The sequence below is a fragment of the Paraplanobispora takensis genome (assembly GCF_016863195.1).
Taxonomy (GTDB): Bacteria; Actinomycetota; Actinomycetes; order Streptosporangiales; family Streptosporangiaceae; genus Planobispora; species Planobispora takensis.
Genome location: NZ_BOOK01000053.1, coordinates 1 through 52367, shown reverse-complemented (window position 1 = coordinate 52367; position 52367 = coordinate 1). Strand labels below are relative to the sequence as shown.

Annotated in this window: 41 protein-coding genes; 22 read left to right on the top strand and 19 right to left on the bottom strand. The window is 72.8% G+C overall.

The window, feature by feature from the left end:
- From Pta02_RS33035 to Pta02_RS33025, 3 genes are all read left to right on the top strand, one after another.
- A partial coding sequence (locus Pta02_RS33035) for a hybrid sensor histidine kinase/response regulator (RefSeq protein WP_203878923.1) occupies positions 1-3191 on the top strand: 3191 nt, incomplete at its 5' end.
- A gap of 90 nt (positions 3192-3281) precedes the next feature.
- Positions 3282-4526: a chromate efflux transporter gene (chrA, locus tag Pta02_RS33030; protein ID WP_203878922.1), complete on the top strand. Its 1245-nt coding sequence runs from the start codon at positions 3282-3284 to the stop codon at positions 4524-4526.
- A 172-nt stretch (positions 4527-4698) separates the two neighbouring features.
- The gene (locus tag Pta02_RS33025) at positions 4699-5499 is read left to right on the top strand and encodes an SAM-dependent methyltransferase (protein ID WP_239131419.1); all 801 of its coding nucleotides are present in this window, start codon (positions 4699-4701) and stop codon (positions 5497-5499) included.
- Between the two features lie 71 nt (positions 5500-5570).
- Here the strand turns inward: Pta02_RS33025 and Pta02_RS33020 are convergent, their stop codons facing one another.
- The gene (locus tag Pta02_RS33020; RefSeq protein WP_203878921.1) at positions 5571-6059 is read right to left on the bottom strand and encodes a MarR family winged helix-turn-helix transcriptional regulator; all 489 of its coding nucleotides are present in this window, start codon (positions 6057-6059) and stop codon (positions 5571-5573) included.
- Between the two features lie 42 nt (positions 6060-6101).
- On the bottom strand, positions 6102-7559 hold the full coding sequence (locus Pta02_RS33015) for a carboxylesterase/lipase family protein (protein ID WP_203878920.1): 1458 nt from the start codon (positions 7557-7559) through the stop codon (positions 6102-6104).
- Positions 7560-7720: 161 nt separating this feature from the next.
- Between Pta02_RS33015 and Pta02_RS33010 the strand changes: the two genes are divergently transcribed.
- Positions 7721-8890 carry a hypothetical protein gene (locus Pta02_RS33010; RefSeq protein ID WP_203878919.1) on the top strand — a complete coding sequence of 390 codons (1170 nt, stop codon included), beginning with the start codon at positions 7721-7723 and terminating at the stop codon, positions 8888-8890.
- A gap of 14 nt (positions 8891-8904) precedes the next feature.
- Here Pta02_RS33010 and Pta02_RS33005 read toward each other — a convergent pair whose 3' ends face one another.
- Positions 8905-9426, bottom strand: a complete 522-nt coding sequence (locus tag Pta02_RS33005; protein ID WP_203878918.1) for a hypothetical protein — start codon at positions 9424-9426, stop codon at positions 8905-8907.
- Between the two features lie 182 nt (positions 9427-9608).
- Here Pta02_RS33005 and Pta02_RS33000 point away from each other — a divergent pair, with 182 nt between their 5' ends.
- Entirely contained in the window at positions 9609-10574 is a 966-nt protein-coding gene (locus tag Pta02_RS33000; protein ID WP_203878917.1) for a GlxA family transcriptional regulator, read from the top strand.
- A gap of 92 nt (positions 10575-10666) precedes the next feature.
- On the opposite strand, the gene Pta02_RS32995 is transcribed toward Pta02_RS33000, so the two are convergent.
- On the bottom strand, positions 10667-12904 hold the full coding sequence (locus Pta02_RS32995) for an AfsR/SARP family transcriptional regulator (protein WP_275423636.1): 2238 nt from the start codon (positions 12902-12904) through the stop codon (positions 10667-10669).
- A gap of 502 nt (positions 12905-13406) precedes the next feature.
- On the opposite strand from Pta02_RS32995, the gene Pta02_RS32990 reads away from it, so the two are divergent.
- Genes Pta02_RS32990 through Pta02_RS32980 form a run of 3 tightly spaced genes read left to right on the top strand, consistent with a single transcriptional unit; the run spans position 13407 to position 17853 of the window.
- Positions 13407-14648 (top strand): hypothetical protein, encoded by a 1242-nt coding sequence (locus Pta02_RS32990; RefSeq protein ID WP_239131418.1) that lies wholly within the window; start codon positions 13407-13409, stop codon positions 14646-14648.
- A gap of 11 nt (positions 14649-14659) precedes the next feature.
- Complete coding sequence (locus Pta02_RS32985) at positions 14660-16765, top strand: tetratricopeptide repeat protein (RefSeq protein ID WP_203878915.1); 2106 nt, start codon at positions 14660-14662, stop codon at positions 16763-16765.
- A gap of 20 nt (positions 16766-16785) precedes the next feature.
- Complete coding sequence (locus tag Pta02_RS32980; protein ID WP_203878914.1) at positions 16786-17853, top strand: alkene reductase; 1068 nt, start codon at positions 16786-16788, stop codon at positions 17851-17853.
- 6 nt (positions 17854-17859) lie between these two features.
- Here Pta02_RS32980 and Pta02_RS32975 read toward each other — a convergent pair whose 3' ends face one another.
- The gene (locus Pta02_RS32975) at positions 17860-18819 is read right to left on the bottom strand and encodes an ATP-grasp domain-containing protein (RefSeq protein WP_203878913.1); all 960 of its coding nucleotides are present in this window, start codon (positions 18817-18819) and stop codon (positions 17860-17862) included.
- A gap of 245 nt (positions 18820-19064) precedes the next feature.
- On the opposite strand from Pta02_RS32975, the gene Pta02_RS32970 reads away from it, so the two are divergent.
- Together Pta02_RS32970 and Pta02_RS32965 are read left to right on the top strand one after the other, a co-directional pair.
- Positions 19065-20987 carry an ABC transporter ATP-binding protein gene (locus Pta02_RS32970; protein ID WP_239131417.1) on the top strand — a complete coding sequence of 641 codons (1923 nt, stop codon included), beginning with the start codon at positions 19065-19067 and terminating at the stop codon, positions 20985-20987.
- A complete protein-coding gene (locus Pta02_RS32965) occupies positions 20984-22870 on the top strand; it encodes an ABC transporter ATP-binding protein (protein WP_203878912.1) in 1887 nt (628 codons plus the stop codon). The genes Pta02_RS32970 and Pta02_RS32965 overlap by 4 nt, the downstream gene beginning before the upstream one ends.
- Before the next feature lie 205 nt (positions 22871-23075).
- Here Pta02_RS32965 and Pta02_RS32960 read toward each other — a convergent pair whose 3' ends face one another.
- Entirely contained in the window at positions 23076-23993 is a 918-nt protein-coding gene (locus Pta02_RS32960) for a LysR family transcriptional regulator (RefSeq protein ID WP_203878911.1), read from the bottom strand.
- A gap of 79 nt (positions 23994-24072) precedes the next feature.
- On the opposite strand from Pta02_RS32960, the gene Pta02_RS32955 reads away from it, so the two are divergent.
- From Pta02_RS32955 to Pta02_RS32945, 3 genes are all read left to right on the top strand, one after another.
- A complete protein-coding gene (locus Pta02_RS32955) occupies positions 24073-25320 on the top strand; it encodes an MFS transporter (RefSeq protein WP_203878910.1) in 1248 nt (415 codons plus the stop codon).
- A 20-nt stretch (positions 25321-25340) separates the two neighbouring features.
- Entirely contained in the window at positions 25341-26195 is an 855-nt protein-coding gene (locus Pta02_RS32950; protein WP_239131416.1) for an NmrA/HSCARG family protein, read from the top strand.
- Positions 26196-26432: 237 nt separating this feature from the next.
- A complete protein-coding gene (locus Pta02_RS32945; RefSeq protein ID WP_203878908.1) occupies positions 26433-26990 on the top strand; it encodes a shikimate kinase in 558 nt (185 codons plus the stop codon).
- 217 nt (positions 26991-27207) lie between these two features.
- On the opposite strand, the gene Pta02_RS32940 is transcribed toward Pta02_RS32945, so the two are convergent.
- From Pta02_RS32940 to Pta02_RS32930, 3 genes are read right to left on the bottom strand one after another with little or no spacing between them, the layout of a single operon-like run.
- Positions 27208-28044 (bottom strand): response regulator, encoded by an 837-nt coding sequence (locus Pta02_RS32940; RefSeq protein ID WP_203878907.1) that lies wholly within the window; start codon positions 28042-28044, stop codon positions 27208-27210.
- Entirely contained in the window at positions 28041-29420 is a 1380-nt protein-coding gene (locus tag Pta02_RS32935) for a sensor histidine kinase (protein WP_203878906.1), read from the bottom strand. Before Pta02_RS32935 ends, Pta02_RS32940 begins: the two co-directional genes overlap by 4 nt.
- A gap of 9 nt (positions 29421-29429) precedes the next feature.
- Positions 29430-30056, bottom strand: a complete 627-nt coding sequence (locus tag Pta02_RS32930; RefSeq protein WP_203878905.1) for a hypothetical protein — start codon at positions 30054-30056, stop codon at positions 29430-29432.
- Positions 30057-30351: 295 nt separating this feature from the next.
- On the opposite strand from Pta02_RS32930, the gene Pta02_RS32925 reads away from it, so the two are divergent.
- From Pta02_RS32925 to Pta02_RS32905, 5 genes are all read left to right on the top strand, one after another.
- Positions 30352-33066, top strand: coding sequence for a helix-turn-helix transcriptional regulator (locus tag Pta02_RS32925; protein WP_203878904.1), 2715 nt, complete (start codon positions 30352-30354; stop codon positions 33064-33066).
- Between the two features lie 363 nt (positions 33067-33429).
- Positions 33430-34338 (top strand): CHAP domain-containing protein, encoded by a 909-nt coding sequence (locus tag Pta02_RS32920; protein WP_203878903.1) that lies wholly within the window; start codon positions 33430-33432, stop codon positions 34336-34338.
- A 138-nt stretch (positions 34339-34476) separates the two neighbouring features.
- Positions 34477-36756 (top strand): hypothetical protein, encoded by a 2280-nt coding sequence (locus tag Pta02_RS32915; protein ID WP_203878902.1) that lies wholly within the window; start codon positions 34477-34479, stop codon positions 36754-36756.
- 21 nt (positions 36757-36777) lie between these two features.
- The gene (locus Pta02_RS32910; RefSeq protein WP_203878901.1) at positions 36778-36963 is read left to right on the top strand and encodes a hypothetical protein; all 186 of its coding nucleotides are present in this window, start codon (positions 36778-36780) and stop codon (positions 36961-36963) included.
- 62 nt (positions 36964-37025) lie between these two features.
- Entirely contained in the window at positions 37026-37991 is a 966-nt protein-coding gene (locus tag Pta02_RS32905; RefSeq protein WP_203878900.1) for a zinc-binding dehydrogenase, read from the top strand.
- Here the strand turns inward: Pta02_RS32905 and Pta02_RS32900 are convergent.
- Positions 37988-38701 (bottom strand): flavodoxin family protein, encoded by a 714-nt coding sequence (locus Pta02_RS32900; RefSeq protein ID WP_203878899.1) that lies wholly within the window; start codon positions 38699-38701, stop codon positions 37988-37990. The genes Pta02_RS32905 and Pta02_RS32900 overlap by 4 nt on opposite strands.
- A gap of 158 nt (positions 38702-38859) precedes the next feature.
- On the opposite strand from Pta02_RS32900, the gene Pta02_RS32895 reads away from it, so the two are divergent.
- On the top strand, positions 38860-40272 hold the full coding sequence (locus Pta02_RS32895) for a pyridoxal phosphate-dependent decarboxylase family protein (protein WP_203878898.1): 1413 nt from the start codon (positions 38860-38862) through the stop codon (positions 40270-40272).
- 120 nt (positions 40273-40392) lie between these two features.
- Here the strand turns inward: Pta02_RS32895 and Pta02_RS32890 are convergent, their stop codons facing one another.
- The 8 genes from Pta02_RS32890 to Pta02_RS32855 form a co-directional block, all read right to left on the bottom strand.
- Positions 40393-41697, bottom strand: a complete 1305-nt coding sequence (locus Pta02_RS32890; protein ID WP_203878897.1) for a phenylacetate--CoA ligase family protein — start codon at positions 41695-41697, stop codon at positions 40393-40395.
- 16 nt (positions 41698-41713) lie between these two features.
- Positions 41714-42754 carry an FkbO/Hyg5 family chorismatase gene (locus tag Pta02_RS32885; protein WP_203878896.1) on the bottom strand — a complete coding sequence of 347 codons (1041 nt, stop codon included), beginning with the start codon at positions 42752-42754 and terminating at the stop codon, positions 41714-41716.
- Between the two features lie 116 nt (positions 42755-42870).
- Positions 42871-43575, bottom strand: a complete 705-nt coding sequence (locus Pta02_RS32880) for a nitroreductase family protein (protein WP_203878895.1) — start codon at positions 43573-43575, stop codon at positions 42871-42873.
- 23 nt (positions 43576-43598) lie between these two features.
- The gene (locus Pta02_RS32875) at positions 43599-44798 is read right to left on the bottom strand and encodes a cytochrome P450 (protein ID WP_203878894.1); all 1200 of its coding nucleotides are present in this window, start codon (positions 44796-44798) and stop codon (positions 43599-43601) included.
- On the bottom strand, positions 44795-45547 hold the full coding sequence (locus Pta02_RS32870) for a UbiA prenyltransferase family protein (protein ID WP_203878893.1): 753 nt from the start codon (positions 45545-45547) through the stop codon (positions 44795-44797). The genes Pta02_RS32875 and Pta02_RS32870 overlap by 4 nt, the downstream gene beginning before the upstream one ends.
- A 155-nt stretch (positions 45548-45702) precedes the next feature.
- Positions 45703-48405 (bottom strand): PEP/pyruvate-binding domain-containing protein, encoded by a 2703-nt coding sequence (locus tag Pta02_RS32865; RefSeq protein ID WP_203878892.1) that lies wholly within the window; start codon positions 48403-48405, stop codon positions 45703-45705.
- A complete protein-coding gene (locus tag Pta02_RS32860; protein WP_203878891.1) occupies positions 48405-49058 on the bottom strand; it encodes a methyltransferase family protein in 654 nt (217 codons plus the stop codon). Before Pta02_RS32860 ends, Pta02_RS32865 begins: the two co-directional genes overlap by 1 nt.
- Positions 49055-49993, bottom strand: a complete 939-nt coding sequence (locus Pta02_RS32855) for an AfsA-related hotdog domain-containing protein (protein WP_203878890.1) — start codon at positions 49991-49993, stop codon at positions 49055-49057. The genes Pta02_RS32860 and Pta02_RS32855 overlap by 4 nt, the downstream gene beginning before the upstream one ends.
- A gap of 422 nt (positions 49994-50415) precedes the next feature.
- Here Pta02_RS32855 and Pta02_RS32850 point away from each other — a divergent pair, with 422 nt between their 5' ends.
- Positions 50416-51474, top strand: coding sequence for a ketoacyl-ACP synthase III family protein (locus Pta02_RS32850; RefSeq protein ID WP_203878889.1), 1059 nt, complete (start codon positions 50416-50418; stop codon positions 51472-51474).
- 33 nt (positions 51475-51507) lie between these two features.
- Here Pta02_RS32850 and Pta02_RS32845 read toward each other — a convergent pair whose 3' ends face one another.
- Positions 51508-51762: a hypothetical protein gene (locus Pta02_RS32845; RefSeq protein WP_203878888.1), complete on the bottom strand. Its 255-nt coding sequence runs from the start codon at positions 51760-51762 to the stop codon at positions 51508-51510.
- 92 nt (positions 51763-51854) lie between these two features.
- On the opposite strand from Pta02_RS32845, the gene Pta02_RS32840 reads away from it, so the two are divergent.
- Positions 51855-52085: a DUF2277 domain-containing protein gene (locus tag Pta02_RS32840; RefSeq protein ID WP_203878887.1), complete on the top strand. Its 231-nt coding sequence runs from the start codon at positions 51855-51857 to the stop codon at positions 52083-52085.
- A gap of 102 nt (positions 52086-52187) precedes the next feature.
- A partial coding sequence (locus tag Pta02_RS32835; RefSeq protein ID WP_203878886.1) for an LLM class flavin-dependent oxidoreductase occupies positions 52188-52367 on the top strand: 180 nt, incomplete at its 3' end.

The following is a 52367-nucleotide window of genomic DNA, read 5'->3' as shown; positions in this document are numbered from 1 at the left end:
TGGCCCGCGAGGTCGGCACCGAGGGCAACCTGGGCGGCCAGGCCACGGTGCGCGGGGTCTCGGGCACCTGGAAGGACCTGACCGACAACGTCAACGTCATGGCCTCGAACCTGACCAGCCAGGTGCGCTCCATCGCCCAGGTGGCCACCGCGGTGGCCAGGGGCGACCTGTCGCAGAAGATCACGGTCGAGGCCAAGGGCGAGGTGGCCGCGCTCGCGCAGACCATCAACACGATGGTCGACACGCTGTCGGCCTTCGCCGACGAGGTCACCCGAGTGGCCCGCGAGGTCGGCACCGAGGGCCAGCTGGGCGGCCAGGCCCGCGTGCCCAACGTGGCCGGCACGTGGAAGGACCTCACCGACAACGTCAACTCCATGGCCGACAACCTGACCAGCCAGGTGCGCTCCATCGCCCAGGTCACCACCGCGGTCGCCCAGGGCGACCTGACCAGGAAGATCGACGTCGACGCCCGGGGCGAGATCCTGGAGCTGAAGACCACCATCAACACCATGGTCGACCAGCTGTCGTCCTTCGCCGCGGAGGTCACCCGAGTGGCCCGCGAGGTGGGCAGCGAGGGACGGCTGGGCGGCCAGGCCGAGGTGGAGGGCGTCTCCGGAACCTGGAAGCGGCTGACGGAGAACGTCAACGAGCTGGCGGGCAACCTGACCCGCCAGGTCCGCGCGATCGCCGAGGTGACCAGCGCCGTGACCTCGGGCGACCTGACCCGCTCGATCACCGTCGACGCCTCCGGCGAGGTGGCCGAGCTCAAGGACAACATCAACTCGATGGTGAAGTCGCTGCGCGAGACCACCCTGGCCAACCAGGAGCAGGACTGGCTCAAGTCCAACCTGGCCCGCATCTCCAGCCTCATGCAGGGCCACCGTGACCTCGCCGTCGTGGCCGAGCTGGTGATGAACGAGCTGGCCCCGCTGGTGCGCGCGCAGTACGGAACGTTCCTGCTGGCCGAGGAGGGCGCCGGCGGGCCGGAGCTGCGGGTGGTCGGCTGCTACGGCCACCAGGAGAACGAGCGCCGCCACCGCTTCGGCGACTCCCTGGTCGGGCAGGCCGCCGTGGCCAAGCAGCTCATCCTGGTCGAGGACATCCCCGCCGGGTACATCACCGTCGCCTCCAGCCTGGGGACCGCCGCCCCGGTCAGCCTGATCGTGCTGCCGATCATCGTCGAGGACCAGGTGCTCGGCGTGATCGAGCTGGCCAGCCTCAACCGGTTCACCCAGGTGCACCAGGCCTTCCTGGAGCAGCTGGTGGAGACCATCGGCGTCAACGTCAACACCATCGTCGCCAACGCCCGCACCGACGCCCTGCTGGTCGAGTCGCAGCGCCTGGCCACCGAGCTGCAGATGGGCCAGGAGGAGTTGCAGCGCTCCAACGCCGAGCTGGAGGAGAAGGCGGAGCTGCTCGCCCGGCAGAACCGCGACATCGAGACGAAGAACCGCGAGATCGAGCAGGCGCGTCAGGAGCTGGAGGACCGCGCGCAGCAGCTCTCGCTGGCCTCGAAGTACAAGAGCGAGTTCCTGGCCAACATGAGCCACGAGCTGCGCACCCCGCTCAACTCCCTGCTCATCCTCGCCCAGCTGCTCGCCCAGAACCCGGCCCGCAACCTGACCGCCAAGCAGGTCGAGTACGCCAACGTCATCCACTCGGCGGGCACCGACCTGCTCCAGCTCATCAACGACATCCTCGACCTGTCCAAGATCGAGGCGGGCAAGATGAACCTCAGCCTGGAGCCGCTGCCGCTGCGCCAGCTCCTGGACTACGTCGAGGCGACCTTCCGCCCGCTGACCACGGAGAAGGGGCTGCGATTCGACATCGCCGTCGACTCCGACGTCCCCGCGCAGCTGCTGGTGGACGAGCAGCGGCTGCGGCAGGTGCTGCGCAACCTGCTGTCCAACGCGGTGAAGTTCACCGAGAAGGGCTCGGTCGGGCTGCGCGTCGAGCGGATCGCCAACGCCGACCTGCCCGGGGCGCGGGAGCAGGAGGCCATCGCCTTCCACGTCGTGGACACCGGCATCGGCATCGCGCAGGAGAACCTCTCCCAGATCTTCGACGCCTTCCAGCAGGCCGACGGCACCACCAGCCGCCGGTACGGCGGGACCGGCCTGGGCCTGTCGATCAGCCGGGAGATCGCCGCCCTGTTCGACGGCGAGATCCGGGCGGTCAGCGCGGTGGGCAAGGGCAGCACGTTCAGCCTCTACCTGCCGATCATCGACGCCGGTTTCGGCCCGTCCAGGACGATGGGGGACGAGCCGGTCGAGAAGACCGTTCACGGGCCCGCGGCGATCGCGGCGCAGCCCGCCGCGCCGGAACCCGACGTCTCATCCGACGGGGAGGGCCGCCGCCTGCTGGTCCTGGAGTCCCGTCCCAACGGGCTGCTGTCGCAGCTGGCCGAGAGCGTGGTCGCCGACCTGAGCGAGACCCACGGGCCGGTTCGGGTGGCCACCGCCAACGACCCCGCCGCCGCGATGAAGGCCCTGACCCTCGACGACTACCACTGCGTCGTCCTGGACCTGGGCATGCGGCAGGACGCGGCGGCCGAGTTCCTGCGCATGCTCGACGAGAACCCGGCGTTGCGGGAGCTTCCGGTGCTGGCCCACCACACCCGCACGCTGACCCGCCCGCAGGAGAACCTCCTGCAGGGCCGTTCCACCACCCAGCCGCTGGAGCGCCTGCCCAGCCTCGACGAGCTGCGCGAGCGCATCACCCTGCACCTGTCGGCGCAGCAGCCCGGCGACGTGCTCCCGCTGGTGCAGGCCAGCCCCGACGAGCGCCCGCGGGCGGCGGAGGCGCCGGACACCGGCCTGACGGGACGCAAGGTGCTGGTCGTCGACGACGACGTGCGCAACGTCTTCGCGCTGACCAACATCCTGGAGCTGCACGGCATGCAGGTGCTGTACGCCGAGAACGGCCGCAAGGGCATCGAGGCGCTGTCGCACAACGAGGACATCGACCTCGTGCTGATGGACATCATGATGCCGGAGATGGACGGCTACGCGGCCACCGCGGCCATCCGCAAGATGCCGCGCTTCGCCGCCCTGCCGATCATCGCGGTGACGGCCAAGGCCATGCGGGGCGACCGGGAGAAGGCCCTGTCGGCCGGGGCGAGCGACTACGTCACCAAGCCGGTCGACGCCGAGGAGCTGATCTCGCGCATGCAGCGGTGGCTGGAGCTTTGAGGAGTCATCCGGCGTCCCCGCGGTGTGCACCGTGCGTTCACCGTGACGCCGGATGATTGCGAGCCGGAGGCCCGCGCGAGAAGGAGAGGGATGAGCGGCTCGGACGGCGTGCCGGACGGAGGTGACAGGCTCGCCGGCGACGGTGGAGGGCATGGCCGGGGCGCGCGGCGGGGCCGGGCGCTGGGCGAGGTGGCCGCGGTCTTCCTGAAGCTCGGCGTGATCGGGTTCGGCGGTCCGGCCGCGCACATCGCGATGATGCGCGAGGAGCTGGTACGGCGGCGCGGCTGGGTCAGCGACGAGCGTTTCCTCGACCTGATGGGCGCGACCAACCTCATCCCGGGGCCGAACTCCACCGAGCTGGCCATCCACCTCGGCCACGAGCGGGCCCGGTGGAAGGGGCTCGTCCTGGCCGGAGTGTGCTTCATCCTTCCGGCCTTCGCCATCGTGCTCGCCCTGGCCTGGGCGTACGTGCGCTACGGGCAGCTGCCCGCGGCCGAGGGGCTGCTGTACGGGATCAAGCCCGTGGTGGTGGCGATCGTGGTGTGGGCGCTGGCCGGCCTGCTCAAGACCGCGGTGAAGGACCGGACGACGGCCGTGCTCGCCGTGGCCGCGCTGGCGGCCTACCTGCTCGGGGCCGACGAGCTGGCCGTGCTGGCGGCCGGCGGGCTGGCGCTCATGGCCGTGCGCACCTGGGCGGGCCGGTCGCGGGACGGCGGGATGCACGCCCTGACGGCCCCCGTGCTGGGAGCGCTGCCGGGATGGCTGCCGGGATCGGCGTACGGGCCGCGCTTCCCCGACCCCACGGGCGGTCAGCCGGCCCAGCTCTTCCTGATCTTCCTGAAGATCGGTTCGGTGCTGTACGGCAGCGGTTACGTGCTGCTCGCCTTCCTGGAGGGCGACCTGACCGAACGGCTGGGATGGATCACCCGCACGCAGCTGCTGGACGCGGTCTCCATCGGGCAGGTCACCCCGGGACCGGTGTTCACCACCGCCACCTTCCTCGGCTACGTGATCGCCGGACTGCCCGGCGCGGTCCTGGCGACGATCGGGATCTTCGCCCCCTCGTTCGCCTTCGTCGCCCTGCTGACCCGGATCGTCGACCGGATCCGCGGCAGGGCGTGGTCGGCGGCGTTCCTGGACGGCGTCAACGCCACCGCGCTCGCGCTGATGGCGGGGGTCACGATCGAGCTGGCGGGCGAGGCCTTCGTGGACCCGCTCACCGTCGTCCTGGCCGTGGCGGCCCTGCTGCTGCAGTGGCGCACCCGGCTCAACACCGCCTGGTTCATCGCGGCCGCCGCCCTGATCGGCCTGGGACGGGTGCTGCTGTTCCCCTGACGCGTTGCCCTTCCCTGACGCGTTGCCCTTCCCCGGCGCGCGGCCCCGGACCGCGGGACCGTGACGCGGGGTACGGCCCCGGAGACAGGATGGTGTGTCCGGCAGGTGATCTCCCCCTTCCCGCCCGCCTGTATACGATCTTCCCCCGGGCGTCGTCGAAGAGGATCCCCCCGTGACCGAGCTGCCGCGCGTTCCCACCGGGGTCGACCCCACAGTGCCCAGCTCCGCCAGGGTCCACAACTACCTGCTGGGCGGCAAGGACCACTTCGAGGCCGACCGGGCCCTCGCCACGCGGTTGCTGAAGGCGGCGCCCGACAGCGCGGCGCTGGCCCGGGCCGGGCGGCGCTTCCTGGCCGGGGCCGTGCGGCACATGGCGCGGGAGGGGACGGAGCAGTTCCTCGACCTGGGGACGGGCATCCCCGCCCCGCCGAGCGTGCACGAGGTCGCCCGGGAGATCCGCCCCGGCGCCCGCGTCGCCTACGTCGACTACGACCCGGTCGTGGCGATGCACAACGAGGTGATGTTCGCCGGCGAGGAGGGCGTGGTCAGCGTGCGGGGGGACGCCCGCGACCCGCAGGCCGTACTGCAGGACCCGCGGATCACCGGGCTCCTCGACTTCTCCCGCCCGGTGGGGCTGCTGCTGGTCGGGGTGCTGCACTTCGTGACCGAGGAGGAGGACCCGGCGGGGATCGTGCGCGCCTTCCGCGACCGGATGGTGCCGGGCAGCCACCTGGCGCTGTCGCACGGCATGGCCGACAGCGACCCGGAGGCGGTGGCCCAGCTGCAGGCCGGGGCCGAGGGCACGCCCACGCAGTCGGTCCTGCGCACCCACGAGCGGGTGCTGGCGCTGTTCGAGGGCTTCGACCTGGCCGAGCCGGGCCTGGTGCCCGTGCAGCGCTGGCGCCCCGAGTTCGACGATCCCGTACGGGGGCTGCGCATCGAGGGAGGCGTCGGCGTGCTCCGGCCCGCCTGACCGGCCCGTCCGCACAACCGGCACGACCGCCTGACCGGCTCTTCCGGCCGGCCCGCCTGACCGGCCCGTTCTCAGCCCGCCCCGGGGTCCGGCATGGCCGCGGCGATCCGCTGCCGCATCGGGCGCCGGCGCAGGGCCCGCAGGGCCTCGTCCACGATCAGGCTCAGCGGGGCCGACAGCTCCTTCTCCAGTTCGGCGGCCGCGGCGGCGGTGGCCTCCCACTCCACCTCCAGCGCCGGCAGGAGCCGCTCGGCCCGCGACGTCAGCCGGACGATCCGCCGGCGCGCGTCCTCACCCGGCACGACCGTGACCAGTCCCTGCCTGGCCATCTGGGCCACCGTCTGGCTCGCCGCCGAGTGGGTCACCCCGGTCGCGGTCGCCAGGTCGCGGATGGAGCGGGGGCCGTGAGCCGCCAGCACCCTGACCACCGGGGTGAACCGCGGGCGGTACCCCTGCAGGCCGAGGTCGTCGTAGACCGAGGCGACGCCCGCGTCCAGCAGGTCGAGCAGGTGGCGGAGCCGGGTCCCGAGCAGCTCGGGGCCGGGCGCGGGGGAATCCATGCGCATAATGTAACAGGACTGTTGCATTTATGGCGGGCGCGGTCACGGGTCCGGCCACAGGCGGCTCTCCCCGGCCATGGGGTCGTGGGTGAGGTGCCCGGGTGTGTCGAATATCCAGGTGGGACGGGTCCGCAGGTCGTACGGCGGCCAGCCGGGATCGCCGGTGGCGACGAAGCGCACCCAGGCGGCGTGCATGTCGTCGGCCAGGGATTGCGGAGGGTTCGGGCCGCACATCCGGCCCACCCCGCCCGCGTCCAGGTTGTCGAACACGAACGGCAGGTCCACGCAGTGCCCCGCGCCGACCGCCCCGCCGCGCGCGGGCGAACGCCAGCGGAACTCGTAGGCGTGCACCGTACGGCCCGCCCCGGCGCCCGCCTCGGTGAGGCGCAGGGTCGGCATCCGGAAGATCTTGTCGGTCAGCATCTGGCCCAGGACCTCGAGCCCGGCGGGCAGCCGTTCCTCGTAGAAGCGCCGGGCCCCGGGACCGGCCCCGAGGCCGCGCAGGGCATCCAGGTAGGCCTCCTGTCCGACGGGGCCGGGCTGTGCACGGACGCTCTCGTTGAACTCCTCCAGGGTGGCCCCGATGAGCAGCCCCGCCGGGTGCGCCGAGCCGTCCCGGATCATGTCGTACGGGCTGCGGGCCACCGCCTCGCCGTCGTTGACCGGGTTGAACCCCTTGGGACCCGGCCGGAAGATCTCACCGAGCGGCCCTGGGCCGGGCTCGCCCGAGCCCAGCGAGGCGTAGGCCGCGACCAGCTCCTGCGGCGCGAAGGCCGAGAACGCCTCGCGCGTGGGCGGCACCCCCAGGCGCCCGGCGAGCGCGCGGGCGGCCCGGCAGGCGGGCTCGACCGGTTCCCACGTCACCGCCCCGCCGCTCATGTCGATCACGCGGTGCAGCAGTCCCGCGGCCCCGGGCACCGCGAGCAGGGTCACGCTCGCCTGCCCGCCCGCGGACTGCCCGCCGACGGTCACGGCTCCGGGGTCCCCGCCGAAGGCGGCGATGTTGTCGTGGACCCAGGTCAGCGCCCGGACCCAGTCCAGGACCCCGAGGTTGACCGGGGCCCCGTCGAGCGGGAGGAAACCCTCCACGCCCAGGCGGTAGTTGACGGCGACGAACACCACGCCGTCGCGGGCGAAGGTGGTCCCCCGGTACCACGGGCTGGCGTTGCTGCCCCCGTTGAAGGCGCCGCCGTGGATCCACACCAGCACCGGGAGCCCGGCCGCGCCCGGGTCGGGGGTGAAGACGTTGAGGTTGAGGTAGTCCTCGCCCGCGATGAGCGGCTCGGGCACGCCCTCGGTGTAGTCGCTCGGCGGCTGGGGGGCGGTCGGGCCGTAGGCGTGGCAGTAGCGGACCCCCTCCCACGACGGCGCGGGGACCGGGGCGGCGAAGCGCCGCTCCCCGACCGGAGGCGCGGCGTAGGGGATGCCGAGGAACTCGGCCACCCCTCCGGCCCAGTGTCCGCGCACCCGTCCACCGGTGGTCCTGACATGGGGGTCCATGCCCTGTCTGTACCCGGGGCCGGGCCTTCTCGATCCACATCCCGGTCCCGGGCCCGGCGCGGCCCGCACCGGCGGGTGTCCGGATCCGGACATGATTCGCCCCGACGGGCCGCGGGCGCCGTACAGGGGGTGACGCCATCCCTTCGACGAAGGAGGCCGACGTGAGACGGATCTTCGCGGCGTGCGCCGCGGTCTCACTCGCCGTGCTGGCCGCGGCGCCGGCGTCCGCGACCACCTGGACCATCACTCCCACCCCCGGCGGCGACCTGAGCCGGCTCAACGCGGTCGCCGCCCTCTCCCCGACCGGCGCCTGGGCCGTCGGCACCGCCTACGACTTCGGTCTCGGCGCCGAACGCACCCTGATCGAGCGCTGGAACGGCACCTCGTGGTCGCGCGTGACCAGCCCGAACGGCTCGCAGTTCTACAACCAGCTCTACGGCGTGGACGCCGCCTCCTCGACCAGCGCCTGGGCCGTGGGCTCGATCGAGACGGCGCACGGGGCCAACGGCGGCGGCGACGGGCCGAAGAAGGCCGCCGCCTGGCGCTGGAACGGCAGCACCTGGAGGATCGTCGACCTGCCCAAGCCGGCGACCACCCCCACGGTGACGGGCGTGGACATGCTGTCGGGGACCGAGGCCTGGGCCGTCGGCTGGTACTACGAGACGCTCAGCCCCGCGCTCGGCGTGCCGTACACGGCGCGCTGGAACGGCAGCGCCTGGACCGAGGTGGACGCCCCGACGCCCGGCAGCTACCTCAACACCCTCTACGCCGTCTCCGGCACCTCCGCCGCGGACGTGTGGGCGGTCGGCAACTGGCGCAACCGCGGCTCGGGCGAGCGCTACCATCCGCTGGCCCTGCACTGGACCGGCTCGGCCTGGGCCCAGGTCCCGGTGCCCGATCCGGCCGGGGGCGTCGGCGGGTCGCTGCGCGGCGTCAAGGCGATCTCCCCGACGGACGTGTGGGCGGTCGGCTACCGCGACTACCGGACGCCCGCCGCCTTCCACTACGACGGCACCGCCTGGAGCGAGGTGCCGCTGCCCGCGCTCGGCGGGACCGGCAACAACTTCCTCTACGGTGTCACCGCCGTCGCCGCCGACCAGGTGTGGGCCGCCGGGTACACCTCGGCCGGGACGAACAACCCCGAGCCGCTGGTGATGCGCTGGAACGGTACGGCCTGGCGAGTGGAGACCCTGCCCGCCACCGAGGCGGGAGGCATGCTGAACGGCGTGGCCGCCGCGCCCGGGACCGTGCTGGGCGTCGGCTCCCGCGTCGCGTTCTCGGGTTCCTCCTGGACCGACAGGACGCTCGGCGTGCGCGGCGCCGGCGGCTGACGAAGACGCCCCGGTCACCGGGCGGGGGGCTCGGTGATCGGGGCGGCGGCCCGGTGATCGGGGCGGCGGCCCCAGGCCGCGCAGCCGGCGTACTCGTGGCGGCGCCAGAGCATCGCGGCCAGCATGAGCGGGAACATCGCCACGTGCGCGAAGGTCATCAGGCCTCCGGCGTCGATGACGCCCAGCCACAGCAGCGGGAAGAGCGGCACGACGGGCACGAACATGGCCGCGCACATCTCCAGCGTGCTCGCCCAGCCGTGGCCGCGATAGCGCATCCAGACCGCCATGCCGACGGACATGTTGAACGCCATCACCAGGTAGGCGAGCTCGGGGTCCTCCGAGTGGGACAGGCCGAGACCGGCGGCGCTCAGGAGGAATCCGAGCGCGGCCATGCCGACGAACATCGCGATGACCATCTCGACGTAGTGCCAGGCGAAGCGGCCCCAGCGCATCCGCCCGCCGGTCGCCGCCGGAGCCGTCTCCCGCGCCGTCGCGCTCGCCCCTCCCGTGGTCGCGGTCGCCTCTTCCCTCGTCACGGTCGCCTCTCCCGTCGTCGTGATCGCCTCCCGCGCCGTCCGGCCCGTTTCCCGTGTCGTCGTCCGAGGTGCTGTGTGGGTCATGGCCCAACTGTCGCCGCCCCGCTTGCGGGGCGGCGAGGCCGGAGGGCTGTCAGGTCTGAAAACTTGGGTTCCCTGTCTTTCTGACGTAGGGTCGGGGCATGGCCGAACCCCGCCGCGTCACCGTCGTCGGCTACGACGCCGCAGAGTTGCTCGACATCGCCTGCGTGACCTCCGCCCTGGAGAGCGCCAACTGGCAGGGCGCCTCACCCCCCTACAAGGTGCGCCTGGCCACGCCGGGCGGCAACCCCATCACCTGCGGCACCGGCCTGACCCTGCAGGCCCAGACGACCCTGGAGCGGGTCACCGGCCCGCTCGACACGCTGGTCGTGTCGGGCGGGATCGGGCACGAGGAGGCGGCCTGCAACCCGGTGATCGTGGCGCACGTCCGCCGGCTGGCGCGCGAGAGCCGCCGCATCTCCTCGGTGTGCACGGGAGCGAGCATCCTGGCCGCCGCGGGCCTGCTCGACGGCCGCCGCGCCACCACGCACTGGCAGTGGGCGCGCAGACTCGCCGACCGCCATCCGGAGGTCGCCGTCGACCCGGGCCCGATCTTCATCCGCGACGGGAACACCTCGACCGCGGCCGGCGTCACCAGCGCCCTGGACCTCACCCTCGCCTTCATCGAGGAGGACAACGGCGCCGACGTGGCGCGGCGGGTGGCCCGGCAGCTGGTGACCTACCTGCAGCGGCCGGGCAACCAGGCGCAGATGAGCATGTTCACCGCCACGAGACCGTCGGAGAACACCCTGGTCAAGCAGGTCGTCGACCGCATCACGGGCGACCTCTCCGGCGACCTGGGCACGGTCGCGCTGGCGGCCGGGGCGGGGGTGAGCGAGCGGCACCTGACCCGGCTGTTCCTCAAGCACCTCGGCCAGACCCCGGGCCGTTTCGTCCGGCGCGCCCGCACCGAGGCCGCCGCCCACCTGCTGCTCTCCACCTCCCTGCCCATGACCGGAGTGGCGGCCCGCTGCGGGTTCGGCACGGCGGAGACCCTGCGCCAGGCGTTCGTGGACCGGTACGGGGTCTCCCCCTCGCACTACCGATCGACGCAGGCCTCCGCGTAGCGGGTGCCCGCGAAGTCACGATCGCCCCGCTCCGGCGCTCCTCCGCCGCGGGACTCGCTCCGGCCTCGGCGGACCCCGGACAGGGGCAGGCGTCAGGTACGGCCGATGCCGGCCGGACGCCCGTGACCCGACCGGTGGCGGTCCAACCAGGCCAGGCCGCGCAGCATGACGGCCTCTCCCGCGCCGTTCGCCGCATGGCGGCAGGCCGCCAGGGCGGCCCGGTGGGTCTGTTCCAGGGTGCCCCAGTCCTCTCGCAGCACGGCGAAGTCCCGGATCGAGCGGGCCAGCTCCCAGGCCAGCTCGTCGAGGCCGGCGGCGCAGGCCTGCAGCACCGCGGCCACCAGGCCGGCCCGCTCGCTCTCGAACCAGGACAGGGGGTCGGCGAGCAGCTTGTCGCGGACACGGGCCGGAGGCGGCCAGCGTGGCGCCCTGCCGCGGACCGGCCCGTCCCCGTAGGACGGCAGGCGGTCGCCGGCCTCCTCCGCCAGGGCGAGCAGCGCGGCGAGGGTCCTGGTGAGCACGGCGCCCAGCGTGGTGGCGTGCTCCTCGGCGACGGCGCGCTCGCGGGCGTAAAGCCGGACGAGCCGGTGGAACCGGTAGCGGGTGTGCCCCGTGGCGTCCGGGCCAGCGGTCTCCAGGAGACGCGCGTCGGCGAGGACGTCGAGGAGTTCTTCCGCCGCCTCCACCGACGTCTCCAGCGCAGCGGCGGCCGCCCACGCCGCGAACGACGGAATCTCCGGCAGCCCGAGCAGGCGAAAGGCCCGCTGCGCCGCCCCGTCGATGCGCTGATAGTCGGCGGCCACACCGGCGCGCACGTCCAGGTCGTCGAGGACGAGCTCGTCCAGGCCGCCGGCGCCGAGCCGTTCGGCGAACCGGCCGAGCGTCCAGTGCGGGCGGGAGACGATCCGGGCCGCGGCGACGCGCAGCGCCAGCGGCAGCCGGTCGCACAGCCGGACGAGTTCGGCGGCGGCCTCGGGTTCGGCTTCGAGGCGCCCGGGGCCGAGGATCGCCGCCAGCAGGCTCCGCGCCTCCCCGGCTTCCATCAGGCCGACGTCGACCGAGTAGGTCCTCGCGAAGCCGGACAGCCGCGACCGGCTGGTCACGATGACCGCGCAGGTCGGCGAGCCCGGCAGCAGCGGCTCCACCTGTGACCGGCCGGCGGCGTCGTCGAGCACCACGAGCACTCTGCGCCCGGTGAGCCGGGTGCGATACAGGTCCACCTGCTCCTGCGGGTCCTGCGGGATCGCCGAAGGGTGGACGCCGAGGACGCGCAGGAATCGGGTGAGCACCCGCCCGGGGTCGGCCGGCCGTCCCCCGGTGCCGAGCAGGTCGGCGTAGAGCCGTCCGTCCGGGAAGTCGTCGCTCAACCGGTGCGCCACGTGGACGGCCAGGGCCGTCTTGCCGGCGCCGCCCTGCCCGGTGACGAGCGCCACCGGGACGGGTCCCGGCCGGCGGTCGGCCAGCGTGCCGCACAGGCGGTCGACCAGTTCCCCGCGCCCGGTGAAGTCGGCGATGCCGGCCGGCAGGAGGGAGGGCCACGGGGCGGTCTCCGCGGGGGGCGGCGGCTCGTAGAGGGGCGCGGGCGCCGTCTCCTGTCTCAGGACCTGCAGATGCGCCGCGCGGAGCTGCGGGCCGGGATCGATGCCGAGCTCGTCCAGCAGTCTGGCGCGTATCGACTCGTATTCGGCCAGCGCCTCGACCTGGGATCCGGAGGCGGCGAGGGCGAGCACGAGCCAGGAGCGCACGACCTCGTTCAGCGGTTCGGCCGCGGCGACGGCGTACAGATGCGGTGTGACCTCATCCGCCAGCCCGAGCTGGAGTGCGATCTTCGTGGCCTCCAGGAGGCTGCCGACGCGCTCGTGGTCGACCGCGCGGACCCACGGATGCCCCTTCAGGAGATGGTCGAGGTCGGACAGGCACGGCCCCTGCCACAGCCGCAGCGCCCGCAGCAGCAGCTCCAGGGTCTCCCCGGCGGACATCGCCCGCCGGGCCTCGGCCACCGTCGCCCGGAAGCGGACCAGGTCCACCTCGCACCGGTCGAGCCGGACCTCGTATGCGGATCCCAGCCCGGCCAGCCAGGAGGAGCCGGAGCGGGCCACGTGGTCCGGGTCGACGCCGCGCCGCAGCCGCCCGACGTATGTCTGGACCAGATTGATCACGGAGTCCGGCTCGTCGCCGCCCCAGACGGCGTCGATGATCTCCTGTCGCCGGACGGGCGTGCCCGCTTTGAGGAGCAGCATCCCGAGCACCGCTCGCTGTTTCTCCGAACCGAGCTTTATTTCGGTTTCTCCGCGCCATATCCGCAACGGTCCCAGCAGGTGAAACCGCATCTCCGCCATATCTCTCCCGAAAACCACATCATTATAGAAATTCGAGTAATCAAGCTTTTGACATAATGTAAGAATAAAATGTCAAATACCAGGACGCACCATGTCCGATAGTGGCCATCTTCACCTCCCCCGTCGGCGCGTTCCCCAGCCGATCGGGCTGCGGGGCATCGCACCGACATTCGGCTGAACACCCCGCCTGGACGCGTCGAGCCGGCGTCCAGTACGGCTCCGACCCCGTTCCAGCCCCGCTCCAGCGCCGGCCGTCACCGTGAACGAATGCCCCGCACGAGTGGAAGGAGGTGCGAGATGAAGAAGATCAAGATCCGTAAGGCCGGCCCGGTCCGTCTGACCGCCGCGGCGTGCTCCATCTACAAGAAGCCGAGCTAATCCGGCCCCCGGCGGATGCGCCGGGGCGGGACACGCCCGCGCCCGGCGCATCCGCTGAATCCACCCCGCTCACACGCTCCCCATCCACCCGACCACGCCGCGGGAGGGCTGTCCCTTGACCGACACGGAGGCCGTGAACGACGGCCCGGAAACCCGCCACGCCCCGGACCGGCCGCTCCCGCTGCACCCGCTGGTCTATCTGGCGGACGGCGAGGAGGTGACGGTGGGCAGGCGGGACACCGACTCCTACGGCATCTTCCCGCCGGACGGCGCCGAGCTGGTGCGCAGGCTGGAGCAGGGCGTCCCGCCGCGCGAGGCGGCAGCCTGGTACGCCGAGACCTACCACGAGAGCGTCGACATCGACGACCTGATCGCGGCCCTCGACGAGCTCGGCTTCATCCGCTCGCCCGACCAGGCGCGTACGGCCGGCGCCCCCGTCCGCTGGCGGCGGCTCGGCTCGGCGGTCTTCTCCCCGCCCGCCTGGATCTGCTACGCGGCCCTCGTCGGATGGGCCCTGATCGCGATGGCGCGACGGCCCGACCTCGTGCCGGACTACCGCAACGTCTTCTTCACCGAGTACTACACCGTCATCCAGGCGACCCTGTTCGTCGTGGCCGTCCCCCAGCTGCTCCTGCACGAGGGCTTCCACGCCCTCGCCGGCCGGCGGCTGGGCCTGCGGTCCCGCCTGCGGGTGGGGCGCAGGTTCTACTTCATCGTGCTGGAGACGTCGCTGGACGGCCTGGTCGCCGTGGACCGGCGTAAGAGGTACCTGCCGATCGTGGCCGGCATGCTGGCGGATGTGGTCGTCGTGGCCGTGCTCACGATCGCGGCCGACCTCAGCCGGGGGCCCGGCGGCGAGTTCTCCTTCGCGGGCCGGTTCTGCCTCGCCTTCGCCTTCGCCGTCCTGCTCCGGATCGTCTGGCAGTTCTCCTTCTATCTCCGCACCGATCTCTACGTCCTCATCTCCACCGCCCTGGGCTGCGTCGACCTGCACACCACGGCCGCCCGCCTGCTGCGCAACCGCCTGAACCGGCTGCTCGGCCGCTCCGGGCGGCTGATCGACGAGTCGGACTGGCATCCCGTCGACCGGCGGGTGGCGCGGTGGTACTCCTGGCTGATCGTCATCGGCTACGCGGTGAGCCTCGCCGCGTTCCTCCTCGCGGTCGTCCCGATCCTCTACCAGACGGCCATCGGGGTGCTCAGCCGGTTCACGCAGGAGGGGGCCCCCTGGCCGCAGATGCTGGACTCCGCCGTCTTCTGCGGATTCGTTCTGCTGCAACTCGCCGTTCTCGCCTGGCTGGCGGCCCGGGACCGATACCGCGACCGGGAGCGGCGGTTCGACCACGTCATCACCTGAAGGGACGCACCATGGGCAACCACCGCTGGATCCGGGCCGCCCGGCGCCGTGACCGCGACCTCCTGAGGGACCGGCTCGATCTGCCGCCGGTCCTGGCCGTGCTCGACGCCCACCGGCGGCTGCGCGGGCCGTACACCGCCGCGGGCACGCTGATGCGGCTGATCGGGCAGGACGCTCTGAAGCGCCTGCCGGAGCTGGGACCCGGGCACAACATCGAGATCCTGACCAGCACCCCGGAACTCGCCCACCTCGTCCCCCCCGCGTGGACGACGCTCGAATGGTCGGCGGGCGAGGGGGAAAGGACCCGCTTCTACTCCCGGCTGCACACGCTGAACATCGCCAACGGGCTGGCCGAGTTCCTGCGCGACTATCTGCGGGCGCTCGGCGGCGGACCGCGGACGCTCGTCATCGAGAACCTGCACGAAGCCGACGCGACCGACCAGGAGTTCGCCGCCGTCCTGCTCCGCCGCCGGGACCTCGGCGGGCTGACCGTCGTGGCGGGAACCGGGACGGCCCCGATCGCCGACCCGCCGGGTGAGCTCGTGATCTCCCTGGCCCGGATCCTGGAGACCTGCGCCGAGCGCGTGGACGCCCCGGCGGCCGAGGTCCCGGACGCGCCCGCACCGGACGCCCGCGCCTACGTGGACGGCGACGGGACCAGCGACGACCCCCGGCTGCTGGAGGCCTACGAACGGCTCGCCCCCGCCGAACGCGCGCGGCTGCACGACGAGCGGGCGGCGGAGCTGACCGGCCGGGGAGAGTTCTCCCTGCTGCTGGGCGCGGTCCCCTACCACGCCGAGCACGGCGGCGACCCCTCCGGCGCCGGCCTGGCCGCCCTGCGCACGGCGATGGACCACTGCCAGGGCATCGGCCTCTACCAGGCGGCGGCGGAGCTCGGGCTGCGGGGCAGGGCGATCGTGGACCGCTCCTGCCAGGAGGAGCTCTGGTGGCACTTCACCAACGCGACCAGCACCGTCCTGGCCTCCCTCGGACGGGCCGACGAGTCGCTGGCCCTCTACGACGAGGCGCGCGCCGCCACCGACGACCCCGCCATCCAGATGGAACTGGCCTACGGCACCGCGATGCTCTACGCCCGCCACTACCCGGAACCGCGCCGGGACTACCAGCGGGCACGGGCCTGGATGAACATGTCCATCGCCATCGGGTCCCTGCTGCCCGACCCCAGGAAACGCGCCTTCCACTCGGTCTTCGGGCACAACGGGCTCGCCCTGGTGGAGGTACGGCAGAAGCGCGCGCAGGAGGCGCTGCGGCTCCTGGAGGAGGGCATCGCCCGGCTGAACCGGGAGCTCGCCCCGCACGAGCACGTCCTGCACCGCGCCGTGCTGCGCTACAACCGGGCCCAGGTCCTGGGCGCGATGGGCAGGCTGGAGGAGTCCCTGGACGACTACAGCGCGGTCGTCGCCCTCGACCCCGACTTCCCCGAGCACCACTTCAACGTGGGCAACATCCTGCGCCGGCTGCACCGCGAGGAGGAGGCGATCGCCGCCTACGAGCGGGCGCTGCGCCTGTCGCCGCCGTTCCCCGAGGCGTACTACAACCTCGGTGACGCCCGGCTCGAACTCGGCGACGTGCAAGGGGCGCTGAGGGACTTCGGCTACACCATCGAGCTGGATCCCGCTCACGTGGACGCCCGGGTGAACCGGGCCGGGCTCCTGTACGAGCTGGGCGAGACCGACGCCGCCTGGCAGGACGTCACGGCGGGGCTCGACCTCGCTCCGGCCAACGTCCACCTGCTGTGCCTGAAGGGACAGCTGCTCGCCGAGCGGGGCGAGGTCGAGGCGGGGCTCCGGGCGCTGTCGGCCGCACTCCGCCACGACGGGCACCTCGCCGAGGCCTGGGCGCTGCGAGGCGTCCTCGCCTACCGGAGCGGTGACCCGGCCGGCGCCCTGCGAGACCTGGATCGGGCGGCCGAACTGAGCGACGCGCCCGAGATCCGGTTCAACCGCGCCGTCGTCCACCAGGAGTCCGGCCGCTACGCCTCAGCCGCCGCCGACTACGAGGCCGTGCTGGCCGCGACCGGCGACGAGGAGAGCGGGGAGCGGCTGGACGCCTGTCTGGCCGCCCTCCGCCAGGGACCCGCCGATCTACCGGCCTGAGATTCACCGAGGAACCCGTGATGCCCGATCTGTTCGAACCCGTCCGCCTGGGACGCCTGCGGCTCCCCAACCGGCTGGTGATGTCACCGATGACCCGCAGCCGCGCCGACCGCCGGGGAGTGCCCCCGGCGGAGGCGGCCCTCTACTACGCGCAGCGGGCGACCGCCGGCCTGATCATCACCGAGGGCGTTCAGCCGAGCCTGGCCGGCCAGGGTTATCCCGGCACCCCGGGCCTGCACACGGACGAGCAGGTCGACGGCTGGCGGGCGGTGACGGAGGCGGTGCACGCGGCGGGCGGGAGGATCTTCACCCAGCTCATGCACACCGGCCGCATCGGCCATCCGAGCCTCAACGGCCTGCCGCCGGTGGCGCCGTCACCGGTCAGGGCCGCCGGGCGGATCCTCACCCCCGCCGGGCGGCGGGACCTGCCCGTCCCCCGGCAACTCACCGCCGCCGGGATCCTGGCGACCGTGGACGACTTCGCGCACGCCGCCCGGCGGGCGCTCGACGCCGGTTTCGACGGCGTCGAACTGCACGGCGGCAACGGTTACCTCATCCACCAGTTCCTCGCCTCCCGGACCAACCTCAGGGACGACGGCTACGGGCGTGACCGCATCCGGTTCGCCGTCGAGGTCGCCTCGGCCGTGGCCGGGGCGATCGGCGGCGACCGGGTGGGCCTGCGGATCACTCCGGGCAACCCGTACAACGACATGGCCGAGGACGGAGCCGACGAGGTCTACCCGGCGCTGATCGACGCCCTCGCCCCGCTCGGTCTCGTCTACCTGCATCTGGCCGGCAGCGCGGCGGGCACGCCGCTCGGCGGGAGGATCCGCGCGAGCTGGCCGGGCCGTCTCGTGGCGGCTCCCGGATCGGGAGGCGAGCCGTCCGCCGACGGCGGCAGGGCCGAGGGCGAGCGGTGGCTGGCGCACGGCGCCGACCTCATCGCGTTCGGCCGGGCGTTCCTGGCCAACCCCGACTTCGTCGAGCGCCTGCGGACCGGCGCGCCGCTGAACCGCCCCGATCCCGCCACCTACTACGGAGGAGGCGCACGCGGCTACACCGACTACTCCCCCGCCTCCGCCGGATGAGCCGGCTCAGGTGGAGGCCGCCAGGGGTTCCTCCCCCGCGGAGGCCACCATGATCTCCTCGATCTCCTCCTCCATCTCCTCCTCGGAGACGGCGCCCTGGAGCACCAGCGGGACGCGCTCGGCGACCTTGCGCTCGATCAGGTCCAGGAGGGGTACGCGCAGGTCGACGTGGTCGAACCCGCCGAACGCGGGGAAGGAGTTGGTCTCCAGGATGACCGGGCCGTCCTCGCCGCGCAGCAGGTCGGCGCTCATCAGGTCGAGGCCCGACGCGCGGGCCGCGCGCTCGACGATGGAGATCTCCTCCTCGGTGAGGGTGACCGGGCGGCAGACGTCGCCGGGTCCGTTGGAGCGGAAGTCCCCGGGCCGGCCCGTCTGCTCGACCGCCGCGACGAACCTCCCGCCGATGACGACCACGCGGTGGTTGCGCCCGGCCGCCTCGGCGACGAAGCGCTGCACCAGCAGCGGCGTGCCCCGGCCCCGGATCGAGGCCGCCCTGGCGAGCAGCTCGTCCTCGCCCGCGGCGAGGGTGACCTCCGCGCCCCGCGCGCCGTCGGGCTGCTTCAGCACGACCGGGTATCCGTAGTCGCGGGCGAACAGCCGCAGCTCGTGGTCGTTGGGGCAGAAGGCCGTGGGCGGGGTGGGCACGCCGTGGGCCACCAGCCGGACGTGCGTGGCGAACTTGTCGGCCGAGCGCAGGACGGCGTCGACGGAGTTGAGATGCGGGACGTCCTCCTCCACCGCACCGAGGATGACGAGCCCGTCCAGGGCGTCGGTGGACATCTGGTGGACGATCCCGTCCACCTCCAGCGGGACTCCGTCGGCGCACAGCCGCGGTCCCCGGCTGTCGAGCGCCACGCTCAGCTGGGTCCAGGGGACGACCCGGGGCAGGTGCCCGCGCTGTCGCGCCCCCTCCTCCAGGTACCTGATGTCATCGTTCGCGGGGCCTTCGCCAGTTATGATCAACAAGCGAAGGCCGGGTCTTCCCGTGTCACTTTCCATACTTTCTGTATTTCCTCGGTTACATAAAGTCACCGCCCGGCGGGAGCAACGGTTCTCCACCGCCACGGGGCCCGTCCCCTTTCTCCGGCTTCCCCGGGGCCTCCGCCGTACCGGAAAACCGGTTGACGAGCCGCTTAGCCTTAACGGGCTCTGCACCGGGAATGGTGAAGGGCGCCGCCAACTGAACACCGTGAGGAGCGTGCTGCCTGCCGATGCCCCCTGATACCACCGCCACCGACGACCCAGCCTCCGACACCCGACAGCCGCACCAGCACAGGCCCCGCCACCCGCATCTGGCCAGGATGCGCTCGCTGTGGCGGATGAAGTCCTACCTGCGTCCCTACACCACCCGCATGACCGTCATCTGGGTGACCTCCTTCGCCGGGATCGGGATCGGCATCGCCATCCCCCTGGTCAGCGGAGCGATCGTGGACGGTCCCGTCGCCCGCGGCGACACCGGCGCCCTGCTCCCCCTGGCACTGCTCGCCCTGGCCCTGGGCGTGATCGAGGCGCTGCTCGTCCTGGTACGCCGCTGGCTGCTGGCCGACGCCGTGCTGGGAGTGGAGACCGCCATCCGCGACGACCTCTACCGGCACCTGCAACGGCTGCCGATGAGCTTCCACGGCGCCTGGCAGTCCGGCCAGCTGCTCTCGCGCGTGACCACCGACCTGTCGGTGATCCGCCGCTTCCTCGGGTTCGGCATGCTCTTCCTGGTGCTGATCACCGTCCAGATCGCCGTGGTGACCGTGCTGCTGTTCCAGCTGTACTGGCCGCTCGGCCTGTTGGTCACCGCGTCGGCGGTGCCCATCGTGATCACCTCGATGCGCTTCGAGCGCGGCTACATCGCCATCTCCCGCCAGGTCCAGGACGAGCAGGGCGACCTGGCCACCGTCGTCGAGGAGTCCGCGGGAGGCATCCGCACGATCAAGGCCTTCGGCCGCGGCGGGCACGTCTTCTCGGCCTTCGACGGCGGGGCGCGCAAGGTCTACCGGAGCTCCATGGAGAAGGTGGGGCTCTCGGCCCGGTTCTTCACCTTCCTGGAGGTCGTCCCGAACGTCACCCTCGCCGTCGTGCTGCTGCTGGGCGCCCTCGCGGTCGGCGCGCAGTCGTTGTCGCTGGGCGACCTGGTGGCCTTCACCACGCTGATGCTGCAGCTGGTGTGGCCCATCTCCTCCCTCGGCTACATCCTGGCCATGGGCCAGGAGGCGATGACCGCGGCGGACCGGGTCGCCGAGGTGCTCGGCACCGAGCCGGACATCGTCGGCGGCCCGGGCGCGGTCGAGCGCCCGCGCGGCCATCTGCGCTTCGAAGGCGTGGAGTTCCGCTTCCCCGGCGCCGCCGAACCGGTGCTGCGCGACGTCTGGCTGGAGGTACGGCCGGGCGAGACGGTCGCGGTCGTGGGCGCGACGGGATCCGGCAAGACCACGCTGACCTCCCTCGTCCCCCGGCTGCACGACGTCACCGCCGGGCGGGTCACGATCGACGGGCACGACGTGCGCGAGCTGTCGCTGCCCGCGCTCCGCTCGATGGTCGCCACGGCCTTCGAGGAGCCGACGCTGTTCTCGATGAGCGTCCGGGAGAACCTCACGCTGGGCCGGCCCGACGCCGGCGAGGAGGAGATCGAGGCGGCGGTCGAGGTCGCCCAGGCCGGGTTCGTCCACCGGCTGCCGTGGGGGCTGGAGACGCGGATCGGCGAGCAGGGCATGTCCCTGTCCGGCGGCCAGCGCCAGCGCCTGGCCCTGGCCCGCGCGGTCCTGTCCCGCCCGAACATCCTGGTCCTGGACGACACCCTGTCGGCGCTGGACGTCGAGACCGAGGCCCTGGTGGAGGAGGCACTTCGGCATGTGCTGCGCGAGGCCACCGGGATCGTCGTCGCCCACCGGGCCTCGACCGTGCTCCTGGCCGACCGGGTCGCCCTGCTGCTGGACGGCACGATCGCGCACGTCGGCCGGCACCACGAGCTGATGGCGACCGTGCCGGAGTACCGCGCGTTACTGTCGGCCGACCTGGACGACGACCCCGGCGGCCCGAAGAGCGGCTTCGACGGCGACGCCGACGGTGACATCGACGGTGACATCGACGGCGACATCGACGACGGGCTGGACGATCTGGACACCGAGGGGGTTCTCCGGTGAGCGGCCAGACGACCACGCGGGACTGGCGCGGCGTGGCCGCCGAGGAGCGCGAGGAGGTCCCGGAGCAGGCCTCGCTCGTCCTGCGCACCCGTTCCCGGCGGCTGCTGGCCGACCTGCTGCGGCCGTACCGCTCCCGGATCATCCTGCTCATCGCGATCATCGTGATCTCCAACGCCGCCTCCCTGTCCATCCCCTTCCTCGTCAAGGTGGGCATCGACGCCGGCATCCCGCCGATGCAGGCGGGCGAGGGGTCGGGCACGCTGGTGATGACCGTCACGGCGATCCTGGCGGCGGCGATCATCCAGGCGGTGACCCGGCAGGCGTTCCTCGGGATGGCCGGCCGGATCGGCCAGGGCATCATCCTGGAGCTGCGACGGCGGGTCTTCCGCCACTTCCAGCGGCTGTCGCTGTCCTTCCACGAGGACTACACCTCGGGACGGGTGGTCTCCCGGCTCACCTCCGACATCGACGCCATCTCCGAGATGCTCCAGTCCGGCTTCGACAGCCTCGTCACCGCCGTGCTGACGCTGACCGGGACCGCCGTCCTGCTGCTGGTGCTGGATGTGCACCTCGGTCTCGTGGCGCTGCTGCCGCTGCCGGTCCTGCTGCTGTTCACCCGCTGGTTCCGGCGGCAGTCGAGCATCGCCTACCGCAGGACCCGGGAGACCGTGGCGCTGATGATCGTCCACTTCGTGGAGTCGATGACCGGCGTGCGCGCGGTCCAGGCCTTCCGCGCCGAGCCGCGCAACCAGGAGATCTTCTCCCGGCTCAACGCCGACTACCGCGACGCCAACCTGCGGAGCATGCGCCTGGTCGCGATCTTCATGCCCGGCGTCAAGCTGATCGGGAACGTCACGATCGCCGCCGTCCTGTTCTACGGCGGGTGGCTGGCCATCGGCGGGGAGGTCACGGTCGGCGTGCTGGCCGCGTTCCTGCTCTATCTACGCCAGTTCTACGAGCCGATGCAGGAGATCAGCCAGTTCTACAACACCTTCCAGTCGGCCGGGGCGGCGCTGGAGAAGCTCTCCGGCGTGCTGGAGGAGCGTCCGGCGGTGGCCGAGCCGCGCGACCCGGCGCCCCTGGAGCGGCCCCGGGGGCGGCTGCGCTTCGAGGAGGTGGAGTTCTCCTACCTCGACGGCACCCCGGTTCTGCCCCGCATGGACCTGACGATCCCCGCGGGGCAGGTCGTGGCGCTGGTCGGCGCCACCGGCGCGGGCAAGACGACGCTGGCCAAGCTCGTCGCCCGGTTCTACGACCCGGTGGCCGGCCGCGTGCTGCTGGACGGGGTCGACCTGCGCGACCTCGCCGAGGACACGCTGCGGCAGGCCGTGGTCCTGGTGACGCAGGAGAACTTCCTGTTCACCGGTTCGGTCGCGGACAACATCAGGTTCGGCCGCCCGGAGGCGACCATGGCCGAGGTCGTCGAGGCGGCCGGGGCCGTCGGCGCGCACGAGTTCGTCTCGGCGCTGCCCGAGGGGTACGACACCCCGGTCGGCAAGCAGGGCGGGCGGCTGTCGGCCGGGCAGCGCCAGCTGGTGGCCTTCGCCCGGGCCTTCCTCGCCGACCCCGCCGTACTGATCCTCGACGAGGCGACCTCCAGCCTGGACGTCCCCGGCGAGCGGCTGGTGCAGCGGGCCATGCGGACGATCCTCGCGGACCGTACCGCCCTGATCATCGCCCACCGGCTGTCGACCGTCGAGGTCGCCGACCGGGTGCTGGTGATGGACGGCGGGCGCGTCGTGGAGGACGGCCCGCCGGAGCGGCTCATCGCGCGGGCGGGCCGCTTCGCCGGGCTGCACCGGGCGTGGCTGGACAGCATCTCCGACCACGGCCCCGGCGGTGTGCCCGATGAGGTGTCCGGCGGCCTGGGAACGCGCGGATAGATCCGGCGAACCCGCGGACGGCCCCGAGCGCACGGACGGGTTCCGGGGCTCGGGGCCGACCGCGGACCCGGCCGCGTCGCCCGGATTCCCGGGACCGGTTCCGGGGCCGTGCGCGCATCCGGCCGCGTCGTCCGGAGTCCCGGAGTCCCGGCGTGCCGTCATGGCGGAGGGCGCCCGTCGCGGGCGTGACGCCCGGTCCGCCCCCTCAGTGGCCGGGCGGTCGTACGGCCCGCGCCCCCTCGGGCGGCCGGTCTCCCCCTGCGTCCAGAGCCTCCATGAACGCGGCGGCGGCCGGTGAGGGACGCAGGCGGCTCCAGACCAGGTGCTCCACCCGGGTGGGCGGATCGCTGAGCTCGACGACGCGCACGTCGCGGAGTTCGGGCACGAAGGCGGCGGGCATCATGGCGATGCCCAGGCCCAGCCGGACCAGCCGCGCCATGAGGTCGGCGTTCGTTATCTCGAAGGCGACCTCGCGGCCGACGCCGGCGGCGGCGAACGCCTCGTCCGACTGGATGCGCGCGGCCGTGCCGGCGGGGAAGTCGACGAACACCTCCTGCGACAGCCGGTGCAGGTCCACCCCGGTCGCGTCGGCCAGCGGATGACCGGGCGCCACCACCACGACCAGCTCGCCCCGCGCCAGGGCGCGCCCCTGGACGCCCTTCGGCCGCACGCTCGGCGGCAACCCGAGGAACGCGATGTCCAGCGTGCCCTGGCGCACCTGTTCGGCCAGCTCGTCGCTCGCCCCCACGCGCAGCGTGATGCGCACCTGCGGATGGCGCACGTGGAAGCCCTTCAGCGCGCTCGGCAGGTCGACCGCCGTGACGGTGGGGATGGCGCCGATGGCGAGCCGGCCGCGGAGTTCCCCGGAGGCCGCCGCCACCTCGGCGCGCGCCCGTTCGGCGGCGTCGAGGGCCTGCCTGGCGGCGGGCAGGAACGCCTCGCCCGCGGGGGTCAGCCTGACCCGGCGGCTGGTGCGCTCGAAGAGCCGGGCGCCCAGCTCCCGTTCCAGCCGGGCGATCTGGTGGCTCAGTGCCGACTGGACGACCTGGCAGCGCTCGGCGGCCCGGGTGAAGTTCGCCGTCTCCGCCACCGCGAGCACATAACGCATCTGCTGCAGCTCCACGGATCAATCGTGGATCACGATCGATCGATTGACAAATATGCGTTGGACTCATTGATCGTCGGTGCCCGAGCCTTAGGGCATGACGAACACGGCCCCACCGGGCGCTGCGCGCCGTACGACGCACCACGAGGCCGCCGGGGCGCCGGAGGGCGCCGCGCCGCCGAGCCGCGGGCTGCTGCTCCTGATGTCCGCGGCCACGGGACTGGCCGTGGCGAACAACTACTTCGCCCAGCCGCTGCTGGACCTGCTCGGCCGGGAGCTGCGACTCGGCACCACGACGGCCGGGATGATCGCGACGGCCGCGCAGGTCGGTTACGGGCTGGGCCTGATCCTGCTGGTGCCGCTCGGCGACCTGGTGGAACGCCGCAGGCTCGCCGTCGTGCTGTACGCGGCCACCGCGGCCTTCCTGCTGGTCTCGGCGACCGCGCCCGGCGGGGCCCTGCTGCTGGCCGGCACCCTGCTCACCGCGTTGACCTCGGTGGCCGCCCAGGTCCTGGTGCCGTACGCCGCCACACTGGCGGCGCCGGCGCAGCGCGGCCGGGTGATCGGCACGGTGATGAGCGGGCTGATGCTGGGCGCGCTGCTGTCCCGTACGGTCGCCGGAGGGCTCGCCGAACTCGGCGGCTGGCGGACGGTCTACTGGGTGAGCGCGGTCCTCGTCGCCGGGGTGGCGGTGCTGCTGTGGCGCTTCCTGCCGCCCCTGCACACCCCGAGCGGATTGTCCTACCCGGCGCTGCTGCGCTCGACGATCGCACTGTTCCGCCACGAGCCCGTGCTGCGATGGCGGGCCGGCATCGCAGCCCTGTCGCTCGCGTCGTTCAGCGTGCTGTGGACGGCGGTGACCTTCCTGCTCGCCGGCCCGCGGTACGGCTGGTCCGAGGCGGCCATCGGGTCGCTCGGGCTGGTGGGCGCGTTGGGCACGGTGGCCACGACGGTGGCCGGCCGGCTGGCCGACCGCGGTCGCGCGCAGTGGGTCACCGGGATCGGCAGCGCCGCGCTGGCCGCGTCCTGGCTGCCGATCGGCGCGGGCGGCAGCTCGATCTGGTGGCTCCTCAGCGGGGTGATCGTCCTCAACGTTGCCCACCAGGCGGTGCTCAACAGCAACCAGAGCGTCATCTACGCGCTGCGCCCGGAGATCCGCAACCGGCTCAACTCCGCGTTGATGACGGCCTTCTTCGCCGGCGGCGCGGCGGGCTCGGCGCTGGCCGCGGTGGCGTGGGCGCACGGCGGCTGGACGGCGGTGAGCGTCCTGGGCGGAGTGACGGGCTGCGGGATGTTCGTGCTCTGGGTGCTGGAACGCCGGGCCGCAAAACCGGTTTCATCATGACCGATCGAAAGGATCTCGCAGTGTCGGAAACGAAGACCGTCCTGGTCACAGGCGCGACCGGCGGTCAGGGCGGCGCCGTCGCCCGCAGGCTGCTCGACGGCGGCTGGGCGGTGCGCGCCCTCGTCCGCGACCCGGACGGGCAGGGGGCAGGGGAGCTCAGGGCGCTCGGCGCGGAACCGGTCACCGGCGACCTCGACGACCCGCGGTCGCTGCGCGCGGCGGTGCGGGGCGTGCACGGCGTCTTCAGCGTGCAGCCCGCCGACCTGACCGACCCGGACCCCGAGGCCGAGGTACGGCGGGGCAGGAACGTCGCCGACGCGGCCGAAGCAGCGGGGGTTGCGCACCTGGTCTACAGCTCCGTCGGCGCCGTCGGGCGCGGGTCCGGCGTCGCGCACTTCGAGACCAAGGCGGAGATCGAGGCGTACATCGACGCCCTCGGCGTGCCCGCGACGGTGCTGCGGCCGGTGTTCTTCATGGAGAACTGGCTGTCCATGATGCCGCGGGCGCGCAACGGTGAACGGGTCGCCTCGATCGCGCTGGACCCCGGCACCCCGCTGCAGATGATCGCGCTGGCCGACATCGGCCGGATCGCCGCGGACGCGTTCGGCAGGCCGGCCGAGTTCGTCGGCAGGAAGATCGAGATCGCCGGGGACGAGCTGACCGTGCGGCAGATCGCCGAGGCGTTCACCAGTGCAGACGGCGTCCCGACCCGCTTCGAGCGGCAGCCGATCGAGGAACTGCGGGCCGCGGCCGGGGAGGTGGCGAACATGTTCGACTGGTTCGACCGCAAGGGGTACGGTGCCGACGTCGCCGCGCTCCGCGAGCGGTACCCGCGGTTGCTGACCTTCGAGGCGTGGCTGCGCGGGAACCGGTAGGAGGTCGGAGTCCGTTGCCGGTACGGCGCGCGGATCACCGGCCACCTGCGTGTCGCCGCCCGTCAGGAAGACGTGGCGGGCGGCCCGGGAGGGAAGTCGTCCCCATCCCCGCGGGCACCCGGTCGATAGAACGCCTCCTGCGCGGGCAGGGATCCGGTGCTCTGTTCCCGGATGACAGGGTTCCGGATGACAGGGTTCCCAGATGACAGGGTCCCCGGATGACAGGAGGTGGCGGGCATGGCGGAGGAGACGCCGGCCGGTCGGGCGGATGACAGGCCGATCGTCGTGATCGGTCTGATGGGCGCGGGCAAGACCAGCGTGTCGCGTCTGCTGGGCAAGGCACTCGACCGGCCGGTGCGCGACAGCGACGAGTGGCTGGAGGAGCGGTACGGCGTGACGGCCGCCGAGATCTCCGAGACCGAGGGCGTCACGGTGCTCCACGAACGCGAGGCCCTGCACCTGCGGGAGTCGCTCGCCGAGCGGCCAGCGCCGGTGATCGCCGCGGCGGCCAGCGTGCTCGACGACCCCGAGTGCCGCGCCGCGATGAAGCAGGCCCTGGTCGTCTGGCTGGACGCCTCCCCCGCGTTCGTCGCCGAGAAGATCGCGGCCAAGCCGCACCGGCCCCGGTTCGGCAAGGAGCCCCTGGACCTGGCGATCGAACTGCGCGAACGCCGGGCGGCGGCGTTCGCCGAGGTGGCCGACCTGCGCTTCGAGCGGCCCGCCATGTCCAAGCGCGACGTGGCGCAGGCCGTACTCGACCAACTGCCGGGCGGGCGCGAGGTCTCCGCGCACTGAACGGTACGCCGGACCGCGTGCCGGACCGCACGGGGACGACCGGCCGGAGAGGACCGGCCGGGCCTCACGACCGGGACGGGATCACGGCCGGAGCGGGATCACGGCCGGAGCGGGATCACGGCCGGAGCGGGATCACGGCCGGAGCGGGATCGCGGCCGGGACCTGCGCCCGCCGGGTCCGGCCGTGCCCCACAGCGGGTCCCGGTGAGAAGCGGGGATCACAGCAGCCCGCGGTCGCGGGCGTAGATCGCCGCCTGGGTGCGGTCGCGCAGCCCGAGCCTGCCGAGGATCCGGGAGATGTGGTTCTTCACCGTCCCCTCGCTGAGATAGAGGTGCCCGGCGATCTCCCGGTTGGTCGAGCCGCGGGCCACCAGGCGCAGCACCTCTACCTCGCGGGCGGTCAGGGCCAGGTCGGTCCCGCCGTCGGCCGCGGCGGATCCGGGCCCCGCGGACCCGGCCCCCGCGGACGAAGGACCGGCGGGTCCGGATCCCGCAGGCGCGAGGCCGGCGGGTGGGGGACCGGAGAACTCGGGGCCGGCGGGTGGGGGACCGGAGAACTCGGGACCGCGTGCCGGAGGACGGGCCGCCGGACCGCCCGCCGCCGGACCGCCCGCGGCCGATGGCCGGGTGAGCGCGGCGGCCAGGCGCGCGGCCGCCGCGGGGTCGAACTGCACGACCCCGGCGTGCGCGAGCCGTACGGCCGCGGCCAGCTCGCGCGCCGGCAGGTCCTTGAGCAGGTAACCGGTCGCGCCCGCGTGCAGGGCCTGGACGACGTACTCCTCGTCGTCGAACGTGGTCAGCATGACCGCACGGCAGGCCGGGGCGCGGTGCCGCAGCTCCGCGACGGCCCGCACCCCGTCCATCCCGGGCATGCGGACGTCCATGAGGACCACGTCCGGTTCCAGCTCCACCGCCTTCTCGACGGCCTCCCGCCCGTCGGCGGCGGTCCCCACGACGGTGATCCCGGGCTGGATGCCCAACAGGGAGGCGATGCTCTCCCGGATGAGCCCCTGGTCGTCGACGACCAGGACACTCACGACGTCGTCGCCGCTCACGACCCGCCTCCCCGGGGGATGGTGACCGTCAACCGGGTACCGGCCCCCGGCTCGCTGTCGAGGTCGAGCCTGCCGCCCGCCAGTTCCGCCCGCTCCCGCATGCCGAGCAGGCCGAACCCGCCACGCCCGGACAACGAGCCGCCGTCACCCACGGACGGCGCCCCGCTACGACGCCCGGCCGGTGCCTCATCGCGACGCCCGGCCGGCGAGCCGGCACCGCCGGGTGACGGGTCGGTCCCGTTCCCGGACGACGGGCCGGGACCGCCGGACGACCGCCCGGATCCATCCTCGCGCGACCGGCCCGGACCGCCGGATGACAGGCCGGGGCCGGGATCGCCGGACAGGACGCCAGGTGGCAGGCCGCTGCCGTCGTCGGCGACCGTCAGCCGCGCGCCGGACTCGTCGAGGGCGACGGTGACCGCGATCGTGGTGGGGTCCGCGTGCCGCCGGGCGTTGGTGATGCCCTCCTGCGCGGCGCGATAGAGCGCCACGAGCGTCGGCTCGTCGTAGCCGCTCTCGTCGCCGGCGAACTCCAGTGTGACGCTCACCCGCCCGTCGTCGGCCTGGCCGTCCACCAGGCCGGTGAGCGCGGCCGACAGGCGGAACGGCGCGGTCTCGGTGCGCAGCGCGCGGACCGACTGCCGTACGCCGTCCAGTGCCCGCCTGGCCGAACCGTGCGCGTCGTCGACCGCGCGCTGGGCGAGCGCGGGGTCGCGGTCGCGGAAGGCCGTGGCCTTCTCCAGCAGCACGACGATCGCCGTCAGGTGGTGGCCCAGGTCGTCGTGGATGTCGCGGGCGAGCCGGTTGCGCTCGGCGGCGGCCGACAGCTCGGCGATCCGGGCCGAGGAGGCGGCCAGCCGCCGGTGGGACTCCTCCAGGCGCGCCCTCCCCCGCCGTTCCTCGGCGGCGGTGGCCGCCATCGCGACGGCCAGGACCAGGCCGACGCAGAACATCAGCAGGTCGGAGACCTGTTCGAGGTCGGTGTACCAGCGGGGGGTGCCCAGCTCGTACCCGACCACGACCAGCCCCGCGCAGGCGACGGCGAGCACGACGGCGGCCGTGCGGCCGAAGGCGAAGTAGGCGGTGAACGGCACCAGGACGAACAGCACCCGAGACAGCCCGGAGCCGTCGGCCGCGGCGACGACGGCGAACAGGAGCACCCGCGCGCCCAGCAGCGCGGCCGCCGGCAGGGGCGGGGTGCCCCCGGGATATCGCCGGCGCTCCGCCAGGTCGACGGCGAACAGGACGGCCAGGCCGCCGGCGAACTGCGCGATGCGGGTCGCGCCCAGCCCCGTCAGACCGGCGTACAGACCGGCGACCAGTACGGTGCCGTAGAGCACGGGAGACACCCAGGGCACGAGCCGCGTGGAGGACACGCCGTAAGCCTACGGCCGGCCGGCGCGCAGCTCGCCGGCCCCCCGGACGCCCGGCCGGACCGCGCCCGCCGTACCGGCCGCGCCCGCCGACCACACCGAGGCCGACATCCAGACCAGCACCCCGCACGCGATCACGTGGACGCCGCTGGTGAGCGGGGTGTCGGGCAGCTGGGCCAGCACGGTCAGGGCCACGAGCGAGAGCATGTAGGTCCACGCGGCCGGGCGCGGGAACACCCGCGCGCGGACCATGGAGATCCCGAACAGCACGGTGCCGACGGCGAAGACCGCCACACCGGTGAGCAGTGCGAACCTGGTGGGCCCGGCGAGCAGTCCGGCGACGACCGGCGCGTCCAGGAAGAAGATAACCAGGTTCAGCGCGAACGCCACCCCGGAGAACAGGCACAGGCCGATGAGGTTCACGGCGTAGGCCACGGCGCCGAACCGGCCGGCGGACTCGCCCTGGTGCAGATAGAAGGCCGTCAGAGCGGGGGCGCCGAAGGCGGCTCCGAGGCCGATGATGAGGCTCGTCAGGGCGGTCTCGCCGGTGAAGGCCTCGATGAGCCCGGGGACTCCGATGGACAGCCCGAGCACGACTCCGCAGGCCGCGCCGAAGCGCGAGATCCATGATGGGAACATCCGGTGACACTCCTTTTTCCGTGACAGGGTGGGAAGACGCTCCGACCCTAGAAATCCCGGGTGCGCTCCCGGGAGTGCCTGACGGCCACACCTGGAGCCGGCCCGGAGCCGAAGGTCATGGGTGACGCCGCGGGCCGGTGGCCGATCGGCACGTGCCCTTCCGCCCTCCCGGGGGCCTCACCGCCGAGGGGTCCGTTTCAAGCGCCGAAATGCGCAAGGACATCCTGACTTGACCGCTGTCGCCTCGCCGGTCAACGTGGATTCACTGCTACCGGACCCTTAAAAAGGTGGCCTCATGCCCGGTGGACCGGAGCCGTTCTTCGTCGGCCGCGAACGCGAACTGGCCGCGCTGGACGAGGCCCTGGAGCAGGCACGACGGGGGGAGCCCCACGTCGTGCTCCTCGACGGTCCCGCGGGGATCGGGAAGACCGCGCTGATCCGTGTCTTCCTCGGTGCCGCGCCGGGGACGCGGGTGCTGCAGGCCAGCGGGGACGAGGGGGAGGCGGCGCTGCCGTACGGCGTGCTGGACCAGCTGACGGCCACGCCCGCCGGCGACGTCGAGCCGCTCGCGGCCGGGTCCGCCCTCCTCGACCATCTGGGCCAGCTCCAGGACGCCGGGTCCGTCGTCCTGATCGTCGACGACGCGCACTGGGCCGACCGCCCGTCGCTGCAGGCGCTCACGTTCGTCTTCAGGCGGCTGCGCCTGGACCGGGTGCTCGCGATCCTGGTGACCAGGGACGGCGGCGACCCGCGTCTTCCCGAGGGCCTGCGGCGCGTGCTGGCCGGTCCGGCCGCCCTGCGGCTCAGTCTCGGCGGGCTCGACGCGGGAGAGCTGCGCCGCCTCGGCGACCTGCTGGGCCTGCCGCCCCTGCGCCCGCAGGCGCTCGAACGGCTGCGCGAGCACACCGGCGGCAATCCCCTGCACGCCCGGGCGCTGCTGGAGGAGGTGCCGGGCGACATCCTGGACAACACCGACGCCCCGCTGCCGGCGCCCCGGTCCTACGCGTTGCTCGTCCTCGGCCAGCTCGCCCGGTGCGGTCCGCGGACCCGGCAGCTGGTCGAGGCCGCCAGCGTCCTGGGCATGTCCTGCCCCAGCCACACGGCCGCCTCCCTCGCCGGTCTCGCCGACCCGCTGGACCCCCTCGAAGAGGCGGTCACGCTGGGGCTGCTCACCGAGCGGCACGACGCCGGAAGACTGATGATCTCCTTCCCCCACCCCCTCGTCCGCGCCTCCGTCTACCAGAACCTGGGACCGGCCAGGCGGGTGGGGCTGCACCGGCGCGTCGCGGACCTCACCGAGGACGGCTTCCACCGCCTGCGGCACCGCGTCCGCGCCGCCGACCGGCCCGATCCCCCGCTGGCCGCCGAACTGGCCGAGCACGCGCGGGCCCAGGCCTCGGCCGGGCACTGGGCCGGCGCCGCCGACCACCTTCTCGACGCAGCGCATCTCAGCAGCAGCCCGGCGGCCCGCGGCCGGTTCATGGCCGAGGCGGTGAGCGTGCTGCTGCTCGACGGGCGGATCGAGGAGGCCAGGCGGCTGATCGACGAGCTGCCCGCCGACACCGAACCGGCGGTGCGCGCCTGCGCGGGCGGCCATCTGGCGATCGTCACCGGCCACACGGGTGAGGGCCACTCCCTGCTGGCCAGCGCGTGGGCGGAGCTGGAGCCCACCGGCGCGCCGGACCTCGCCAGGCGCACCGCGCAGCAGATGGCGCTGCTGTCGGTGCTGCGCGGCCGGGGCGAGGAGGCCGTCATGTGGGCGGATCGGGCCGCCCGGCTGGGTCCCGGACAGGGCGTCACGGACTTCACCGTGTACACCCGCCTGACCGGCCTGTGCATCTCCGGCCGCACCGCCGAGGGGCTGGCGCTGGTCCGCGATCTCGCCGACCCCGCCTTGGCCTCCTCCCAGCACGAGCTCGACGCCCTGCTCGGCCGCGGGCTGCTGCGCACCTGCTGCGACGACCTCTCCGGAGCGGTGGCCGATCTCCACGGCATCCTCGTCGCCTGCCGCGACCGGTCCGTCCCGTTCAGGATCCTGGCCACGGCCATGCTCGGCCAGGCCGAGCACCGCGCCGGGCAGTGGGACGACGCCCTCATCCACACCGAGATCGCCGCCTCCCTGGCCGACGACGCCGAGCAGGTCTGGGTGGCGCCGATCTGCCACGCCCTGGCCGCCCTCGTCCCCGCGGCTCGGGGCGAGTGGGAACGCGCCACCGCCCACATCCGCGCGGCCGAGGAGCGGATGGCCCACGGCGGGAACCTGGCCTCGCAGGTCCACACCGCCCACGCGCGCGCCCAGCTGTCGGCCGCCGGCAGCGACCACGCCGGCGCCGTCGCCGCCCTCGAACCGCTCCTCGATCTCGGGACGCACGACCTCGTGCACGAGCCGGGCGTCGTCCCCTGGCACGACCTCCTCATCGACGCGCTCGTCGCGCTGGGCAGGCCGGAGCAGGCGCAGGCCGTACTCGACCGCGCCTGCAAGCTCGCCGCCGAGCGCGAGCGTCACTCCGTGCTGGCCGCCCTCGCCCGCGCCCGGGGCAACCTGCACGCCTTCCGGCACGAGCCCGAGCAGGCGGAGCGGGCCTTCCACGAGGGCCTGGACGAGGCGGCCCTGTGCGGCGGCTCGCCGTTCCTGCGGGCGCGTCTCCACCTGCACTTCGGGGCCTTCCTGCGCCGGGCCGGCCGCCGTTCCGCGGCCGCCGAGCAGCTCCGCTCCGCCCGTGAGCTCCTGGTACGGCTCGGCGCCTCGCCCTATCTCGCGCGCTGCGACCAGGAACTGGCCGCGTGCGGCCACCCGGCCGCCGACCGGCAGGGCGGCGACCCCTTCGGGCTGACCCCCCAGGAGGACGCCGTCACCCGGCTGGTCGTCCGCGGCATGACGAACCGGCAGGTGGCCGGCGAGCTGGTGCTCAGCGTCAAAACGGTCGAGTACCACCTCGGGAACGTCTACGCCAAGCTCGGCGTCTCCTCCCGGACCGCGCTGGCCGCGAAACTCACCTCGGTGACATGACCTCCGGTGACGTGACCCGCCCCCGGTGACGTGACCCGCCCCCGGTGACGTGACCGCGCCGGCGCTTCCGGACGCGGCGCACCCGGACCCGCCGGCCTTCCGCGCCGTTTTTCTGCGCCGTTTTCTGCGCCGACATCCCGAGCCGGTCTCCTCCGTGCGACGCACGTTTGCAACCCATCTGCACCCGAACATCGCCTCAGCGGCGGCCCGCGCCCGCCGAATGGTCAGCCGACAGCAGGATGGGCGCGGACCGCTCTGCCCGCGGGTGCGCGCCTGACCCGGCCGGTTTCACCGGCCAGGCTGAGGCCTCTCCTTCGCATGCCACCGGGGCCTCTCCTTCCCCGCGGGCAGCCGGAAGGAGACGTGTCCTTGTCCGTTCTGTCGCGCATCTGGTACCGCGGAAGCCTGACCGCCGGTCTGATCGTCGCCGGTACCGCCGGCTTCGCCGTCCTGCCCGCGGAGGCCGCCGTCACCACCGTCACCGCCGACATCCCCGGGATCGACGACGGTCAGTCGAGCCGGATCCCCTTCGAGCAGATGCGCGCCCGGATCTCCGAGATCGAGGGCGATATCCAGAACTTCGAGAACCGGATCTCCACGTCGGAGTCGTCCATCACCGAGCCCCAGTTGCCGGGCCAGGACACGGCCGCGGAGATCCCGTCCCTCGACTCCGCCCAGGACACCGCCGCCACCGGCCTCGACCCCTCCCAGAGCACCGGCATCCCCGTGGTCGACCAGTTCCTGTCGGCGGCCACCCAGACCCAGACCCAGGCACAGACCCAGCCTCAGAGCACCGCCGCCGCCACCGGTGTCGGCACCGCGCAGGGCGTCATCGCCACCGCGCTCAGCAAGGTCGGCGAGGGCGAGGCCGCGGACGGCACGACCGTCTACGGCAAGTGGTACGAGAAGTACACCGGCCAGCAGGGCCAGGGCTTCGCCTCCGCCGCCTGGTGTGACATGTTCCTGGCGTGGGTGGCCACCCAGCACGGCCTGCAGGACCAGATGGGCATCTTCGCCTACACCCCCTCGCACGCCGCGTGGTTCAAGAAGAACGACCGCTTCAGCCGCACCCCGCACCCCGGCGACATCGTCTTCTTCGACTGGGGCGGCTCCAAGAACATCGCCGCCATCGACCACGTCGGAATGGTCACCGCCGTCAACGCCGACGGCACCGTCACCACGGTCGAGGGCAACACCAGCGACAAGGTCATGACCCGCAAGCGGAGCATGGGCACCATCGTCGGCTTCGGCCACCCCGCTTACGCGGGCTGAGCCTCCGGCCCTGAGGACGCCTCCGGTACCGGGCAGCCCTAGGGAATTCCCTAGGGCGGCCACCGGGGCGTGGGCGGTGGCGGGTGCGTATCTTCCCCCGTAGTGGCCCGATCCGCTCGGTCGCGCAGGTGAACAGCGATGCCCGTCGAAGAACCGCCCGGTGGTTGCGCCCCGACCCGCGCGCGGGTCACGGAGCTGCGCATCCACGGTGTGGCCGGGGCCACGCCCGGGTCCGTCCTGTACCCCGGCTGTCCCGACCAGGTCGAGTTCCTCGGTGACAGGACGCGTGACGCGGTGGGCGTCTACCTGCCCGCCGAGCGCGGCCCCGGCATCGCGTGGCAGCGCGAGGCCTACGTGTGGGGCGACCTCACCTCCGGCTCCCGGTCGCGGGCGTTCTGGCTGCTGCTGCTCCCCTTCGCCCTGGCCAACATCGCCTTCTACATGACACCGCGGCGGATCGCGGACGGCCGCGAACACCTGGCGGGGCTGCGGCGGACGGTCGGCGCCGGGCACCGGCTGTTCGCGCTGTCGCTGACGGGAACCCTGATCGCGGCCCTGGCCGGGACCTCGATGGACGTCGTCGGCTGGCAGGCGGCCGGCGCCGGACATGACTCCGCCCTCCCCGGCTGGCCGGGCGCGGCGGTGGCCGAGGACACCGTGCGGCGGCTGGCCCTGGCCTCCCTGCCGCCCGCGCTGCTGCTGGGCCTCATCTGGTGGCTCGGCAGCGTCTCCTGGGCCCGCTACGACATGCGGATGGTCGGCGGGAACCGGCCGGAGCCCCTGGCCGCGGGTGTCCCACCGGCCGACCGCCGGATGTGGAACGGCGGCGCCCCGGTGGGCCGCCTCCGCTCGCTCCACGTCGCCTTCGGCTTCGCCCTGATCACCCTGTTCCTGGCCCTGCCGTTCACGTCGGTCCAGCCGTACGGCACGCTGTACCCGGCCGGGCTGGCGGTGCTCGCCGTCTCGGCGGCGCTGGTGGCCCTGCCCCGCACGGCCTCCCGGCACCGGCCGGGACGGGAACCGGCCTGGTCGTCGCTGCTGGGGAGGGTCTGCGCGGGGCTGCGCTCGCTCGCCCTGGTCCTGTACGGCACGGCCTTCACCGCCGGGATGCTCGCGGGAGGCCGGGAGATCTCGCTCGGGAGCCGGGCCCTGCCCGGTTTCCACGGCGTCCTGGAGACGCTCTTCTGGGTGCAGGCCGCCGTGCTGACGGCCGTGGCGGCGGGAACCCTCGTCCTGGCCCTGGGCCCGGGCGACCCCCCGGAGGCCGGCACGCTCTATCCCCGGGCCCTGTGGGGTCTGGCCGCCCCGGTGACGCTCCTGATGGCCTGGACCCTCGCGGCGGTCTTCGCCATCGGGCTGGCCTTCGCCGTGGCGCGGGTCGTGGGGACGCCGTCCTTCTCCGGCGACTCGGCGGGCGGGATCATCCTGCCCGGCCCCTACTGGTGGGCGACGCTGGCCACGCTCACGGCCGTCCTGTCGGTCGTGCTGCTGTCCCTGTGGCTGCTGGCGGAGTGGCGGCGGGAGCGGGCGCGCCTGCTCCCCGAGGTCCGCCGGAGATATCCCGACCACGCCGAATACGTGAGCGGGGCCTGGGCGACGGCCGGGCTGACGGACCGCATCGGCCGGGTCGCGGCGGTGATCGCGACGGTCGCGACCGCCTCGGTCGCGGTCGGCGTGATCCTGCTCGCCGTACGTCCCGGCGGTGTGCCGACGGGCCCGGCCGTGGTGCTGGGCATCGTGATCACGGCGGGCGTGGCGGTGGGACTGATCGTCGTGGGCTGGCGGGCGTACGAGCATCCGGCGCTGCGCTCGACGGTCGGCGTGCTGTGGGACATCACCACGTTCTGGCCCCGCGCCACGCACCCGCTCGCCCCGCCGTGCTACGCCGAGCGGGTCATCCCGGATCTGATGGACAGGGTCAGGACGCTCGTCCGGGACGAACGGCGCACCGTCGTGGTCTCCGGCCACAGCCAGGGCAGCGTGATCGCGGCGGCCCTGGTCCTGCAGCTGGATCCCGGGGACCGGCGGCACACGCGCCTGCTGACCCACGGCTCACCGCTGCGCAGGCTCTACGCGCGGTACTTCCCCGCCTACTTCGGGTTCGGGACGCTCCAGGCCGTCAAGGAGATGCTCGCCGCACCCCGGCCGCCGGACTCCGGGCAGCCCCCCTGCCTGTGGTCCAACCTGCACCGGAGCTCCGACCCCGTCGGAGGCCCGGTCTTCGCCTTCAGCCACCCCTGGGCACCCTCCGGCGGCGTGGACGAACCTCTGTGGGACCCGGCCGCCCCCGGCACGGAGCGGCCCGCTCCCCCGCGCCGCCCGCGGGACGGCCCGGAGACGCCCCCGCGGATCTTCGGCCACATCGACTACTACCTCGACCCCGCCTATGACGACGCTTTCCAGCGACTGATCACCTGAGACGAGCACCACGGAGGCGTCGTGCGGTTCATCCTCGACCTTCACTACACATCCGACGGGGACGTGTACGGCCGGCTGACGCCCCAGGGCGCCGGCGCGGCCCAGCCCTTCACCGGCTGGCTGGACCTGCTGCGCCTGCTCGAACCGTCCGGCCCGGCGGACCTGGCGGCCGGGCCGCCCGCCGACGGGGACTCGGCGACCGGTTGACCTCGACCAAACTTGAGGTTGAACACTGGCCGGGACGCTGTCTCACATGAAGGGTGTTGCCCATGCGCGCGATCCAGGTGGCCTCGTTCGGCGGTCCGGAAGTGCTCTCCCCGGTTGAACTGCCCGACCCGGTGCCCGGGCCCGGCCAGGTCGTCGTCGGCATGGCCGCGGCGGACGTCATCTTCCTCGACACCCTGCTGCGCGGCGGCTGGGGTCAGGACTTCTTCCCGCGGACGCTGCCGTACGTGCCGGGCGGCGGCGGGGCGGGCGTGGTGCTGGAGACCGGCCAGGGGGTTGACCCGGCGTGGGCCGGCCGGCGCGTGACCGTGCGGACCTCCACCGGCTACGCCGAACGGGTCGTCGCCGGCGCCGGGGAGATCACGCCGGTACCCGACGGGCTGGACACCCACGCGGCGGCGGCGCTGGTGCACGACGGCGTGACCGCCTTCATCATGGACCGCCTCGGCGCGCCGGAGAAGGGCGAGTGGGTGCTGGTCTCGGCGGCGGCCGGCGGGGCGGGGTCGCTGCTGGTGCAGCTGTCCGCCGACGCCGGCGCCCGGGTGGTGGCCGCCGCCTCCAGCGACGCCAAGCTCGCGCTGGCCCGCGAGCTGGGCGCGGAGGTCACCGTCGACTACACGCGGGCGGACTGGGTCGAGCGCCTGCGCGAGGCGACCGGCGGCGGCGTCGCCCTGGTCTACGACGGCGCGGGCGGTGCGCTCGGCACGGCCGCCGTGGGCGCGCTGGCCGACGGCGGCCGGTTCGTCACCTACGGCACCGCCGACGGCTTCGCCGCCCCGGATCCCGAGCTGACCGCCCGCCGCGGCGTGCGGGTGTTCACCCCGCTGATGGACGGCCCTCCGGATGAGGAGACCGCAGGCGACCTGCTGGGCCTGGCCCTGGAACGGGCCGCGCAGGGGCGCCTGCGCCCGGTGATCGGCGCCACCTATCCGCTGGAGCGGGCCGCCGACGCCCACCGCGCCCTGGCCGCGCGCGCCACGGTGGGCAAGTCGCTGTTGACCACCGGCTAACGATGCTCGGGGTTCTCGTAGTCGAAGCGGCAACCGGCGTCCCATTCGGAACGCTGGTTGCCGTGGGCGGGGATCCCGCCCGCGTCCTTGAGCATGCGCGCCAGGTGCAGCAGGTTCCAGGTCATGAACGTGGTGTTGCGGTTGGTGAAGTCGTTGTCCGGGCCGCCCGATCCGGGATCCAGGTAGGACGGTCCCGGCCCGGCCTCGCCGATCCAGCCGGCGTCGGCCTGCGGGGGGATCACGAAGCCGAGGTGCTGGAGGCTGTAGAGCAGGTTCATCGCGCAGTGCTTGATCCCGTCCTCGTTGCCGGTGATCAGGCAGCCGCCCACCTTGCCGTAGTAGGCGTACTGCCCCGCCTCGTTGAGCAGGCTGGAGCAGGCGTACAGCCGTTCGACGACCCGCTTGGCGACCGAGCTGTTGTCGCCCAGCCAGATGGGCCCGGCGAGCACCAGGATGTCGGCGGCCATCACCTTGCCGTAGATCGACGGCCAGGCGTCGCTCTCCCAGCCGTGCTCGGTCATGTCCGGCCACACGCCGGTGGCGATGTCGTGGTCGACCGCCCTGAGCTGCTCCACCCGCACGCCCTGTTTCTCCATGATGTGCGCGCTGAGGTCGATCAGCCCCTGGGTGTGGCTGCGCTCGGGGCCCCTTTTCAGGGTGCAGTTGACGAACAGCGCTCGAAGGTCGTCATAGTGACGTGGTGGGGACATTCTCCGCCTCCCGGTCTCCGTACGGCTCGCATCTCCCGTCTCCACGGACCGTCTCACACGAGAGTGCTTTCGGGGAGGCATCCTGCGGCCGGCGGAGCCGGGCGACTGTGAGCAATCGGGCGTAAGAAAACGACCGGGTGCCGACTTAGGCTCGGCGCATGCCGGATGACTACCCCCTCGAGCCCGACGGTCGGCAGATGCGCGCCATGGGCGCCGCCGCGATCGAGCTCGCCGCCGAGTTCATCAGCGACATCCCCGAGGCGGGGAACGACCTTGAGGGGGCGCTCGAAGCCGCGTCCGGCCTCCGGGAACCCGCTCCCGAAGACGGCACGACGATGGAGGCGGTGCTCGACGTCGTACGGCTCGGCGCTCAGAAGTCGTACAACAACAGCGGGCCGGGCATGTTCGGCTACGTCCCGGGCAGCGGGCTGTACGCCTCGGCCGTCGCCGCGTTCCTGGCGGCGGCGACGAACAAGTACGTGGCGCTGTGGTCCGCGGTGCCGATGTACGCCCAGATCGAGACGACCGCGGTCCGCTGGCTGGCCGACATGGTCGGGTATCCGGAGTCGGCCCGCGGGGTGCTGACCTCGGGCGGCACGACATCGGTGTTCTCCGGTCTGGTCACCGCGCGTGCCACCAAACTGGGCGAGGACCTCACCGGCGCGGTGCTGTACGTGACCGAGGAGACGCACCACGCCGCGCTCAAGTCCGCCATGCTGGCGGGTCTGCCGCGACGCGCCGTCCGGACGGTGCCGACCACCGACGCTCTGACCATGGACACCGCCGCCCTCGACCGCATGGTCGCCGAGGACAGGGCGGCCGGGCTCCGGCCGTTCTGCGTGGTGGCCAGCGCGGGCACCATCAACACCGGCGAGGTCGACCCGCTCGCCGACATCGCCGGGATCTGCCGCCGGCACGAGCTGTGGCTGCACGTGGACGGCGCGTACGGCGGCGCCTTCCTGCTCACCGAGCGCGGCCGCGCGGCCATGCGCGGCATCGAGCAGGCCGACTCCGTCACCCTCGACCCGCACAAGGGCTTCTTCCTGCCCTACGGCACCGGTGCTCTGCTGGTGCGCGAGGGCAGGCGCCTTCGCGAGGCCCACCACTTCGACGCCGCGTACCTGCAGGACGTCGCGGAGGAGTCGGAGATCCCGAACCTCTCGGAGTACTCGGCCGAGCTGAGCCGCGACTTCCGCGGTCTGCGGTTGTGGCTGCCCGTCAAGCTGCACGGCCTGGCGGCCTTCCGCACCGCGCTGGACGAGAAGCTCGACCTGGCCCGGTACGCCTACGACGAGCTCAAGGCCGTCCCCGGGATCGAGGTGCCGTGGTCGCCGAAGCTCAGCATCGTGGCCTTCCGCTACGTCCCACCGAGCGGCGACGCCGACGCGGCCAACCAGGTCCTGCTGGAGAAGATCAACGAGTCCGGGCGGATCCACCTGTCCAGCACCATGATCCGGGGCTCCTTCTTCCTCCGGATCTGCGTGCTGTCCTTCCGCACCCACGCGGACAGGATGGCCGAGGCCGTCGAGATCATCCAGAAGGCCGTGGCGGAGCTGCAGTCGGACCTGTGATCGGCACGTGATCCGCAACCGATTCCGACACGCGAGCAGACGCACGAAGACATCCCCGAGGGGAACATCCGATCGGCCGCCGGGCGAGGCAACGCCCGGCGGCCGATCGGGTTGCGTCGTCTAGCAGTGGATGATCGCGCCGTCCCAGTCCTCGTCCGGCCCGAAGAACCGGCGGGGCTTCAGCACGCTGCGCTGACCCGTCAGGACATCGCTCGGCACGAAGGTGCCGGTCTCGACGGGCTCGACCTCGCACGGGACGTCGAACTCCCGCGCCAGCAGGTCGCGCAGTTCCTCGCGGGCGGCCGCGGCGTGCTCGGGCCCGACCTCGATCTGCACGACCAGGCGGTCGGGGTGCGCCTGGCCACGCCAGAAGATCACTCCGTACTCCGCGGGCAGCCGGAAGACCGCCTCCTCGACCTGCGCCGCGGAGAGCTGCCTGCCGGCGACGTCGTAGTCGTGGGAGATGCGGCCGAACACCTTGATCGTGGGAAGCTTCCAGCCGCACTCGCAGGGCTCGTAGCGCAACTCGACGTGGTCTTCGAGGTCGTACCTGATCAGCGGCATGGCCTCCTGGTAGAGGGTGGTCACGACCAGTTGCCCGGTGCCCTCCCGCGCGAAGGTGCCCGACGCCGGGTCGTAGATCTCGGGCAGCAGCCTGTCGGCCCAGAAGTGCATGACCCCCGCCGGGCAGGTGCCGGAGACCGAGCCGATCTCGGTCGAGCCGTAGACGTCGAGGACGGGGACACCGCCCCAGATCTCGGAGATCCTGGCGCGACGGGCCGGGCCGAGCGGCTCACCGGCGGTGTAGAACGCACGCAGCGCCGGGAAGTCCCTGTCCGGCCGGTGACCGGCGACTCGCGCCGCCGCGGACCAGACCAGGCATTCGAAGGGCGTGGACCAGGTGAGGCTCACCTCGACGTCGCGCAGGATACGGACCAGCGCCGGGTACGGGGAGGCCAGGGTGCGCGCGTCGGCGGCGATCACCGTCGCGCCGGCGGTGAGGCCCGCCTGGTGGGCCAGGTGCGCGGCCATGACCAGCGCGTAGGAGATGCGCACCAGCAGGGTGTCGTCGCCGGTCATCGGAATCGGGTTGCGCAGGAAGCGGTCGACCATCTCGGCCCAGTCGGCCGCGGTGTAGAACGTGGGCGTGGGCACCGGGGCCCCGCCGGTGCCGCTGGTCTCGTGATAGGTGACCAGCTCCGACTTGGGCACGGCGAGCATGCCGAACGGATAGGTCGAACGGAGATCGGGTTTGCTGGTGATCGGGACGTCCTCCAGCTTCCAGATGCCGTCGGCGCCCGTCCGCCGCCGGTAGAACGGCGATCCGGCCGCCCGCTGCAGTGCCGCGCTCAGCAGCTTCTCCTGAGCCTCACGGAGTTGTTCGAAGCTGTGCCAGTGAGTGACTGGATGTAGTGCTTCTTTCATGACTTCCCGTCCTGCTCTAGTTGACCGTCTCGACATCCGGCCGGGAGATCGAGGCGAAGCCCTCGATCTCCACGAGGAGGTCGTCTCTGCAGATATCGGCGATGACGTATCCGACCTCGCTCTTCGAGCCCAGAGACGCCGTACAGATCTGACGCACGATTTCGGCTTCGTGCGGGCGTTTCACGTACACCTTCACGCAGTCGAGATCGCGCAGGGTGAGTTCCGCGTCGATTCCGTGACTGCGCAGATTCTTTCCGGACACCAGTGCCGCGATGTTCTCGAGCGTGGTGCGGGTCTGCCGTTCGACGTCTCCCTCGTGCACCGTCAGATGACCCAGAATGCTCGCCGTCCCGGAAATGAACAGATCGCCGGAGCGGCCGCCGGTCTCGGCTGCGACATAGGTCGCCCGCGCGAAACACGGCGCTTCGGGGCCGTAACGCTCGGGATACTCATACGCCGGGACCTGCAGGGGGTTTTCGATTCTGATGACCCCGCGGGAGCGCGTGGCCAGGAAATAGACGGTCGTGTGGTCGTCGTGCCCTCCGATGCCGGTCGCCGCGGGGATGTCCTTGACCGTCAGGCCGCGCTGCCTGAAGACCTGCGCCCGCGCCTGGCAGAACTCGCCGTACCTGTCGGCCGGGCCCTCCGTCGCGACCTGTCCGGTGATCCCGCCGACGATGTTCCACACCCGTGCGACCTCCGGGTAGCCCAGGCGATCGAGAAGCTCGAACGCGCGCACATATGCGTCCCGTGTGGCGGCGGCGTAGTCGGCGGTGTGGCGGATCCGGCCGCTGCAGAACAGATAGCGCCCGTCATATGCGTAGGCCAGCCCGTCATGAAACCCGGACTCGACCCTCCGACTGGTACGCCATACCTCCACCGGTCTCGTCGCCGTCGTGCCGGGAACCGCGATGGAAAGCTCGGGAAATCCGTTGCGCAAGGACGGCGGTCCGCTTCTGTACGCATGCGTGACGACGCCGAGCACACCGTTCGAAATGGAAGGTGGTTCATCCTGGAAACTACATATGAGATCAGGGAGGACATCGGTGACGGGCACTTCGACTCCTTCCGGGCGCACGATTCCGGGCGCCGATGAAGAGTTACGGCCAAAATTCTTCACGCCTCGGGCGGTGCGAGGCATCTTTGGAACTGCTGTCCGGCGTGCCGCGGCTGTCACCAGCGGTCGTGGTGCAGCACCCCCTGCAGCGGGGGCCGGGCCGCCGGGCGGAAGGTGTCGCCGAGGTAGTAAGCCGTCGGTATGAGCGCCCCCTGGTGGACCCCGGGCGGGATCCCCAGCAACTCGGCGATCTCCCGTTCGTACGCCAGGTGGGCGGTGGTCCACGCGGTGCCGAGTCCGCGCGCCCGGGCGGCGAGCATGTAGCTCCACACCGACGGCATCAGGCTCCCCCACAGCCCGGCCTGGCTGCCGCCGGGCAACGGACCGCCGGAATCCAGGCAGGCCATGACCAGGACGGGGACCTCGCCGAGGTGCCGGGCGAGATGACCGGCGCTGTCGAGCGAGCGCCGCCGGCTCGCCTCCCGGGGGTTCTCTCCACCCGCCGGCCCCGGCCCGGGGCCGGCCGCCTGCCCGGCCGGCTTCGGGGAGGCCGGGGAGGACACGTAGCGGTCGAACGCCCTCCGGTACAACTCGCCGATCGCCGCCCTCGTCGCGGGGTCGCTGACGACGATCCAGTGCCCGGCGTTGCGGCCCGAACCGCAGGGCGCCTGCTGGGCGATCCGCAGGCATTCCCCGACCAGTGCCACGGGCACGGGCCGGCCCAGGTCGAGCCGCCTGCGCACCGAGCGGGTGGTCGTCAGCAGCCCGTCGGGCGTCAACCCGTCCCCCGCCGGGCCGTACGGGGCGCTCGCGCCGGTCATGCCGAACCTCCGTCCTCTCCCGGTCACCAGGTGACCGGCAGTTCCCACAGTCCGCGGACGAACATGTCCGTCCGCCAGCGAAGCTCCTCCTCGGGGACGGCCAGGCGCAGCGTCGGGAAGGCGCCGAACACGGCCGTCAGGCCGAGGCGCATCTCCAGCCGGGCCAGCTCCGCCCCGAGGCAGTGGTGCGCCCCGAATCCGAAGGTCAGGTGCGAGTTCTCCGCCCGGTCGCCCCGCAGGCACCCGGGCTCCTCGAAGACGCCGGGGTCGTGGTTGGCGGCGTCCGGGATCGGGACCACCACCTCGCCGGCCGGTACCACGACCCCGCCGGGGAGGGCGACGTCGGCGGTCGCCACGTGCGGCACGCCACCGCTGCCGTTCGCGCACAGGTATCGCAGTATCTCCTCGACCACCGGCCCGCTCTCGTCCGGACGATCGCGCACGCGGCGCACCAGTTCGGGATGGCGCAGCATCTCGTACACCGCCGCCGCCAGTTCGTTGCTGGTGGTCTCGTATCCGGCGATGAGGATCCCGGCGGACATCGTGATCACTTCGGCCCGGCTGAGCCGGCGCTCCTCCTTGCGCGGGGTGAGCATCTCGGCGATGAGGCCGGGCACCGTACGGCCCGCGTCGAGCGCCGCCCGCACGTCCTCCACGAGCGCGGTGAAATAACCGTTCATCTCCTGATGGCACCGGGCCACGGTGTCGGCGGGGAACCGGCCCACCGACATCATGGGATCCACCCACGGCTTGAACCGCCCGACGTCCTCCTCCGGCACTCCGAGGATCCGGCACATGACCCGCAGCGCGAACGGCACGGTGAACCGGTCGACCAGATCGACCGGGCGCGGACCGGCCGCGACCTCGGCGATCTGCTCCTCGACCACCCGTTCGACCATCGGCCGCATCCGCCGTACCTGCCGGGCGGTGAAGGCGTGCGCGACGGCTCCCCGCCGGCGGCCGTGCTCGGGCGCGTCGGCCGTGTTCAACGCGAGCGACTCGGTCGTGCGCGCGAACAGCGGGGTGCTGGTGAACGCCGAGCGGCTGAACCTGCTGTCCGACAGCACGAGCCTGACGTCGTGGTATCGCGTGACGACCAGCGCCTCGCGACCGTTGCTGAGCCGCACCCGGGGCAGAGCGGGTTCCTGCCGGATCCGGGCGTACTCGGCCGGCGGCTCACCCCTGATCCCGGCGGGGAAGGGGAAGACCTGGAGGTCGGTCATGGTGCCGTCGCCCTCTCCACGAGGTTGATGATCTGATAGCCGACGAAGCTGACGAGCATGAACAGCGCCGCCTGCCCGTACGGCCAGCGGGCAAGGCCCTCGCGCCAGAACCGCAGCGCGCCGAGCGCCGCGAAGGCCAGCGGTGCCGCCGCCGACCACACCGCCCAGGCCCCTGCGCGCTCACCGCCTCCGGCGGTGACCGAGACGACCAGGACCGCGACCGAGGCCAGCGCGCAGGCCACGGCCAGCGCGGCGGTTCCCGTCGGGCCGAACAGGGTGACGTAGGTGCGCTCGCCCGGACGGGGCCGCCGGGTCGTCTTCCGGGCGAACTCCACGTGCAGGAACGCCAGTGCGGCCACGGCGATCCCGATCGCGCCCGGCCAGACCGGGGCGAGCCCGGCCGAGTACAGCAGGCCGGCGTACAGGAAAGCGTTGATCATGAGCTGGACGGGGAGGTTCACCAGGAAGCCCGCCACGAGCGCGTCGCCGCGCGGCCATCCGAGCCGGCGGTCGGCCCACAGCACCAGGTACGCATACGCGAGCTGACCTGCCAGCACGCACATGACCGGCCAGCGCCACGCGTTGATCGCGAGCACGAGCACGGTTCCGGCGGCGACCATGACGGTCAGGTCGCGGACGCCGACGACGCCTCTGGCGAGCGGCCGGTCGGGGTTGTGCTCCCGGTCGTAGTCCAGGTCGCGGATGTCGTCCAGGGCCCGCATCATCAGCAGGACGACGACAAGGGTCACGGCGCTCACCGCGGTCCCCGCGTCGGGCAGCCATCCGGAGATCCGGGGGTCGGTCAGCGCGCAGGCCGCCGGCGCGCCGACCGCCCACGCCAGCGCGTACGGAACGTACGCTTTGGGCGGGTAACTGCCGGCGACGTAGCGGAGCAGGCGGGTCGTCAGGAGGTCTCCGCGGCGGTCAGGACGCGCACCCTCCCCTCGGCCCCGTCGACCTCGACGAGGGCCCCGTCCTTGATCAGCGTGGTCGCCCCCGGGACGGAGACGACGGTCGGGATGCCGAGCAGTCGTCCGGTGATCGCGGTGTGGGACAGCAACGTGCCCCGCTCCACCACCATTCCACGCGCCGCCATCATGAGGAACAGCCATCCGGGGTCGGTCTCCTTCGCCACGATAATCCGGTCACGGCATGATTCGGGTGATACGGAGGGGTCGAGGACGACACGGGCTTCACCGCGCACCACGCCGTTGCTGGAGGGCAGCCCCTGAAGGTCGCCGGCCACCGTGGCCGGCTCCGGCGCGGGCGGGCCGGGACGCGCACCGGCCGGGCCGCCGGCGTACAGCGGGCCTCCCGGCATGGGCCGGTTGAGCGGCGTGGTCAGCTCGACGCCGGGATCCGGGCGCTCCGCCGCCGCGCTCCGCTCCTCGCGGCGAGCGCGGACCAGGGACCGCAGGTCGGCGTCGACCAGCGTGCCGTCGTAGGCGCCGAGCACCTCCTCGACGGTGAGGTCCACGACATCGCGGCCGCGGTCGAGTCTGCCCGCCTCGGCGAGCAGGTCGCCGAGCCGCCACATCACCTGACGGGTCAGCCCGAACAGCTGGCTGCGGCAGTACCGGGTGTCCTCACGGGTCTTGACCGCCCGGCGCAGCCCGGTGACGAGGGCACGGACCACCAGGAGGCGGACGGTGCCCGGGCAGCGCTCGCGCAGTTCCCGCTCCGCCTCGGCACGGGCGGCGAGCTCCTTGGCGCGGCTGCCGGCCACGGTCAGACCGCCGTGGACCATGGGTTTGATCATTTCGATGATCATGCTTGGCCGCTGGCGGGGTGAGGGTTCCTCCAGCTTCAGGTCGTGCAGGGCCCGGTCACCGTACCGGTGCAGGTGGGTGGCGGCGGCCCGGGCGATCTCCGCTCCGTAGCGGCCGGAGACGACGTCGGCCCAGATCTTCTCGGCGGAGTCGCCCTCCCCGTCACAGCTCCGAATCCGCCCGGCCAGCTCAGGGCGCCCGCAGACCAGCTCGGCGAGCGCGATGGCGGAGCGCACCCCGAGCAGCGACCGGTTCTCCCTCCCGCCCGTCAGCAGGCCGCCCAGCAGCCGCTGCTCGTCGTCGGTGACCCAGCGGCGCAGCGCCGCCGAGGTCAGTGTGGTCCACACCAGGAGGAAGAAGCTGTTGACGAGGGTGACGCCCCATCGCCGGCCCGCCTCGGCCCACAGCCACCGGTAGAAGGCGATGAGGCGCTCGGGCGTCCACTCGTCCATCCCCGTGCTCTGATCGACCACCCGGTCCCACCAGCGCAGGAAGTCCCGGGCCTCTCCTGGCCGCCGGGCCGCGCGCGCCACCAGACCCGGCACGGAGAAGAGCGCGCGGATCTTGTCCGATGCGGAGGGACGATGGTCGCCGCCGATTCCCATCGAGCGCTCCCACCACCGGCGCACCAGCGGGAAGCCGGGGATCTGCCCGTGCAGGGCGAGCCAGGCGTCCAACCGGTAGTAGACGCGGCCGTCGACCAGTCCCACCATGCGGTTGAGGTGGTGCTCCAGCGCCCGGAGCCGGCGGTCGGGCACTCCCATCCGCCGGTAGAGGTCACGGAAGATCAGCCGGTAGAAGGCGCGCGCCTGCGAGTACGTCAGCGCGCCCGAAAGACCCGGGAAGCTCTCGGTGATGTTGTGGTTGCTCCAGCGCACCGCCGGCCCCTCCGGGCGGTCGGCGAACACCACGGGGCGAGCCTGCACCAGGTGGACGGCGCCGTCGGGCGTGATCGTGCCCTCGATGTCCTGCGGCAACCCGAAGAAGGCCTCGACCTCCGTCGCGAGATCGCTCACCCGGCGCACCTCGCCGTCGGTGAGCACGGGCTGCTCGGCCTGCTCGGCGGGCACCGGACGCGGCGCCGGCCCCTCGTCCCCGTCGCCCCCGGTCATCATCACCCGCTTGACGACCACCTCGGACTTGATCCGGCCGGAAGCCGTGTCCACGAAGAAGTGGTCGACGTCGGCACGTTCCTGGACGACGCCCTCACCGATGCCGTGCGCCGCCGCGATGACACAGGCGGCCTCGCCGGTGCGGGGATCGCGGCTGAACGCCACGAACGACCGCACCCCGGGGACCATCACCTGGACTCCGACCGCCAGCCGGACCGAGCCGACCGACAGTCCCCTGCGTACCCGGTACAGGATCGACTGCGGGGTGAATCCCGAGGCCCAGCACTGGACGACCCGCCTGGACACGTCCTCGGGACGCACATACAGGTAGGACTCGGTCATCCCGGCGAACGCGTCGGAGACGCCGTCCTCGCCGACTCCATCCGCGTCGGCCACCACGCAGGCCCGTACCGCGAGCAGGCCGTGCTCACCGGCGAGGGCGGTGGCCGCCTCGTGCAGTTCGGCCGCGAGCGGGCCCGGCGGCACGGCGGACGACAGCCGGGTCGCCGCGTCCGCCGCCCAGGCCGCCAGCTCGGCCTCGCCTCCGGGGTCCGGGGCGGGAGGCAGCAGGTCGCGGGCCACGGCGTCGAACGCGGCGACCGGCACGCAGAAGAACTCGGGCACCCGGAAACCGGCCCGGCGCAGCAGCTCCTGGCGGGCGAACTTGTGCCCGGTCACGGTCGCGTCGGTGAGCCGGGCGTCACCGGATCGGATGAGCGCGGTCATCACCACACTCCCATCAGCAGGCGCGCGCGCCCGGCGGCGAACTTCGGGTATCCGGGAACCGACCACAGCACCCGCTCTTCGGTGCGGATCCGCCAGACCAGGACTCCGGCCAGCAGCAGCAGCGCCGCGACGCCGAACGCCTGGTGGAAGTAGAGGACGAAGCCGATGTTGGCCAGGAGCATGCCGGCGTAGGCCGGGTGCCTCAGGAACCGGTACGGGCCGGTGGTGACCAGCGGGTGCTCGTCGCGGCGCAGGACGTGATGGGTGTAGAGCGCGCCCAGCGCCCGGATCGCGACCGTGCGCAACACGATGCCGGCCAGGAACAGAACGATCGGCGGTGCCATCAGATAGGAGATGTCGTCCCAGGGAGCCGGCGGCACCACGGCCGCGAGCACCAGCAGCATGCGCGAGGAGGCGTACGCGGCCAGGGTGCGGCTCTCGGCGACGGGCTGCGACGGTTTACGGAAGGTGACCGGGATCTCGATGCTCACCCAGGCCAGGTAGCCGGCGATGAGGAGTCCGGAGACGAGGTTCGCGCCCTCGTCGGCGTGGGTCAGGTATCCGACGGCGCGCACCGCCAACGCGGTGACGGCGGCGACGAACAGCACACGGGTCAGCAGGCTCACCAGGCCCCCGGATCTTCCGGCGCTCATGCCGTCCTTCCCGCGTGGCGCAGCCTGCGGTAGATCGTCGGCGAGGCGGCGTAGTAGTCGAGCGTGACGGCGCCGAGCGGCTCGGCGCCCGGGTCGCCGGCGAGGACCTCGATTCTCATGCGGGAGCGTCCACGCCGCGGGGCGGTCGGCGTCCACCCGAGCCGCAGGTCCCAGGGGAGCTCGCACGGCAGGTCGGCCTCGACGGCCAGCAGGATCAACCGGGTGTCCTCCGGTACGGCATGCTCGACGTGGCAGATCATGGTGCCGAACTGCCGGGCCGCGTCGATGATCAGTTCCGCACGGGGCGGCGCGCCCGGTGCCGGGGCGAGCAGATGGCCGTCCGGCGGACGGCGTACCTCTGCGATCCGCGTCGTACCGTGCGGCACCATGCCGCCGATCAGGACGTTCTCCGGGCGGTGCCGGTGGACCAGTTCCAGGCGGGCAGGTTCGGAGCGACGGGTCGATGCGGAGTGGCGGGCCCCGGCAGGGGCGCCGGGCGCGTCGAGGGGCGTCGCCGGGCGGAAGGCGGCCTGCGCCCCGCAGACGACCTGGCCGCCCTGGCGGGCACTCATGACCACCCGTGTCGTGCCGGAAAGCCCGGTGGTGTCGTCGGAAGGGAGCCGGCTCGCTTCGAGGTGGACCGGCGTCTCCAGCTCGCAGAACGCCGGCAGGTCCAGCGACATGCGCATCCGGTGTCCCGGCCGCTCGGGGTGCCCGGTGCCGGTGGCGCGCAGCAGGTCCAGCAGACCGCAGACGAGGACCATACCGGGCAGGTGATCGAGGGGATGGTCGAAGAAGTAGGGATCGTCGGAGTCCACGGCGAGCGTGGCGGACCAGGTCCCGGTCAGCAGATCGACGTCCCGGAGCAGACCGTCGGCCGGTCGCTCCTCCGCCAGGACTCCGTAGTGAGCCTCGGATGCGGTCAGAAGTGTCACAGGTTCCAGCCCCCATTTCGGAAAGGTTCATGAATCCTGTTACCGGCGTGATCTCCAGACATCTTCTGCATTGCTCTCCGCCCATATTTCGGTGCTATGGATCGATCCCGAAACGGCTGTCGGAACATTCGCCCGCGGGCGGCGTCCCCTCTGATCAGGCTCTATGCGGGAGGCACTGCGGGCGGAAAAAAGCCGGCATTTTCAGTCCTCTGTCAACCGCGGATACGGTCGCGCGTTAAAGGACCCCAAGGCGGTCAGGGGCCCGGCGTTCACCGGGGACGCCGGCACCGCATTCCAGAAGATGTGCGGCCGGTGTCCGAGGGGCCAGGATTCGGGCCGCGGCGGGCCGCCGTCGCGGGGAATCCCACCGCGGGGACGTCCGGTTCCGACGACCGGCCACCGCTCGGTAAGCGAGGTCGAGAATGAAGGTGGAGGGCATCCACATCGCCGGAATCGGCACCTACATCCCGGAGTCGTTCAGCGCGGCGAAGGCCGTGGAACTCGGCATGTACGGCCGCGAGGAGCACATGCGCGCAGGATGGTCCGGCGCCGCGGTGGCCGGCCGGACGCCGGCACCGGACATGGCCGTGCGCGCCGGCAGGCAGGCGCTGGCCCGCTCGGGCCACGACGCGTCCGAGGTCGGTCTGCTCCTGCACGCGACCTTCTACCACCAGGGCCCCGACGGCTGGTCGCCGCACCACTACGTGCAGCGCCACACCATCGGCGGCCACGTCCCCGCCTTCGAGATCCGTCAGACCTGCAACGGGATGCTCGGCGCGATGGAGCTGGCCGCGTGCTACCTCACCGCGGGCGGCGGGGACCATACCGCCGCCCTCATCACCGGGGCGGACAACTTCGGCGCGCCGCTCGTCGATCGCTGGCGCTACGCCGAGGGGGCGGCCACCAACCGCGGCACGATCTTCGGCGACGCCGGCACGGCCGTCGTGCTGTCGCGACGCGGCGGGTTCGCCCGGCTGCGGGCGGTCGTCTCCGCCTCGCTCCCGGACATGGAGGAGATGTACCGGGGGGACATGCCGCTGTTCCCGCCCGGATGCACGGTGGGCCGGCCCATGGCGATCGGGGCGCGGATCGCCGAGTTCGCCGCCCGCCGCCCCGCGGAGTTCGACCGGGCCAAGGAGCGGCTGGCGCTGGCGCGCGCCGAGGTGGCGCGGCGCGCTCTGGCCGAAGCGGGGATCGGCCCGCAGGATGTGGCTCGTGCCACGCACGTCTTCTCCGGCGGCGAGGCCTATGTCAAAAGCGTGCTGGAACCGCTGGGCATCGACCCCTCGCGGGGGGTGCTGGAGTTCGGGCGCGGCGTCGGTCACCTCGGGGTCAACGATCAGATCGCGGGACTCGCCCACCTCCTCGAGACAGGAGCCGTCGGGCCGGGCGATCACGTGCTGCTGCTCGGCAACGGTGTGGGCATCGCCCTGTCCTGCGTGGTCGTGGAGATCGTCGAGCCCGTCGGCTGGGCCCTATGACCCGGCGGCCATGCCCTGGTGCGGCGGTGGGGCTCAGCCGTACCGGATGGCGTTGGCGACGATGGCGAACAGGATCAGCACCACCAGCCCGGCCCCGACCATGCCGCGGATCGCCGCCCACGCCGCGGCCTTGGCGGCGGGGATCTTGTCCTTCGCGTCCGCGGCGGCCTTGACCGCCTTGCCGCGCCCTCCCCAGGCGTCCACCGTCCGCTGATAGCGCCGGCCGATGAAGAACACCACCGTCGCGACCACGATGAGGATCAGGACCCTGCCGTCCGAGGAGTCCATCGACACCTCCTGCCGTGGGCAGAAATCTGTTCCCAGGATTATGACGGCCCGGACGCCCCCCGGCCAGAGAACGAATGTCGTACGGTCCTGGCATGTGCCGAAGCATCAAGACCCTTCGCGAGCCCTACTCCAGTGACGTGACCGAGCAGGACGTGCGGGCCGCCGCGCTGCAGTACGTCCGCAAGATCTCCGGTTTCCGCGCCCCGTCGGCGCGCAACGCCGCCGCCTTCGAGCGGGCCGTGGAGGCCGTCGCCGCCGCGACCCGGGACCTCCTCGACGAACTGGAGATCGGCCGCACCGCTCGGGAGCGGCCCCCGGCCTGAGGCCCGGCGCCGCCCGGTCACCGGGGTCCGGGGCGGGAATAGGATCGGCTGCCGCGATGCTTAGATAGTTGAATTTTAAACGGCAGTGGGACGGTGAGCACGATGCAGTTCGGAATCTTCTCCGTGGGCGACGTCACCATGGACCCCACCACGGGGAGGGCGCCGACCGAGCACGAGCGGATCAAGGCGATGGTCGCCATCGCGCTCAAGGCGGAGGAGGTCGGTCTCGACGTCTTCGCGACCGGCGAGCACCACAACCCGCCCTTCGTGCCGTCGTCCCCC

What these genes read in the sequence shown, in the direction of transcription:
- chrA (WP_203878922.1), top strand. Translation starts at nt 3,282, where the DNA reads ATGAGCGGCTCGGACGGCGTGCCGGACGGAGGTGACAGGCTCGCCGGC.
- Pta02_RS33020 (WP_203878921.1), bottom strand. Translation starts at nt 6,059, where the DNA reads ATGGATTCCCCCGCGCCCGGCCCCGAGCTGCTCGGGACCCGGCTCCGC.
- Pta02_RS33015 (WP_203878920.1), bottom strand. Translation starts at nt 7,559, where the DNA reads ATGGACCCCCATGTCAGGACCACCGGTGGACGGGTGCGCGGACACTGG.
- Pta02_RS33000 (WP_203878917.1), top strand. Translation starts at nt 9,609, where the DNA reads ATGGCCGAACCCCGCCGCGTCACCGTCGTCGGCTACGACGCCGCAGAG.
- Pta02_RS32995 (WP_275423636.1), bottom strand. Translation starts at nt 12,904, where the DNA reads ATGCGGTTTCACCTGCTGGGACCGTTGCGGATATGGCGCGGAGAAACC.
- Pta02_RS32985 (WP_203878915.1), top strand. Translation starts at nt 14,660, where the DNA reads ATGGGCAACCACCGCTGGATCCGGGCCGCCCGGCGCCGTGACCGCGAC.
- Pta02_RS32980 (WP_203878914.1), top strand. Translation starts at nt 16,786, where the DNA reads ATGCCCGATCTGTTCGAACCCGTCCGCCTGGGACGCCTGCGGCTCCCC.
- Pta02_RS32970 (WP_239131417.1), top strand. Translation starts at nt 19,065, where the DNA reads ATGCCCCCTGATACCACCGCCACCGACGACCCAGCCTCCGACACCCGA.
- Pta02_RS32955 (WP_203878910.1), top strand. Translation starts at nt 24,073, where the DNA reads ATGACGAACACGGCCCCACCGGGCGCTGCGCGCCGTACGACGCACCAC.
- Pta02_RS32945 (WP_203878908.1), top strand. Translation starts at nt 26,433, where the DNA reads ATGGCGGAGGAGACGCCGGCCGGTCGGGCGGATGACAGGCCGATCGTC.
- Pta02_RS32930 (WP_203878905.1), bottom strand. Translation starts at nt 30,056, where the DNA reads ATGTTCCCATCATGGATCTCGCGCTTCGGCGCGGCCTGCGGAGTCGTG.
- Pta02_RS32925 (WP_203878904.1), top strand. Translation starts at nt 30,352, where the DNA reads ATGCCCGGTGGACCGGAGCCGTTCTTCGTCGGCCGCGAACGCGAACTG.
- Pta02_RS32915 (WP_203878902.1), top strand. Translation starts at nt 34,477, where the DNA reads ATGCCCGTCGAAGAACCGCCCGGTGGTTGCGCCCCGACCCGCGCGCGG.
- Pta02_RS32905 (WP_203878900.1), top strand. Translation starts at nt 37,026, where the DNA reads ATGCGCGCGATCCAGGTGGCCTCGTTCGGCGGTCCGGAAGTGCTCTCC.
- Pta02_RS32900 (WP_203878899.1), bottom strand. Translation starts at nt 38,701, where the DNA reads ATGTCCCCACCACGTCACTATGACGACCTTCGAGCGCTGTTCGTCAAC.
- Pta02_RS32895 (WP_203878898.1), top strand. Translation starts at nt 38,860, where the DNA reads ATGCCGGATGACTACCCCCTCGAGCCCGACGGTCGGCAGATGCGCGCC.
- Pta02_RS32890 (WP_203878897.1), bottom strand. Translation starts at nt 41,697, where the DNA reads ATGAAAGAAGCACTACATCCAGTCACTCACTGGCACAGCTTCGAACAA.
- Pta02_RS32880 (WP_203878895.1), bottom strand. Translation starts at nt 43,575, where the DNA reads ATGACCGGCGCGAGCGCCCCGTACGGCCCGGCGGGGGACGGGTTGACG.
- Pta02_RS32875 (WP_203878894.1), bottom strand. Translation starts at nt 44,798, where the DNA reads ATGACCGACCTCCAGGTCTTCCCCTTCCCCGCCGGGATCAGGGGTGAG.
- Pta02_RS32865 (WP_203878892.1), bottom strand. Translation starts at nt 48,405, where the DNA reads ATGACCGCGCTCATCCGATCCGGTGACGCCCGGCTCACCGACGCGACC.
- Pta02_RS32860 (WP_203878891.1), bottom strand. Translation starts at nt 49,058, where the DNA reads ATGAGCGCCGGAAGATCCGGGGGCCTGGTGAGCCTGCTGACCCGTGTG.
- Pta02_RS32850 (WP_203878889.1), top strand. Translation starts at nt 50,416, where the DNA reads ATGAAGGTGGAGGGCATCCACATCGCCGGAATCGGCACCTACATCCCG.
- Pta02_RS32845 (WP_203878888.1), bottom strand. Translation starts at nt 51,762, where the DNA reads ATGGACTCCTCGGACGGCAGGGTCCTGATCCTCATCGTGGTCGCGACG.
- Pta02_RS32840 (WP_203878887.1), top strand. Translation starts at nt 51,855, where the DNA reads ATGTGCCGAAGCATCAAGACCCTTCGCGAGCCCTACTCCAGTGACGTG.